Origin of the sequence: Mesonia profundi (genome assembly GCF_031085155.1) — a bacterium.
In the GTDB taxonomy this organism is placed as follows: Bacteria; Bacteroidota; Bacteroidia; order Flavobacteriales; family Flavobacteriaceae; genus Mesonia; species Mesonia profundi.
This window is the reverse complement of sequence record NZ_JAVHUL010000004.1, coordinates 57,672-115,285: the sequence shown is the minus strand read 5'-3', so window position 1 is coordinate 115,285 and position 57,614 is coordinate 57,672. Positions and strand designations below refer to the sequence as shown.

Here is a 57,614-nt window from a genome sequence, read left to right as displayed (position 1 = left end):
TTAGGATTTTTACAATCTGTTGTGGACTAAATTTACTTTGTTTCATAGTTGACAAATTTAAAATTAATTATAACTTCTATTTGTCCTAATTTTGGGGAAGCTTACAAATATGCAGCGGATAAGCCCTTTTATTATGTTGGATTATAATTCAACCCATAAATTTCTACCTTCCGATAAACCAAAAGGCATCGGTGTGCATCCTCACAAAGATCTTGAGACGGTAATAATAGCCTACAAAGACAAGGTGGCCAATCACGACAATAGCCAAATGTGTATTACACAAAGAATACCTCGAAGAGGAATGGAGTAAAAAAGGGGGCGACTTTCAAATGGTACAGTTTTAGATAAATTTGCCCGCCAAGAACAAAGCAAACGATCCGAAATATCAAGTCATAAAATACGCAATTATCAACCGATTCGAATTGCCTACTAATGCTGGAGCTATTGAAGATATCGCTGGTGAATACAAAGGTACAAAAGGATCGGCCACTACTTTTACTTCTGTAAATTTGTTCAATGCCAAACTGAAAAAAAGAGGAAAAGCTGATTTTTATTTTCCAGTAGAATACAGCACGGTACTTCTTAGTACTTGAAGGAAACATTGTGGTCAATGGGAAAGAAAAAATACCAACAGACCATTTGGCATTAATGACCAACGAAAGCGAATCTTTTGAAATTGAAGCAAGCGATGATACTTTTGTACTGGTTTTAAGCGACAAACTCATTAACGAATCTATTGCAGCCCAAGGTCCTTTTGTGATGAATACTAAACAGGAACTGAAAGAAACATTTAACGACTTCAATGAGTATAAGTTTGGATCTTTAGAAGATTAACCCGCTTACATAAAAAAAACAAATCTCTTATAAAAAATTAGATAGTATATAGTCTTTTTTACATACAAAGAGAATTAGAAGAAAAAATAATGCAGCATCTATTTTTTCAAATTATAGGGAAGATGTCTTGATGCTTATTGATGATATAATTAAAAGGGAAAGCAAAATATCGTATAAAATTAATTACTACTACAAGCTACAAATCTAGAAGCATATGAAATCAAGGATTTTCTACCTGCCGATCCTTAGGTTTGTATTTGCTAAATTAGGTATCTAAAACACGTAACTAATCTTGTTACGAACGGCTGAAAATCTTTATGTAACTGTTTTTAAGATCGTGGAACCGACCCAACTATCTTGTTCTACAGAGGAGAACATCAAACTAATATAAGGTATGAATATGCAAATGAATCCCTGACGAAGTATCGAGAAAGTGCAGCCTTATGTAAAAAATGTTTGAAGTATGACAAACATGATAAGTTCAGTGACCACTTGTTAATTGGCTGGGCGGCAGACGTTATTTAGAAGGCATGACCATTATTCGGGCTTATTAATTTTTACAACTCGTAAGAGGATGATTTAAATTTGATTTATACCTAATATTAAACGCAAAGCAATACATTCTAATTTTTATTTGAGTTAATCATGAGTTCAAAATTACTTTACCATAAAAACACTCTATCAACTTTAATTTTTGCAATTGAGTACAGGGATCTCTCCCAAGTAGCTGAATTGCTCTATTTTATTCTTTAAACACTCCTATAAGTCCTAAAATATGATATTTATCATTTTATAAGGCTACTTAATTGTGTAGCTTTGAGTAAATATTAGTGTCAAATTTTATTGAAACCCTTAATGATGTCCACATTCCAAAAGATTTTAGTCGCCACCGATTTTTCTGATAGCGCTTCTGCGGTGTACGATTTTACAGAAGAGATTGCCAAAAACTTTGAAGCAACCATAGATTTAGTTCATATCCTCAAAGAACCTAAATATTTTTCAGTGGATGTGCACACCACGTCACTTCCTATCGATGAATCAACAAAAAAGAAATATAGGAACAGCATTAAGGAGAAAATGGAAACCGAGTTAAAAGATAACATTCCTGAAAAATACAGAGGCAAAACCATTTTAAAAACCGGAAAACCAGCTGATGAAATTAAAGCTTGTGCCATAGAAGGCAACTACGATTTAATCATGATCGCCTCTCGCGGAGAAGGACATTCTATTTTTAATAAAGGAAGTGTGACAGAAAAATTGATGCGCATTTCACGCACGCCTGTATGGAGTATTTTAAAAGATAGTGCCACCAACCTAAAAACAATAATTGTTCCCACAGATGGTTCTGATGTTTCCCTTGAAGCCCTCCCGCTGGCTTATAGTTTGGCGGTTAAAAGAAATGCTAAGATAGAGTTATTGAGTGTTTCAAAAACTAATTTCATCAATCCTATGATGGGAGAATTTAAACCTTATGTACAAAAAGATGAGGCGATTAAAGGCTATATTCTTAAAGGCTTACAAGAGTATATTAAACAGGGAACTTCAAAACTTCAGTTTAAAGAAGAGCCTAAATCAGCCAATGAACCCTTTCAGTTAGAAGATAAAAACGGAAACACCGTAGACATTTCTATTGTAGTTAAAAAGGGAGATTCAGCACACTTAGCGGTAGTAGAATATGCCGAAAAGAACGGACAATTGGTCGTTATGGCCACACACGGTCACAGTAAATTAGCTCGTATGTTTGTTGGTTCAACAACGGCAAATGTTTTTAGAAATCTAAAGATTCCTGTAATGACCATAAAACCCGATTTTGTTAAATAAAACAGAATTAAGGGTTCTTCCAAATCTGATTTTTTAAAGTCAAGTTAAATATATTGCTATAATTAAATTTGGAAAGAAAAACCAAAGCCTACACAGGGTAAGGTTCTTTCTTCCCGTCGATTGCTTGAATGAAGGTCATATTATACCCCAAGCATCAGGTTTTAAATAAATTAAACTATCAAAAACGAGCACTCCATCACCTTAAATTCTAATTATTGAAAAAAACGGTGGCTGAGTGATTTTCCAGAGAAAATTGTATCGAAGCCACAAACCTATTTCTAACCAAATACTCCTCTTTAGAAAACTTTTTTGAAGATCAGAAAGACGATGATGGTGATAATGATGAATACCACAAAAATTATTTTTGCAATTCCAGCTGCCGCGTCAGAGATGCCACCAAAGCCAAAAATTGCAGCAACAATGGAGATGATAATACAAATTACAAGCCATTTTAACATGATAGTACGTTTTTAGATTCACTATTAAAAGTACATGATTTTAAGACTACTTGAACTTATTTTTATGCATTTTAACAAAATAAATATTCATGACATCACTCATAAAAATATAATCGAACCGACAAACCAAAGATTTCCTAACATTCCTAAGAACAAGCACTCCGTCCCCTGTAAGAACGCTTATTATGAAACTTCCTCTCTCCTACTACTACTATTGTGTTCTAATTCGAAATAAAGTAATTCAAAGCTTTAGGATGATGTTGGTATATAATCTCTAGCTTACTCCGATTATCCATTCGCACCGATTTCTGATAATCGCCGTGGTCTGCTATTAATTTTTCAATGCGATACGTAAAGGTTTCCAAAGTTTTTAGTCCTTTAAATAAATACTCCAAACTTTCTATAGAATATACTGAGGACTCTTCATCGAGCTCTACGGGATTCTTTCCGTGCATCGCCATATTCCGTAAACTATTCACCAACGTTGATTCATGAATACTTCTCCCCTGTAAATCTATCTTGGTGTACTGAAATAAATGATTAGACTGAGAATCGTTTCCAAACTCCAACAAGTCCTTTAGATCAAACATCTGAAATTCTCCCAACTGATTTAGTTCATCCTTTCGTTTCTCTAATCGATGTAGCCGACCTTCATAATACCTTCTGGAATGTTCATTTTTTCCCGCTCGGTATTTAAAATACTCCAGCATATCCTCATTTCTAAAATTTTTAAGAAAGAGGTATTGCCGCATATTCCTTTCGAAGCTAAGTACATCATCCTGAATCGCATGCAATACTTTGGTTTGATTGTAATCTGAAAAGTGCACCGTACCCGTCAAGACTTCGCCCTTAAAGACAAACAATACATTATTGGTATCGGCATCAAATTTTTTAATCAAGAAATCCTCAAAAATCTTGTCTCCGGCTTTTAACTTATTTTCTGGCTCAATCACTTTCTTCTTGAATTGCCCGTTTTCCAATTCAAAATAATGGGTAGAATCATAATCGGGCATATTATCAATATTTAGCGTCTCGCATATATTGATGCAGGCTTTTTCAACTTCTTTATCGTAATAAAGAATCCCAGGCTGAGCTATATCTCCAAAGTTTAATTTGAGGTGTTTCATAGTTTGTTTTTCGTTAATAAGAATTCCGCTGCTCGCATTCAGCTATTTTTTTTGTCTTCAAATAGCTTCTAAGTATACTAAAATTTATGCTACTTTTGAACCGAATGCTTTCTTAGTTTTTAAAGAATAAATCAAAAACGTCTTAACAGCACTGGTCGAAACCAAAGTCGGCAGACTTGTTAGGCTAATTATTAATATCAACAAGAATTTCACTAAAAAAACAACCCATTGCGTCTCCTAGAATTAAACATTGAAATAGAAAGTTGGCAGATTTTAAAAAATGTGCCTAGCGCTTCGGGAATAGTGAAAGTCAAGGAAGGTTTTTACGTAATTGGAGATGATTCTCCTTATGTATTTCACATCGACCAGAATTTTGACCTCCTTTCTACAACTCCTATTTATTCTTCAGAAAAAGTACAAGAAGATACTATTCCGAAAATTGATAAACCCGATTTTGAAGCTATGGAAATGATTTCTGAAACTCAGATGCTTGTTTTTGGCTCTGGCTCTAAATTCCCCGAACGCGATGTTTGTGTTTTAGTAGAGCTAGGAAAGGAAGTTCGCTATACCAACTATGACATCTCTTTATTTTATCATCACCTAAGAAATTTGACGTTGATGCAAGGCTATGAGTTAAACATTGAAGCTCTCGCCCTGAATGGCGACTCCCTGCATCTTTTTAATCGAGGACGAAACATCATCTTCAGTTTTTCCTACAAAGACTTTATAAGTTATTGTAAAACAGGAACAGACTTTCCTATTCCCAAAACCAAGCTGTTTTCTTTACCAAAGATCAATACCTTGGAAGCAGGTTTCTCTGGCGCCACTACTTTTAAGTTTAAGAAGAAACCCTATTTTATTTTTACGGCTTCTATAGAGGACACGCCTAATGCGTATGAAGACGGAGAAGTGCTAGGTAGTTTTATAGGCGTTATAGAAATTAAGAACGGAGAAATCGCAACTGACTTTTTAGTAAAAAAGATCCCCAATCCCAGATTTCCTTTAAAAGTAGAGTCGGTTATTGTCGATAAAATAATTTCCGAAACCCAAACCGATCTTGTTCTAGTCACCGATAACGATGGCGCAGCTTCTGAAATTTTAAAAGTGCGCATGACATTGAAGTAAGTTCTACATTTAAAAAATCACCTCAGCAATAGAACTTACTTGTCAGGTCGAGTGATTAATTTGGAGTGTCAGCAAAAAAGTAATCGTACCGAGACCCTTTTAAAAACAAAACCAGGTTGAATAAGTTGGACAAACGACAAATAATGAAAACTTAAGAAACCCAGAATTCATCTTTCCAAGTTTGATCAGAAAGATCGATTTTTTGGTGCTGCATTTCAATCTCTTGCAACTGCTCCTTAGAAGCAGCCGCTTCTATCTCGTTATATAAGACACGTTCTTCAAAACGAATGTAACGACCTACTTCTTCCTCTATCCTATTTAACGCTTTGTTCACCTCTTCAGTTTCGTTAAATAAACGCATAAGTCGACGATGGTTAGCCAAGGCTTTTTTTACTCGTACGTTTTTTAACCCCAGGATAGGAAAAAGAAATTTTTTCTCGATTTCAAAATGCGGTTCCAAATAGTTTTTTTGAAACCAATCTGCATAGGCTTTAATTCTTGCAGTTTCTACTCCATTTCGCAAACCTTCACTAATTTTCCATCCAAAAAATAAAACCTTATAATGCTCTTCGCTCACAGGTTCTAAAGCTTCATGTCGTTTTGGAAATTTATTCATTTTAAAAGAGTTTTTAAGCTATTAAAATAATTTAATAGGAAATGTAATAAAGAAAATCAAATTGCTTTATTGTATTATTCCTAGTTGAAGTTGAAATATACAGAATTGTAACTCGAAAAACTATAAAATAACCAATCTGCTCTTCAGTTAAATCGTGTTTGGAAGGAATCTGCTAAGCTAAGGATCTTTTATTCTGCAAAAAGAGATTCTTGATACCCAATTAAGAATTTTAGATTTATGAAAGTTACATGCAAGAGCTCCAATCTGAAATATTATAACAGTCTTTATAAAGTTGCAAATTCTATCTCGACTTTCAGTTCGACTTTCTCCTAAGTTAAGAATCAAAACTTAGTAATTTCATTCCAACAAAAAGCAGAATTTCATTTAAAAATCTTGCAATTTAAAAGTGAAACCTGTCTTTTCTATTAGCACACGAAACCGAAAAAGGGAACGAAAAATTCCTAAAAAAAACAATAAATACTATTTAAAAAGCACTAAAATAAGTCTTGTTAAAATCAGAAAATAACTTGCGTTGATTAACGACTCTAGATTTTATAAAAAGGAGAACTATTTTAAAAAAATTAAGCTTATTTTATATAAATTTAATTGTAAAAATCGTCTTTTAAAAAGTCAATCTTTAGAAAATAAAATTCAAAAATAACCTAGATTACACATAAATTTAAACTTTAACAAATAACACTCAATACGCTCGTATATAATGTTTTAAAAATATTATATAAATCGAAGTGTCAGTATGTCAGTACATGTCCCCACAACCCTAAAATATTCTGTTTTCTCAACCTCCTCTTTGCTATTGTATTTGAGGTCACTCTAGGAACTATAAGCTTTTTCTATGGTGGTTTTTAGGTGATTTTAGAGACCAAGTGCTTCAATTTTTAAGCGGTATTTCTGAATTTATATTTTCATTTTCCTTTCTTTTAAACTTCAACTTTATGAGCTTATAAAGCGGTCCGTTTTTATAGGAGTAAGAATTCCAATCGAGCTTCTCTTAAATAAGATTCAGGAAGTCATGTCGAGTCTTTCGTCCTACTCCTATTTAGAGTAAAAAAGTTAGCTTTAAATCCTAAGAGTTCAAGCGATATACCTTTTTTCATTATAGACTTGAAATGCCTTCTCCCCTATTATAAAAATTAAGAAACTTGGGTTCTTTGCATTTTCTTCTTTGTGTAAAATAGTCCCACAGGTTAAAACTCTCGTTTTCAAAGGAATCAAGAACCTTGAGGAACCGTTAAATACTCAACAGCTCCTTCCATTGCGTCGTGTACCGCGGACTGCGTTGTTCTTTGACCAGCTCCCAATCTTTTATTTTATCTTTTCGGAGTAAAGCCGGAGCTAAAGTAGACTTTCCAAATTTTTGGTTAATGCGGTCAAAAGCATCCATTAAACCTGCTTTTTCAGAATTTTGCTGAAATAAATTGGTCTGCACATAGTTTTCGGGAATAATTCCGCTAAGGCAAACGCCCACTTTTTTATACCGATATCCCGGTTTAAATATAGATCGCAAGGCTTTTTTACCTTGCACATTCAAAGCAAACGTATTGTTGGTAGGCATTTCTAAAGTGACCGTGATGCTTTTATGGTATTGCTTATCTACCTGACTGTGGTAATTGGTCTGCAAAAACACTTGCAGGTATTTAGCACAACATTTTTGATTGCGCAACACTTCACTCACTTCATTGATATAATAAGAACAAGCTTCTTCTATTAAATCGATATGAGTTAGTTTTTTTCCAAAAGATTTTGCGGTTCCTATCGCCTTTTTGGGTTGAGGAGCGCTTTGTAACGGAAGGCAAACCTCTCCTTTCAACTCTCGCCAAGTACGCTCCCCCACTACCGTCATATGTTCCCGAACCCAACTTAAAGGAAGTTCTGTAAAATCTAAAGCGCTGTGTTTTCCTATTTCCTGAAGTCTTTTCGCATGCTTGCGCCCAATCCCCCAAACATCTTTTGTCTGCGCCCATTGTAAGCTGTCCATTCGTTTTTCCTCCGTGTCCATAACATAAACATGATTGTTTTCCTCTTCCTTCTTAGCGCGGCGGTTGGCAAGTTTGGATAAGACTTTTGTCGGTGCAATCCCTACACCCACAGGCAAGCCCGTATAGCGTAAAATCCGATCTTTAATTTGATGTCCGTATGCTTCTAAATCGATGTGTGCTAATCCAGACAGGTCTATAAAAGACTCATCGATGCTGTAAATCTCTACCAAAGGAGAAAATTCTTTTAAAATTCGCATCACTCGATCAGACATTTCTCCGTAAAGCGTATAGTTGGACGAGAAAAAAGTGACCCCATGTTTAACCAGCTGATCCTTAATTTTAAACACCGGCTCAAACATAGGAATCTGAGTCAAAGCTTTAGCTTCTTTATTCGCCGCAATCACACAACCATCATTATTACTGAGCACTACGACAGGCTTTCCTTTTAAATCGGGTCTAAATACCTGTTCACAAGAAGCATAAAAGCTATTACAGTCAATAATTCCTATCATAATTGATGAATAACATGCGTGATCACTCCCCACAAATCAAAAGGCTCTACTTCTTTATATTCTTTTTGTGAAGCATAAGGATACTCCATCACCTCAAAATGCCCCTCTTTTACCACCAAGGCGGTTTTTCCTTTTACAAAATCTAACGAACGGTCAATAATCAAGACATCATTTTTATAGATTTGAAACGCTTCCCAGCTGCTTCCAGAAATTCTTACGTAAAAAGTAGCCTCTCTATTTTTAACCAAAACCTCAGAAAGGTCTACGCTTGTTTCCATATAGTGTGTCGCTGGACTCGGAAATCCTGTTTGCATAGAAACCTCTGCCTTATGCTTAGGCTTGTTTCTCCTTATTTTACCAAAATCAATTACTTCCATACCTCAAAAATAGGAATAATTCCTTTGCTGCGGATTTTATCCTAGTTAATTTTTAAAAATAGTTTAAGAAGTAAGATTCAGCTATATTTTCACAGCTGAAAATCTAAATTTATGAGAAGCAATTCATTTTCAATTCCTATTTTTAGCCCAAATTATTTAAATCACTTTCATGAAAAGAAATTTAATTTTTACCGCCACCTTTATCTTCGGCATAAGTCTTATCGCTTGTAAAAACGATGATAAAACTAAAGAAGAAGTTCAAAAAGACACTCAAAAAGAAAAAGTGGTAGAGAAAACCGATAAAGAAAACGAAATCTTAAGCTTTAAGACTAAGGAGGTAGAAGCTGCTTTCTTATCGTATCGCAAACTAAAACGAAGCCTAGTCAATTCTAATGTAGAAGAAGCTAATTTTATGGCAAAGCAATTCTTAAAAGAAAATCCTACTAAAGATAAAGACATTCAAAAGCTCATCACTAGAATTGCTAATAGCGGGGACCTAGAAGAACAAAGAACTATTTTTAGTACCTTAACTAAAAAAATGGAATCTTTTTTAAGCGGAAATATTGAAAGTGGCGAAATCTATAAACAGTTTTGCCCTATGGCTTTTGATAATAAAGGCGGTTTCTGGCTAGCTACGAACAAAGAAATCATGAATCCTTATTTTGGAGATAAAATGTTGCATTGTGGCTCAGTAAAAGAAACCATAAAGTAACTCTAATTTCCGTGAAAACGGGAATCTTAACATTAGAAACAGAAAAGGGGTCTCGACTCTCTGCCCTCTGTGTTTAGATAGGCACGTCAGAGTGAGTTTTTTTCTCGGGAACTTTCCTTTGCCGTAGACAGACTACATACAACTTCTTAAGGTTTCTTTGCAAGAAAACAAGCTGCTTTAAGGAGTTGTATTTAATTATTTTGTAATTTTACAAAAATTACATTTTTGAAAGTTATTGCACTTATATTTTCTATCTACATCCTAGGGATCAACTTTGTTCCCTGCAACGATGTAGCGCAAGAAAATCTTTCAAATGACGTGATAGAAAATGTTGCGAGTGTTGAGGGACATTCTCATAACGATTTCGTAGATTTATGCCCGCCTTTTTGCCAGTGCCACTGTTGCCATGTGCATGTGATCAAGTTTCAGGTAAATGAATTTGAAGCCATCAACAACGAGATCTCTAAGAAACAGTTTGCACATATAGACAATTCTGGCAAAGAAATCACCCAGCGTTTATTGCAACCTCCCCGAGTTTAATTCAGTAAGAAGGATACCTATGTCCTTTTTTTCAATTTCGCTTTCGCGGAATTCATTCGTTTGATTTTATAGTCTATCGGTAATAAAGATATACAAATATAAAATCAAGCTTTTCTTAATCGGAACTCCTAAGCTTACACCAATTATATTTTAAAATTAGCTATATAATTGGTATTACTTGTAGAGAGTTGATTTAACTGAATTAAACCTAACATTCATGATTAACAAAATCATTGATTTTTCCATTCACAATAAGTTTGTGATTGGTCTATTCACCATCGTACTCATTGGTGCCGGAATTTGGAGTATGTCCCAAGTCCCCATTGATGCAGTCCCAGATATTACCAACAACCAAGTACAAGTCATTACCCAATCCCCTAACCTGGGAACCCAAGACATAGAGCAATTTGTGACTTACCCTGTCGAGATTGCCATGAGCAATTTGCCTAACGTCAAAGAAATTAGATCGGTTTCTAGGTTTGGTCTCTCGGTAGTGACCATCGTTTTTGATGACGATATGGGCAACTACCTCCCACGGCAATTGGTAGGCGAAAAACTCCCCGAAGTACAAAAACAAATTCCCCAAGGTTTTGGAGAGCCAGAAATGGGACCGATCTCCACGGGACTCGGAGAAATTTATCAATACACCCTAGAGGTTGAGGAAGAATTTAAAGATCAATATTCCTTAACTGAGTTAAGAACCATGCAAGATTGGATTGTACGCCGACAAATGGCTATGGTTCCTGGCGTGATTGAAGTAAATGCCTTTGGCGGGAATAAAAAGCAATATGAAGTAGTCGTGAACCCGCAAGATCTTCGCGCTATTGGAATTAGTATTTCTGATGTCTTTACTGCTTTAGAAAACAACAATCAAAATACGGGTGGAGCTTATATAGAACGCAATCATCAAGCGAATTTTATACGCGGAGAAGGTTTAGCGAGAAACAAAGCAGACATTGAAAGTATTGTCGTTAAAACCCAAAACAACATTCCTATAAAGATCAAAAATATAGGAGAAGTAACTATTGGTAGCGCGGTGCGTTATGGTGCCTTAACCAAAGATGGTGAAGGGGAAGCCGTTGGCGGAATGGTGTTGATGCTGAAAGGAGCCAACTCTAACAATGTGATAAAAGAAGTGACCCAACGGGTAGAGCAAATTCAAAAATCTTTGCCTGAAGGAGTATCTATAGAACCATTTCTAGATCGTAGTGAATTGATTGCCGAAACCACAGGAACAGTAAAAAGAAACCTGCTGGAAGGAGGTCTTATTGTTATTTTCGTCTTGGTATTATTGCTGGGAAATTGGCGCGGCGGACTTATCGTAGCCTCCACCATCCCACTTTCTTTGCTTTTTGCATTTATCCTGATGAATGCCTTTGGCGTCTGGGCCAACCTGATGAGTTTGGGCGCCATCGATTTTGGGATTATTGTAGACGGCGCGGTGATTATTGTAGAAAGTACGGTCTTTTTAATATATAGTCAAATTAACAAGAAAAAGAAGCTTACCTCTTCCCAACGGGATGAAATTACTTCCAAATCGTCTAAAAAGATGATGAATGCTGCTTTCTTTGGGCAACTGATTATTCTTATCGTGTTCTTGCCCATCTTAGCTCTAGAAGGCGTGGAAGGAAAAATGTTTCAGCCGATGGCGCTTACCTTTATCTTTGCGATGATTGGAGCCATGTTGTTATGTCTTACCTACGTTCCTATGGTTTCAGCGCTGTTTTTAAGAGCTCCAAAAACGACAAAGAAATCTTACGGAGATAAGTTTATCCTAGCCACACAAAATAAGTATGAAGGCTTATTAACAAAAACACTTAAAAAGAGTAAGCTTATTGTCGGGATTGCGGTAGGTCTTTTTGCTTTAGCTATCTTTATGTTTACCCGTATGGGAGGAGAATTTATTCCGCAGTTGGATGAAGGTGATATTGCCTTCCACGTCATCTTAAAACCAGGAAGTTCCTTAACGGAAACTACCAAAACCACCACGCAGATAGAGCGAATCATTAAGGCTAAATTTCCCGAAGTAAAAAATGTAATTAGCCGTATTGGGGTTGCAGATGTACCTACAGATCCTATGCCCATGGATATTTCTGATACCTTTTTGATTTTAGAACCTAAATCTGAATGGGTGTCGGCGTCCTCAAAGGAAGAACTGATAAATAAAATTAAGGAAGCCATTAGCATTGTCCCCGGGGTAAATTATGAATTTACCCAGCCTATAGAAATGCGATTCAACGAATTGCTTACTGGAGTACGGGAAGATGTGGCGATTAAACTTTTTGGAGAAGATTTAGAAATCTTATCTAGCAAAGCTGAAGAAATGGGCAAACTCATTGGTAACGTTCGTGGCGTAGCCGATATGAAAGTGGAAGCCACCAGCGGTCTTCCTCAAATTACTATCGATTATGATCGCTATAAAATTGCGCGTTATGGATTAAATATCAATCAGCTTAACCAATTGGTACAAGCTTCTTTTGCAGGCGGTCATGCAGGCGTTATTTTTGAAGGAGAAAAACGTTTTGATTTAGTCGTTCGTTTAAAAGAAGAAAATAGACAGAATATAGACGATCTTAAAAACTTGTTTGTACCGCTCGCCAACGGAACTCAAATTCCGCTACGCGAATTAGCCAACATAGATTTTGAACCTGGCCCTATGCAAATAAGTCGGGATAATACGAATAGAAGAACCTATGTGGGAATCAATATTCGGAATCGAGATGTAAAGTCGGTCGTAGAAGAGATCAAAACTATTTTAGATGCTGAATTTGAGCTTCCGCCCGGATATTACATTCGGTATGGAGGTGCTTTTGAGAATTTGGAACGCGCCAGCAACAGGCTACAAACCGTAGTTCCTATTGCGTTAATCCTTATATTTATACTCATTTACTTCGCCTTAAAATCTTTTTCACAAACCTTAATGATTTATTTTGCCATTCCTATGGCAACCATTGGTGGTGTTTTTGCCTTGTGGTTGCGGGATATGCCATTTAGTATTTCGGCGGGTGTTGGATTTATTGTTCTGTTTGGTGTTGCCGTACTGAATGGTCTGGTGATGATTAGCGGCTTAAATGAACTCAAAGAAGAAGGCGTCACCAACTTGAAAGATCGAATTATCCAAGGAACCAAAAGAAGGATTCGGCCCATTATGCTTACGGCTTTAACTGATATTCTAGGATTTCTACCTATGGCCATTTCGGCATCTGCGGGAGCCGAAGTACAACGTCCATTAGCGACAGTAGTAATTGGCGGACTTATCACTTCTACTCTACTTACGCTGTTTATTCTTCCCATTTTTTACCAGTGGATCGAAAAACGAGCAGAAAGAGTGAAAATTAATAAAAACATGATCGCCACTGCAATACTCCTCGGCGCTATTGCGATTCCTCAATGGAGTTCGGCACAAGTTCAGCAAAAGCTAGAAAAGAAAGATTCGTTGACGGTAATTAGCTTACAAGAGGCGGTAGATTTGGCTGAAAAGAATTATCCTTTACTAAAAACAGGGCAACTGGCAATTGAAAAGCAACAACAGCTTTCCTCTTTGGCCTATGATTTTGGTACGACTGAAATCTTTACGGGTGGCGAGGAAATTTCTAGCGGTCGAGGTACTTATACTTTGGTAGGTTTGGGACAAAAAAGGATTGATCTCTTTGGGATTGGTGCTAAAAAACGATTGGCTGAACAACAAGTAAAGTTAGCCGAAACTGCCTATCAACTGACAGAATTGGAAGTGAAAAAGGAAGTGCAGCAGGCTTGGAAATCTGTTTTTATAGCGCAAAAGGAACTTATTTTATACCAAGAATTAGATTCGGTTTATACAAAGTTCACCACGGCGGTAGAACTTAATTATGAGGTAGAAGCTATTTCTAGACTCACCTATGCTTCGGCTAAAAATCAAGCCTTGCAGATTCAAAATAAGTTGCAACAAGCAAAACAAGACTATTTGGTGAGTTTGCAGCAATTTAATTTATGGTTGATGACCGATGAATTCTATAGTGTTCCTTTAAACTTTAAGGAAGAAGACCTCATCGTTTTGGGAGAAGAGTTTAAAATGGAAAACCATCCCGAATATCAGGCTTCGCAGCAGCAAATTGAGGCTTACCAAGCGGAATTTAAGGCTGCAAAAGCAGACCGTTTGCCTAAATTCAATCTTCAAGGAGGTTGGCAAAAAGTAAATGGCTCCACCGATTTTTACAGCTATCAAGCCGGAATTTCAATTCCGTTATTTTCGGGAACAGAGCGAAACCGTGTTCAAACCGCAAAAATAAATCAGCAAATTGCAACCACACAAGCCGAGTTCACCAAAAGTCAATTAGAAAGCACTTACCTACAAGCTTGGGAAACATATAAAAAATGGCAGCGTACCTGGCGTCTTTATGAGGAAGAAAGTCTGCCTTTAGCCATAGAACAACGCGAAGGTGCATTAATGACTTATAAGGAAGGAGTCGTAAATTATACGGGATTCACTCAAATGATGCGTGATGCCATCCAGATTGAGCAGGATGCAATGACTGCTTTAGAAAATTACCTCACTCACAGCTTTGAAATACAATATTTTAAAAATTAAACCATGAAAAAATCAATTTTATATACCACCTCCGTAATTCTTTTAATGAGTCTTACGCTGGTAAGTTGCCAAGAAAATTCAAAAGGCGATGATCACAATTCTACGTCAACAAACGAAGAAGAAACTAGTGATGAAGGAGATCACGGAGAAGAAGTGATGCTGAGCGCACAGCAGTATGAAGCTTTACAAATGAAAATAGATACTATTTCTTTACGGAATATGAGCGGTTTTGTAGAAGCCAATGGAGAGTTGGAAGTTCCACCGCAAAATGAAGCGGTGATCACTTCGGTTATGGGCTCTAACATCGCTTCTATTGAAGTGATTGAAGGGGATGAAGTGAAAAAGAACCAAGTGGTGGCTTATTTGTCACATCCTAATATTGTGCAAAAACAAACCGATTACCTCAATGCGTACAGCAATAGCGAATATTTAAAGAAGGAATACGAACGCCAAGATAAATTGTATAAAGCGGGCGTGGGTTCTGGTATGAATTTTCAAAAAGCAGAAGCGCAATACAACACTGCCAAAGCGATGATGCAAGGTCTTGAAGCTCAATTAAAGCAATTGAATATCTCCACTGCAGGCGTACGAAACGGTACTATTTATCAAAGGATAGCGCTTCGCAGTCCCATTGGAGGTTTTGTTCAAGGGGTGCAAATTAAAACCGGACAATATGTAGAACCACAAACCAGCTTATTTGAGATTGTCAACACCGATCATATTCACGCCGATTTAATGGTATTTGAAAAAGATGTGAATAAAGTAAAGAAAGGACAAAAGGTACGTTTTTCAATTCAGTCGCTACCAGGAGAAGAGTTGTCGGCCGAGATTTATTCGGTAGGGAAAACTTTTGAGCAAAATCCTAAAGCCGTTCACGTTCACGCCGAAATCGATAACAAAAACGGTAATCTTCTTTCGGGAATGTACATTCAGGGGCGGATTGAGGTAGAAAATAACCAAATGCAGGCTTTCCCAGTAACTGCGCTTGCCACAGAAGGAGGGAAATCTTATGTCTTTACCGCAGAACGAGAAGGCGAAGATTGGAGTTTTAAGCCTTTAGAAGTGAGAACCTTTAATCAAGATGGAGGTTGGATTGCGGTTAATTTTTTAGAAAAACCAGCAGCTCAAACCAAGTTCGCCATCAACAACGCTTACTACCTTATGGCTGAACTTAAAAAAGGAGATGCAGAGCATAGTCATTAATTTGCTGAAAGTCCATTTATTTTTAAAATCCACTTAGATTTTCAAGACTTATATAAAATTAAAAAGCTCCTTCCCTTAAATAAGGGAAGGAGCTTGTGCAGAGCTTAGTCGAATTATGCCATTTCGAAGGAATGAAGAAAGAGGGTTTCACAACCACCCCCTTTTTTACAAGTAAAAAAGACCCCTCCTTATTTAAGGAGGGGAGCTTTTGATTCGTGTTTTAACTGTATTATGAAATATATAAGAATTGAGGGAACATTATGTAAATTTTCTTGATTTAAAAAAAAATAAAAAGTTCCTACCCTTAAATAAGGGAAGAGCCTGTGCTGAGCTTAGTCGAAGTATGGCATTCCGAAGGAATGACGGAAGGGTTCTTATTCCGCGAAAGCGTCATCAAAAATTTTTAAAACTCTTGTTGAGGGTAGAAAAATACCATTCTTTGTAAAAAAATATAGATTTACTTCCTAAAAATAGTAATTTTGCGAATTCATAAAGAATATATTATGCTTATTATAGGAATTGCAGGCGGTACCGGAGGTGGAAAAACGACTGTTGTAAACACCATTGTAGATGAATTGCAACACGAAGAAGTAGCTGTAATTTCGCAAGACTCTTATTACCGAGAGACCAGCGAGCTCTCTTATGATGAACGTACCCAAATCAATTTTGATCATCCTCAATCCATCGATTTTGATCTATTGGTAAGCCATTTAAAGGAATTAAAGAAAGGCAATTCGATAGAGCAACCAGTGTATTCTTTTGTAGATCATAACCGCACAGGAAAAACGATTACCACCATCCCTAAAAAAGTGATGATTGTAGAGGGAATTCTTATCCTCACCAATCCGAAATTGAGAAAGATGTGCGACATCAAAATATTTGTGCACGCCGACAGTGATGAGCGATTGATTAGGCGTTTAAAAAGGGATATTAACGAGCGCGGCAGAGATATTGATGAGGTGCTTAATCGTTACCAAACCACCTTAAAACCTATGCACCAGCAGTTTATTGAGCCTACCAAAGAATATGCAGACATTATAATTCCTTACAACCGTTACAACACCGTGGCTGTTGATATTGTGCAAACAATTATCAGACAGCGTTTAGACTAATTTTGTATCTTCGCTCCTATGGGTTTTAAAGCACTTTTAAAAAATAGATGGTTTCGCATCATCAGCAATAAATACGTGCTCATTTTATTGCTTTTTGGGGTCTGGATGCTTTTTCTAGACAGCAATTCTTGGTTGGTGCACCAAGAGTTAAATGAAGACATAAACGAGCTTAAAGACAATAGAACCTTCTATAATGCCGAGATTACTCACGATACGACCATTATTAACGGTCTAAAAGATTCTTCTGCCCTAGAGCGATTTGCTCGCGAAGAATACTTTATGAAGAAGAAAAACGAAGAAATTTACATTATAGAATACGATAGCACTCCAAAAAAATAAGCCATGACAAAACATTTAATGAAAGATTTTGAGGCGGTGAGCGCCAAAGAATGGAGACAAAAAATACAGGTAGACTTAAAAGGAGCCGACTACGAAAGTTTGATTACACACACTCCAGAAGGGATTGATATCAAACCTTTTTACCACCAAGAGGATTTACTAGACAAGCCCTCTGTTGCGAGTCCGCAGGAATGGGATATTGTAGAAAAATTGATGGTGAGCGATGTAAATCAAAGTATTAAAAATATCGAACACATTTTAAGTAAAGGTTCAGAAGGATTATGGTTAGTTATTGCAAACGAAACAGTTAACTTAACAGAAATATTCAAAAAACTAGACTTAAGCGCTACTCCTGTTTATGTAGAATTTCAATTTCTTAATCCTAAATATATTCTCGCTTTCGCGGAATTTTTAAAAGGTGAAAAACACCAAGTCCGTATAGGAATTGATCCTATTAGTGAACTAGCGGCAACTGGAAATTGGTACCATTCCCTAAAAAATGATCAAGAAGCTTTAGCTGCTGTATTAAAAAATACGACAGAGCTGCCTATTAATATAAGTATTGACACGAGCACTTATCAAAATGCAGGAGCCAATATGGTGCAACAATTGGCTTATGCTTTAGCGCATGCCAATGAATACCTGAATCAACATACAGAAGCTTTAAAAACGCAGAAGCTAATCTTTAAAGTGGCACTAGGTTCTAATTATTTCTTCGAAATAGCTAAGCTTAAAGCGCTAAGACAGCTTTATGCTACTTTGGCGGCCGCTTACGAGCTTCCGGAGGAAATTGAAATTTTGACTTACCCTTCAGATCGCAACAAAACCATTTACGATTACAACGTCAATTTACTACGAACTACCACAGAATGTATGAGTGCTATTTTGGGAGGGTCTGATTTTATTTGCAACCTCGCTTATGATAAGATTTTTCATGAAGAGAATGAATTTGGAAGCAGAATCGCTAGAAATCAATTGCTTATCTTAAAAAATGAAAGCTATTTTGATAAAGTAAGTAATCCTACAGACGGTGCTTACTATATAGAAGACATCACGCAGCAACTTTCTGAAAAAGCCTTGGCTCTTTTTAAAAGTATTGAAAAAGGAGGCGGATTTTTAGTACAGCTGAAAGAAGGAATTATTCAGCGAAAAATTAAAGAAGCGGCTCAAAAGGAACAAGAAGAATTTAACTCAGGGGAAACTATTTTGGTAGGAACCAATAAATATGAGAACTTAGAGGATAAAATGAAGAACGATTTGGAGCATTCTCCTTTTTTAGAGAAAAGGGAGAGAAAAACATTGCTTCCGCCTGTGATTAAAAGACGCTTAGCAGAAGCAATAGAGCAAGAACGATTAAAAAAAGAGTAGTTAGAAAGACCATGAGCTACTGAAAAAGACTTTTCCGCAGAAAGGTCAAATTCAGGTTAACGAAATTTTATTAACTTAAAAGCTATCCACAAAAGAAGTCTACTATGAAAAGAAAAGACCTTCAACATATAGAATTAAAATCTAAGCCCAATAAAAATACGAAAAGCACTAGTTATACTACTGCCGAAAATATTGAGCTGAAATCTACCTACCAAAAAGAAGATGTAAAAGAAGTAGAACATCTTAATTTTGCCGCGGGAATTCCTCCTTATTTAAGAGGCCCCTACTCTACCATGTACGTAAAACGCCCTTGGACGATTCGGCAATATGCTGGTTTTTCTACCGCAGAAGATAGCAATGCTTTTTATAGAAGAAACTTGGCAGCAGGACAAAAAGGACTTTCGGTAGCTTTTGATTTACCTACCCACAGAGGCTATGATAGTGACCACGAGCGTGTGGTGGGTGATGTAGGAAAAGCAGGAGTTGCGATTGACTCGGTAGAAGACATGAAAATCTTGTTCGATCAGATTCCGCTGGATAAAATGTCGGTTTCGATGACCATGAACGGTGCGGTTTTACCCATTATGGCGTTTTATATCGTCGCTGCGGAAGAACAAGGTGTTAAGCCAGGAAAATTAACAGGAACCATTCAGAATGATATTCTCAAGGAGTTTATGGTGCGTAACACGTATATCTATCCGCCTACACCATCGATGAAAATCATTTCAGATATTTTTGAATACAGCTCCCAAAAAATGCCTAAATTTAATAGCATCAGTATTTCGGGATATCATATGCAAGAAGCAGGTGCCACTTGTGATATCGAATTGGCGTATACCTTGGCAGACGGACTGGAATACATCCGTAAAGGATTAGACGCTGGAATGGATATTGACAGCTTTGCGCCGCGTCTTTCTTTCTTTTGGGCCATTGGACTCAACCATTTTATGGAAGTTGCCAAATTGCGTGCTGCTCGCATGTTGTGGGCAAAATTGGTAAAACAATTTAATCCGAAGAATCCAAAATCATTAGCTTTAAGAACCCATTGTCAAACCAGTGGATGGAGCTTAACAGAGCAAGATCCTTTTAATAATGTCGCAAGAACTTGTATAGAAGCTTCGGCGGCAGCCTTTGGCGGAACCCAGAGTTTACATACCAACGCCTTAGATGAAGCCATTGCCTTACCTACCGATTTTTCGGCAAGAATTGCAAGAAATACCCAATTATACCTTCAGGATGAAACTCAAATCACCAAAACCGTAGACCCTTGGGCAGGAAGTTATTATGTAGAAAAGCTAACCCAAGACGTTATGGAGGAAGCCTGGAAACTCATTGAAGAGGTAGAAGAGCTCGGCGGAATGACCAAAGCGATTGAAAACGGAATTCCAAAACTTCGCATTGAAGAAGCAGCAGCCAAAAAACAAGCAAGAATTGATAGCGGCCAAGATATTATTGTGGGTGTTAACCAATACCGTAGAGATAAAGAAGATCCTATTGTAACGCTAGAAGTAGATAATCAAACGGTTAGAAAACAACAACTTGAACGCTTAGCAGAAATGAAAAGCACTAGAAACCAAGAGAAAGTAACTCAAGCGCTAGAGGATTTAACGCAATCTGCCAAGACAGGGGAAGGAAATTTACTAGCTTTAGCGGTAGAAGCTGCCAGAGAACGCGCGAGCATTGGTGAGATTAGCGATGCTCTCGAAAAAGAGTTTGGTAGGTATAAAGCACAAATAAAATCATTTAGCGGCGTGTATAGTAAAGAGATGAAAGATGATTCTTCGTTTAGCAAAGCGAAAGATTTAGCGAATAAATTTGCCGATTTAGAAGGTCGCCGACCAAGAATTATGGTAGCCAAAATGGGACAAGACGGTCACGATCGTGGCGCAAAAGTAGTCTCCACAGGTTACGCCGACGTTGGGTTTGATGTAGATATAGGTCCGTTATTCCAAACGCCACAAGAAGCTGCTAAACAAGCCGTGGAAAATGATGTGCACGTTTTAGGAGTTTCTTCTTTAGCGGCAGGACACAAAACATTAGTCCCACAAGTGATCGAGGAACTTAAAAAATTAGACCGAGAAGATATTATGGTGATTGTAGGGGGAGTTATTCCTTCGGCAGATTATGATTATTTATTTGATGCGGGGGCAGTAGCCGTTTTTGGTCCGGGTACTAAAATTAGCGATGCTGCGATTCAGATATTGGATATTTTGATTGATTCTGTGGCTTAAATCAGGACTTTGGGCTTTAGTTTCTAGCTAATAATTTATGTAAAGTTGCCATTCAGAAGGAAGTCTGCCTGAACGAATTCAACTCGGGCAGGTTGAGTATGATAGGATTATTTTTTATAGAGATCAGTAGTTAGTTGCGTAGATTACTGTTTAAATACGGGCTATATGTCTGGTGGAGCGCAGTCGAAACCTACTTTTTAGCATCCTAAAAGTTCTCGACTCCCCGCCAGAATGAATTCTTTCGGGCTGGCGCTCGAACTGATAATAGAATGTTTTTCAAATAGATTAAAATCAATCCGTTAGATTACAGTAAAAGTAGATATTTAACTACTGACTTCTAATTTTTTTATTTCTTACACTTCAAATAGCTTAATTTGCTAGCTCTTGTATGGTCTTTATAGTTTCGGAGTCATCTTCTCCCAAACCTTCTTTTTGATATTTCATAACTCCTTGCTTATCGAAAACACTTATGATATTAGAATGCGAAAAATCCATTGGTGAAATGCTTTTATAACTTACTGCCAATACCGCTGCAAATTCTCTCGTATCTTCTTTTGTACCACGTAAAAACAAGTATTCATTACTTTCCATTTGATTTTCTTTCGCGAAAGCTTTTAGCCTTTCAGGAGTGTCTACCTCGGGATCTATACTTACAAAGACATATTTTGTTTCTTTATTGGCTTTATCAGATACTTTTTTGTGAATGTTTCGCATATCGGCAACTAAGCGTGGACAAGAGGCTTGACACGAGGTGTAAATCATTACCATGACCAAAACATCACCTTTTAAATCTTTCAGTTCTATTTCCTTTCCATCTTGAGTTGTCCATTTGGTGGGTAGGTTATAAATAGAAAGACCAGGCAATTCTTCTTCTTCTTTATTCGTTTCCGCTTTGCTTTCTTCGGTTTCTGCAACCTCTTTCTTAGTTTCGTCTTTACAGCTCCATAGATTAATCACTAGTAGCGCTAATAAAAAATATTTATAAATCTTCATCGTTTTGTTTAGTTTGATTGTTTATCGTTTTTGCACATCTAAATCCTAAGTTTCGTACTCCATAGTTTGCTTTAATACTTCCGCGAAAAGCGTAACGCATAAAAGCTGCATAGTTCATCAAATCTGAAGAACCGATGGCCGCACTACCGCAAAATAAATTATTGTCTTGATCCACGTCTCTCCTAGACTCACCAGAAATCATAACCGAATTAAAGTCTGAAGTCCATTCCCAAACCAAGCCATGCATATCATAAATGTTCCAATAATTTTTAAACGTGCTACCAACTTCTTGATTAAAAGAGTTGGGTTTCTCATACCAACTTAATATAAATTCATTGTAGCTATCTTTTACCCTAGCATCTGCTGTGGTTTCATCTGCCATCGCCACATACTCCCATTCGTCTAAGGTTGGCAAACGCTTGTCTTGACATTCACAGTATTTTTTTGCAGCAAAATAAGAAACATTCGTTACTGGAGCCTTAAGTGATTCTCCTTTTTTGAGTGAACCATTAGCATCCCAATGACGTAAATAATTGCCGTCTGCAAATAAGGCTTTCACCTTGTCTTTTTGCCATTCAGGATATTCTTTCAAAAATTTTTTAAAATCTGCATTGGTTACGGGATACACATCTAATGCAAACCGATCTATTTTAACCTTTACTGAATCTCTTCCGTAAAGAGGAACATAAGAACCTTTTTCTATGACTGCCATGTTTTCCATTTGTGCTTGTGCTAAAAATGGAATACATATTAGTAAACTTCTAAGTACATACTTGAAAAACATGGCAATTATAGTTTTAAATTAAACAATGTATTATCTACGCTGGGCTTTCACCATTTCCTGGGTAACTTCTGTTTTATTATTGTCCCAACTGTTATAAATATAAGTTAGTACGCTTGCTGCTTCTTCATCGCTTAGGCCTTGAGAAGGCATTACACTATTATACTTTTCACCATTTACGGTAATTTCACCAGTTTTACCATACAATGCTATTTCTATTGCTCTATCTACATCTGCATTTAGATAATCAGATTTAGCCAAGGGTGGAAAAGCACTCGCTATTCCTTGTCCGGCAGATTGGTGACAAGCTAGACAAGATCTTCCGTAAAGATTTTTTCCTCTTTCCATTTTTTCATCGAAAGTTAAATTGGCTACTGGTTTAGCATTTTCAGCTTGTTCTTCTTCGGAAATAGGCATTTCTTGAATGTCTCCTCCTTCTGGTAAATAAATACCTTCTTGAATTTTCCCTGCGTAGACATTTTTATTTTCGTCTCCTGTAGCATTTATTTGCGCCAAGGCTCCTTTATTAAAAGCTCTAAATATAGAGTGGTCTACTAAGATATACTCTCCAGGCGCATCTATTTTAAACTCTACAATAGCGGCTCCACCAGCGGGTATTAAAGTAGTTTGTACATTCTCATTTATAAGGCTACCACCTTCCATATGCACTTTGTCAAAGATTTCACCAATAACGTGAAAACTAGAAACCAAGTTTGGGCCTCCATTACCTACAAATAAACGTACGGTCTCCCCTACTTTTGCAGTTAAAGCATTGTCTCCAGTCATAGCTCCAACTTTTCCGTTAAAAACCACATAATCTGCATCTTCTTCAATCGCTTTTTTCATATCAAAAGCCTGTAAGCCTGGTTCTCCAAAATCTCCTTTGGTATAAAAATCCCCCTGCATCACATAGTATTCTCTATCTACTGGCTCTAAACCTTCTTCTGGTTCTACCAAAATCAAACCATACATACCGTTTGCAATATGCATTCCAACTGGTGCGGTTGCACAATGGTAAACATATAAGCCTGGATTAAGAACTTTAAAGGAAAAAACAGTTTCATGACCCGGAGCCACAAAAGAAGAAACGGCACCACCACCAGGACCATTTACCGCATGTAAATCAATATTATGTGGCAGTTTATTATCTGGGTGATTTTTAAGATGAAATTCTATCTCATCACCAATTTTAGTTCGAATAAAGCTTCCAGGTACTGTACCATCAAACGTCCAATACACATATTCTACTCCATCTGTCATCGTGCCAACTTCTTCTAATATCTCCATATCTACGATTAAACGTTTTGCTGATCTTCTAGCAGTAGGAGTTGGAACGTGTGGCGGAGCAGTTAACTTAGCGTTCATTTCCATTCCTACTTTAATATCTGCAGGATCAGAATAGGATTTTTCTTTTTTATCGGAATTACAAGCTAGAGTCACAATTACTAGAAAAGATAGCAATATGCCCTTTAAAAGTTTGCTGGGTGTTGGTACTGAAGATTGGTTCATAGTGTAATTATTTAGTTGTAGAAACGTTTTTAATTTAATTCAAAAATACTTAAATAAAAAGGCGTAAAATATGACATTTATCATCCTTTAAAAGATTTACCTCTTTTTATAATTTCCATTTTTAAACAAAAATCCTACCTTTACGTAAATACATAAAAAAATGAATTACACTCAGAAAATGTTGCGGGATGACGCTTTACGCGGAAAAAATATTGTAGTCACTGGAGGAGGAAGTGGTTTAGGAAAAGCGATGACCAAATATTTTTTAGAACTCGGCGCTCAAGTTGGTATCACTTCTAGAAATATTGAGAAACTTCAAAATACCGTAAAAGAATTAGAAGGAGAAACTGGCGGAAAGTGTTTCGCGATTCAGTGTGACGTGCGTCACTACGATCAAGTTGAAGCAATGCGAGACGAAGCTGTTTCAAAAATGGGAAGCGTTGATGTATTGCTGAATAATGCTGCAGGAAATTTTATCTCTCCTACCGAAAGACTTTCGGCAAATGCTTTTGATACCATTATCGATATTGTTTTAAAAGGAAGTAAAAACTGTACGCTTGCTTTTGGAAAGCATTGGATTGATCAAGAAGAAAAAGATAAAACCATACTTAATATTGTCACTACTTACGCATGGACAGGTTCTGCTTATGTAGTCCCTTCCGCGACAGCGAAAGCAGGAGTATTGGCGATGACCCGCTCGCTAGCGGTAGAATGGGCCAAATATGGGATTCGTTCTAACGCGATTGCACCAGGACCCTTCCCTACCAAAGGAGCTTGGGACCGTTTATTACCAGGAGATTTAAAAGAAAAGTTTGACTTGGCGAAGAAAGTTCCGTTGAAACGTGTGGGAGAACATCAAGAGTTAGCCAACCTAGCGGCTTATTTAGTCTCTGATTTTTCTGCTTATGTGAACGGAGAAGTAATCACCATTGACGGTGGAGAATGGTTAAAAGGCGCCGGACAGTTTAATATACTAGAACAAATCCCAGAAGAACTGTGGGACCAATTGGAGCAAATGATCAAAAGTAAGGGGAAAAAATAAGCCTTCTTCAGTTGTTGATAAATTCCGTTTTTTAATGGAATAATTAATTGTATTTTTACTGACTAAACCAATGAAGAGCTAATGGGTAAAATCATTGCAATTGCAAATCAAAAAGGAGGGGTTGGGAAAACCACCACCGCAGTTAATTTAGCGGCTTCTTTAGGAGTTCTCGAGAAAAAAGTTTTATTAATAGATGCAGATCCACAGGCTAACGCCAGTTCTGGGTTAGGCATTGACGTAGAAAGTATCGAAAAAGGTACTTATCAACTCTTGGAACATACTATTAAAGCAGAAGAGGCTATTATTCCTACAGAATCCCCCAATTTAGATATTATTCCTGCCCATATTGATTTGGTAGCGATAGAAATTGAATTGGTCGATCAAGATCAACGAGAGTCGATGCTTAAGAAAGCTATCGTACACTTAAAAGATTCGTATGATTATATCCTTATCGATTGCGCTCCTTCGCTGGGACTTTTAACTTTAAATGCGCTTACTGCAGCAGATTCGGTGATTATTCCAATTCAATGTGAGTATTTTGCCTTGGAAGGATTAGGAAAGTTGCTCAACACGGTTAAAAGCGTTCAAAAAATACACAACGACAAATTAGACATTGAAGGGCTTTTGCTTACTATGTATGATTCTCGTTTAAGACTCTCTAACCAAGTGGTAGATGAAGTTAAAAAGCATTTTGATGAAATGGTGTTTAAAACCATCATCCAAAGAAACGTTCGTTTAAGCGAAGCTCCAAGTTACGGTGAAAGCATTATTAATTATGATGCAGGAAGTAGAGGCGCAAGCAATTACTTGAGCTTAGCGGAAGAAATTATTAAAAAAAATCAATAAGGACTTATGGCCAAAGCAACAAAAAAACAAGCCTTAGGAAGAGGCCTTTCTGCTTTACTGAAAGATCCCGAAAACGATATCAGTTCTGCTAAAGATAAAAATGCAGATAAAGTAGTAGGTAGTATTGTTGAACTAGAGTTAGGAGCTATTGAGGTGAATCCTTTTCAGCCTAGAAGTAGCTTCAACAAAGAAGCTTTACAAGAATTAGCCACTTCCATTAAGGAATTGGGCGTAATTCAGCCTATTACCGTAAGAAAAATTGACTTCAATAAATATCAATTAGTTTCTGGAGAACGCAGGTTTAGAGCTTCTAAACTGGTAGGACTTGAAACCATTCCTGCTTACATACGAATTGCTAACGACCAAGAGTCTTTAGAAATGGCGTTGGTAGAAAATATCCAGCGTCAGGATTTAGATCCTATAGAAATTTCACTTTCTTACCAACGATTAATCGACGAAATTAGCCTTACCCAAGAGCAATTGAGCGATCGTATCGGTAAAAATAGATCAACCATCGCCAATTACTTACGTTTACTTAAGCTAGACCCTATTATCCAAACCGGAATGCGAGACGGCTTTTTAAGTATGGGGCACGGGCGGGCTTTAATCAACATTAGCGATTTAGAGCTTCAGTTAGAAGTTTATGAAAAAGTACTGGCAGAATCTCTTTCGGTTAGAGAAACCGAAAAGTTGGTAAAACAAATTCAGTCTTCTGGTTCTGTAGATGAAAAATCTAAAGCAACCCCAAAGGTTCCAAAGGAAATAAAAGAATCTGTCAAAGGATTTTCTAGTTACTTTGGTGCTAAAGTAGATGTAAAAATGAGCAAAAAAGGAAATGGAAAAGTGATTATCCCTTTCTCTTCCAAAGAAGACTTTGAACGATTAACCAAATTGATTGAAGGTGAAAAATAGTTGCTTATATTTTTTTGCATTTTTCTTTCTTCTAAGTGTTCAAATCTCTGCTCAGGAAGACTCTTTACAGCTTCAAACCCGTAAGGAGGTGAAGTTAAAAAAAAATAGGAAAGCTAAAGTAGAGTACAATGCCTTAGCACCAGCAAAGGCAGCCTTTTATTCGGCTGTTTTACCAGGTTTGGGACAAGCCTATAACAAAAGTTATTGGAAAATACCCATTGTTTATGCAGGATTAGGCGCGGGAGTTTATTTTTACACCTTTAATAACCGCGAATACAATCGCTTTAGAGATGCTTACAAAAGAAGGCTTGCCGGTTATACCGATGATGAATTTCAGGATATTTTAACCGATAAAACCTTGATTGATGCCCAAAAGCAATTTAGGCGTCAAAAAGAAATGTCGGTTTTAGCTATGGCAGCGCTTTATGTTCTAAATATCATAGACGCCAATGTAGATGCGCATTTAAGACAGTTTAATGTAGATGAAGATTTGAGTTTACAGCCCAATTTTAATGTAGATGAATTTACCGGAAGAGCGAATTACGGCCTGTCTTTAAATTTAAAATTTTAACGTATGAAAATTGCTTTATTAGGCTACGGAAAAATGGGTAAAACCATTGAAAAATTAGCTCTAGAAAGAAATCATAGCATCTGTTATACGACTTCTTCAGGAGTTGACGTAGAACAACTGAAGCAAGCCGATATAGCAATAGACTTCAGTATTCCTTCCGCAGCAAAAGAAAATATTACTAGCGCATTACAAGCACAAGTTCCTATTATTTCTGGCACCACAGGATGGTTAGATCATTACGATGAAGTAGTGAAGACTTGCGAACAAGAAAACGGAAGCTTTCTTTATGCTTCCAATTTTAGTTTGGGCGTGAATTTGTTTTTCAATCTTAATGCACATTTGGCCAAACTGATGAAGGGTCACGAGCAATATCAAGTGAGCTTAGAGGAAATTCATCATACGCAAAAGCTGGATGCACCCAGTGGAACCGCCATCAGCTTAGCAAAGGATATTATTGATCATTCTTCTCTAAAAGATTGGAAACTCGTAGACGAAAATGAGAAAACTGATAAAAAAACAATTCCGGTAACGGCAAAAAGAATAGAAAATGTATCGGGTACGCATAGCATTACCTACAGCTCTGTCGTAGATGATATCGAAATAAAACATACCGCGCATTCCCGGGAAGGTTTTGCCTTGGGTGCGATCATTGCAGCGGAATGGATTAAAGATAAAAAAGGGGTTTTTAGCATGAAAGATGTGTTAAATCTAAATAATTTGTAACAAGTTGAACTTGTTGGGTACTTATAAAATAAAAAGAAGATGACAATTGTACAGTGGATTATATTTTTCTTGGTGATACAAGCCATTCACGGTTTAGGAACCTGGAAGTTATATGTAAAAGCAGGAAGACAAGCTTGGGAAGCGTTTATACCCGTTTACAACGCGGTAGTATTAATGAAAATCATCAACCGACCTTGGTGGTGGACGATCCTACTCTTTGTCCCTATTGTCAACCTTATTATGTTTCCTGTAGTTTGGGTAGAAACCGTTCGTAGTTTCGGTAGACACAGCAAAGCAGACACTTGGCTAACAATTTTAACGCTCGGTCTTTACATCTATTACGTCAACTACACGTTAGACGTTAGCTACGTAGAAGATAGAAGTTTAACGCCAAGAACCGAAGCTGGAGAATGGGTAAGCTCTATTCTTTTTGCCGTGGTAGCCGCCACAATTGTACACACCTATTTTATACAACCCTTTACCATTCCTACTGCTTCTTTAGAAAAAACCTTGTTGGTAGGGGACTTTTTGTTTGTAAGTAAACTTCATTACGGAGCTAGAACGCCAAAAACCACCGTTTCTTTTCCTATGGTGCACGATACGATTCCCGTTGCCGGAGTTAAATCTTACACCAATTGGCCTCAGCTCCCCTATTTTAGGTTACCCGGGTTTGAGAAAATTGAACGAAACGACATTGTAGTATTTAACTGGCCGGTAGATACGGTTCCTTATTTTCGTTACCGAGGAAAGGAAACCTTTAAAAAACCCATCGATAAAAAATCAAATTACGTTAAGAGAACCGTTGGTGTTCCTGGAGATTCTTTAAAAATTGTAGACGGTAAAATATACATCGACAACGAGCCTCTTCAATTACCAGACCGTGCGAAACCACAATATTCTTATGTGGTGCAAGGAAAAGGAAAAGGTTTCTCCTTACAAAACCTATATAAAACCTATGACATTACAGATCCTATAGGTTGGTATAATCAGGCTGAAAAACAGTATTATTTCACTTCCTTATCGGAAGAAGCTTTAGACCGATTTAAAAATCATCCTAATGTAGCATCGGTAGAGCGTATTATTGATTCTGCCGGAAATGCGGAAGTTTCTACTTTCCCTAATACCAACAAAACAGATTGGAATAGAGATAATTTTGGACCTATTTACATCCCTGAAGCAGGTAAAACTGTTGAGATTAATAGAGAAACGCTTCCGTTTTACAAACGCATTATCGAAACCTACGAAGGAGAAGAGATGCATCTTGAAAATAAAATCACGACCAAAGGAACCCAAGTATTGCTTAATGGAAGTCCGATTGACTCCTATACGTTTAAGCAGAATTACTACTTTATGATGGGTGATAATCGTCACAATAGTGAAGACAGTAGGTATTGGGGCTATGTCCCCGAAAATCACGTGGTAGGAAAGCCCGTATTTGTTTGGATGAGTTGGGATGCAAACGGAGAAGGTTTTTCTAACAAGATTCGCTGGGAACGTTTATTCACAACCGTTGGTGGTGATGGGAAACCTGTTTCTTACTTTTACCACTTCCTTATTGTATTAGTGCTTATTTTCGGGATTAATTTCTTTTGGAAAAAGAACAAGAATAAAGAGAAATAGGTTTAGATAGTTATGAAAGTCTTAATCCTACATCCCGCTTATTTTGGTTCAATAGAGCAATTTGTTTATTTCGCTAAAGCGGAAAAAATTCGCTTCGAGAACGAAGATAATTATCAAAAACAAACCTACAGGAATAGACAGTATATTTATGGTGCTAACGGGAAGTTATTGCTAAATATTCCCATCAAGCATGTGAACATAAAAAACAAGCGTCAAAAATATAGAGACGTTAGGATTGAAAACGATTTCAACTGGCAAATTATCCATTGGCGTTCTTTAGAAGCGGCTTACCGTACTTCTCCCTTTTTTGAGTTCTATGAAGATGAGTTTAAACCGCTTTATGAAGAAACCTACTCTCACTTAATGGAGTTTAATTATGCGTGCTTAGATGTCGTGCTCTCGTGTTTACAGTTGGATATTCCTCTTGAGAAAACAGAAGAGTTTATAAAAGATTATCAAGATTCAGAGATGCTTGATGCTAGAAATCTAATTAGCGCCAAGAAAAAAAACAGTATCGACTTAGCGAAATACACGCAGGTTTTTACGAATAAAGAAGGTTATATTCCCAATCTATCCATTTTAGATCTTTTGTTTAATGAAGGTCCGAGTAGCTTAATGTATTTGGAGGATCAAGTTCTTAAATAAGACATTAGACTGCTAGAAAACAGACGTAAGATAAAAAGACGTAGGACGTAAGAGGCTTTCGTTTCTGGACAAAATTGTAGTTAGAATTTAGAATCTAGACGGCTAGAAAATAGACCAAAAAAGATCCAAGCTGAAAATATCTTTTTAAAATCTCTTCTTTTAGAATAATTCATGAGTAATCAAAAAATTACTTCAACTCCAGCACACTCATAATGGGGTAATGATCTGAGAGCTGCTGATCGTAATTCATAAACTTTCTTACTTTTAACTGCTTATCTACTAAAATAGCATCAATCCGTAAAGGGATAAAATCGAAATCAAATGTTTTTCCGAAACCATTCCCCGAGTTTTTAAACGCATCGGTGTAATTTTCAGAAAGCTTTCTATAGACATAAGAGAAAGCGCTATTGTTTAAATCTCCTGCTATAATCACCTTATACGGAGTTTGTTTAATTTTTTTCAGCAGCATTTCTGTTTGCTTCTCTTGCTTTTTAAAAGAGTTTCCTACCCTAGCGATAAGTTTCTCACTATTATTTTGGAGCTCTTTCACACTCGGATTAATTTTTAAGCTTTCCAAATGCAAATTAAAGACCCTTAAGGTGTCTTTACGGATAAGAATATCTGCATAAATGGCGTTGTTTCCCGTTTTCGGAAAGTCTAAAGAACCTTTTTCAAGAATAGGGTATTTAGAGTAGATAGCCTGTCCTGATTTCCCCACCAGTTTTATATACTTATGAGGATAGGCTTTAAATTTTACATCCTTTCGTTCCAAATAGTCTTGCATCACCAACACGTCTGGATCTTCTTGCGCTACAAAACTGATAATTTGCTGTGTAACCGTTTCATCCTTAATCCAATTGTACCTGTTAAAATGACGTACATTATAACTCATCAAGCTAAAAGTCTTGGCTTCATTCATATCCGCCTTAGGCTGATCTCCAGAAAACATATATAAAGAGAGGATATGATTAAATCCGATAAGTAAAATAAGGAAAGATAAAAGCAACTGACGTTTAAAGCGAATGGCCCAAAATAAGAAAAAAACGAAGTTAATAATCAGTAATAAGGGCATTCCCAAGCTTAAAACCGATAAAAAAGGAAAGGTATTCGGCGGAATATAAGGCAACACATAAGCCAATAGAAGGGCTGTCGCAAACAAGGAGTTTACCACAAAAATAAGTCGATCTATAAGGTTAAGGCCTTTCATAAAACGCTATTCTTTACCTGCTTTAAAAAGGTAATCTTTTTCTGCTTTGGTTAGACTCTCATATCCATTTTTACTGATTTTATCTAAAATGGCATCAATCTTTTTTTGCTTTTCTACGGGATGCGTAAAGCTAGCAGCTGTTCTTTTACTTTTAGTTTTTGCTGTATTCTTATACACATTTTTAAAAGGCTTCTTTTTAGCAGGCTGAAACCACCCCACCACCGTATCGGTTATTGCTTGGAACCAAGCGCCAATATCATTTCCTTTAGAAAGTTGTGTGGTATACACATATCCCAATAATGCGCCGCCAAGATGCGCTATATGTCCGCCTGCATTTCCAAACGGAATCTGAATAAAATCAAACACCACCAAAAAAGCAGCAATCCACCATAATTTAATATTTCCTATAAACATCATGCGTACTTGCATATGCGGAGCTTGTGTTGCAACCCCAACTAAAATTGCGGTTACGGCAGCAGATGCTCCTACCAAAGGAACATTCCCCAAGCTAGAAAATGCTGGAAATAAATTATAACTCAGCGCAAAAAGCAAAGCACCACTTATAGCTCCCAAAAAGTAGTAATTCAGCAATCGTTTGGGAGAGAAAAAAGTGAGGAACAACCTTCCCGAAAAATATAGGATGATCATATTAAAGAACAAGTGCAAAAGACCACCGTGCAAGAAAGCATACGTAATAGTGCTCCAAGGCTTATAGAGCAAAGCGCCTATATGAGTAGGAAAACTAAACCAATTAAAGATAAAATTCACTTCAATTTTAAATAGAAATCCAATAGTTTGTAGAAAAAACTGAAGTACAAATATCAATACATTGACCGCGATGAGTTTCTCTAAAACCCCCGCCATATTATACTTGTACCGTAATTGATCTTGCCAACGCATTAATTGATACGGTTTGAGTTAAAACTATTTTTCTTCCAATACCACATGGTAATAAACCCAATAATGGCTCCTCCAATATGTGCCCAATAGGCCGTATTTGAAGGTCCAAATAAAGAGGTTCCTGTTACTGCTGAGTATACATTAATTAAAAAGTATCCTCCGATTAAATACTTGGCTTTAATAGGAATGGGAATAAACATTAAATATAAAGGCAAATTGGGATACACCACAGCAAAGGCTGCCAATATTCCAAAGATTGCCCCTGATGCTCCCACCATAGGCGTCATATAAGTTCCTACTAATTGTTGTGTCGCTTCTCGCGGAATAGCGGAGTACACCTTTCCTGTGCTGCTGTATTGCGACAACATATTGTGCACCTCTTGTGTGGATAAACCTGCATCTAAATAGACTTGCATCGCATTATTAAAATTCCAATAGCTAAATAAAATTTGTAATCCTGCGGCACCTAATCCTGCTGAAAAATAAAGAAACAAAAAGCGCTGTTGCCCTAAAGTCTGCTCCAATACACTTCCAAAGATGTATAAAGCGAACATGTTAAAAAGAATATGCGAAAAGCCACTATGCATAAACATGTGAGTGGCAATTTGCCACAACTGAAAGTTTTCATTTTCGGGAAACCACAGGGCAAACAATTGATAAGCATAATCTCCTAAAAACTGACTTCCTAAAAAAAATAGGATGTTGGCAATCAATAAAACTTTAACGGTATCGGTTATATTTCCCATTTACATGAATTTTTTTTCTATGTCTTCCGCTTGAAGCGTTATAAAAATCTTTTTGTTCGTCGGTGTTAATTGTGGTTCTTTACAAGCAAATAAACCATTCACAATCGCAATTTGTTCTACGGTATCTAATTGGGTTCCTGCTTTTATCGCCATGCTTTTCGCGAGGGATTTGGCTAATAAATCGGTTTGTAAAAAGCCACTATCTGGAATTTCATTTTCAAAATCAGAGAGCAACTGATCCAATAAAATAGAAACCTCACTTTCGGTAATCAAGGTCGGTATCCCTGTAATTTCTACTTCCCCATCTTTCATTTTTGAAAAGATGAATCCGGTTTGCTCCAAGGCTTCTCGCAGATGATGCAACATCTCGATTTCTTGCACATTTAATTGTAAGGACAACGGAAACAGTAATTGCTGACTTACAGCTGCTTTAACCGTAATGCTTTTCAGTAAATCTTCATATAAGATTCGGCAATGTGCTCTATGCTGATCAATAAGAATCATTCCGTTTTTAAACGGACTTATAATGTATTTTTTTTGCAATTGAAAGGTGGTAGAAGAAGCCGAAACCTTAGAAGTTTCAAAAAGCTGACCTGTAATAGCATCACTTTCAAATTCTACCTTAGAAAAATCATTCTCATCTTTACTATCTAATCCGTGGTATAAAGCTTCCCAATTCTCTTGCGGCACAGTTTGTCTTTTAGGTTGAAAACCAGATCCAGAGGTAGCCTTTGATTTTATTTCTTGAAAAGGATTAAAATCACGATCTACTTCTACCTGAGGCGTTCTCGCGGACTTCGTTTCTAAATCGTAAGGCGTATCTAAATTCGCATCCCGGTTAAAATCCAATACGGGCGCTACACTAAATTGACCTAAACTATGCTTGATGGAACTTCTTAAAATAGCATATAAAGCATGTTCATCATCAAATTTAATTTCGGTTTTAGTAGGATGAATATTGATGTCAATACTTTTGGGATCAACCTCTAAGAATAAAAAGTAAGAAGGATAGCTTTTGTCTTTCAGTAAACCTTCAAAAGCAGCGGTTACCGCGTGATTGAGGTAAGGAGATTTGATGTAGCGATTATTGACGAAGAAAAACTGTTCTCCTCGCGAACGCTTAGCAAATTCAGGTTTACCTACAAACCCGGTGATATTTACCAACTCGGTCTCCTCCTCTACGGGGACTAATTTTTCATTGGTTTTACTACCAAAAATATTCACAATTCGCTGTCGCAGATTGCTTATAGGAAGCTGAAACATTTCGTTCCCATTGTGATGCATGCTAAACGCGATGCTAGAATGCGCTAAAGCCACGCGCTGAAATTCATCAATGATGTGACGTGTTTCTACCGCTGTTGATTTTAAAAAATTTCTCCTTGCCGGAATGTTATAAAACAAGTTTTTCACGTGGATCACCGTTCCTATAGGTGTAACGCAAGCCTCTTGAGACTCTACTTCACTACCTTTTATTTGAATATGTGTTCCTACCTCTTCCTCTTGAGGTTTGGTTTTTAAATCGACTTGCGCAATGGCCGCGATGGAAGCTAAAGCCTCTCCTCTAAAGCCTTTGGTTTGCAGTTGAAATAAATCTTCTGCCAATTTGATTTTAGACGTAGCGTGACGTTCAAAAGATAAACGCGCATCGGTTATACTCATTCCTTTACCGTTATCGGCTACTTGAATGAGGGTTTTCCCAGCGTCTTTAATAAGTAATTGTATGTTGGTGGCTCCAGCATCTATGGCATTCTCCAACAGTTCTTTCACCACAGAAGCTGGACGTTGAACGACTTCTCCTGCAGCAATTTGGTTGGCCACATGATCTGGTAAAAGTTGAATGATATCTGTCATGGGTTAGCTAAAGAAAATAGAAAGATCAAAGTCAATAATAAAAAGGAATATAAAAACTAAAACAAGAATAATCCAAAGTACCCTGCGGTTGGTTTTTCTATCAGATTCATCTCTAAATTCAGACCAAGCCGATTTAAAGCGGTGAACCAAACCTCCAGCATCTCCCGCAGTTGAACGAAATTTATCAAACTTATGTTCTAATTGATATGGACTACCTTTCCCTTCGTCATTGTAATAACGAGGGCTGTAGCTAAATTTCTTGTTTTTACGGCGCTTTAAAATTCCCATGATTTCCTATTGCTTCAAAGTTATGGAAAATCAAAAACAATGCCGAGAAAGCAGGGTTAAATTTTAAAGAAAAAGAAAGAGAATAAAAAGCTTATTCCTTGTAGAAAGTCGCGTCTTTTCTAAGCTGTGCCATTTTAATGGCAGCTACTGCCGCTTCGGCACCTTTATTTCCATGCTTTCCGCCAGAGCGATCTATAGATTGCTGTTTGGTATTATCGGTTAAGACACAAAAAATGACAGGAATATCACTTTGTATGTTTAAATCTTTGATGCCTTGAGTAACGCCGTCACAAACAAAATCGAAATGTTTGGTTTCCCCTTGAATCACATTTCCTACGGCGATGATAGCGTCTAGCATTTCAAAAGACTCTTGCATCTTTTTGCAGCCGTAAATAAGTTCAAAACTTCCAGGAACATTCCAACGCACAATGTTTTCTTTTAAGACATTGTTTTCTAAAAATACATCAAAAGCACCTTGAAATAGGCCTTCGGTGATTTTACTGTTCCACTCAGAAACAACAATCCCAAACCGAAAATCTTTCGCGTTTGGGATGGTTTCTTTATTATATTCAGATAAATTTTTTCCTGCTGTTGCCATTGTTTACTGTAAACCTTGTGCTTGTCCTAAATAAACTGATACTTCTTCTGCTTCAGGAGAATCACTATACTCTTCTTCAATTCGAGTTAAGTGTTTTTCCGCGTCAGCTCCTTTTTTCAATTGAATTGCAGTTATAGCCGCTTTCATTAAAAACTTAGGCGTAGTAAATTTATTATTTCTCATTTTAGCCGCTTTCTCATAGTATCCCAAAGCCTCTTCTGGCTGGTTTAACTGCATAAAAGCATCTCCTATGGCACCTTTGGCTAGCGGAGCTAAAACTTCATCATCACTTTTAAAATCTTCTAATTGATCGATCGCCTCTTTATACTTTCCAGTATTTAGGTAAGCGATTCCCGCATAGTAATGCGCGATGTTACCAGAAGAAGTACTTCCGTAATGATCAATTACTTTTAATAATCCAAATTTTCCGTTACCGCCATTCAAGGCTAGGTTAAATAAAGAATCTTGATCTTTATTGGTAGCGTCTAAAGCATTTTCAAAATAGATTTGAGACTGAGCGATCTCATCTGCAGCTTCAAACTCTTTTGGTTGCTGAACAAATCTAGAGTATCCCAAGTAAGCTAATACGGCTATCACGATTACTCCAATAACAATAAGAATAGGCTTTTGATTGCCGGCAACCCATTCCTCTGTTTTGTTAGCACCTTCATCTAGATTATTAAAAACTTCTGCTGTTGTAGATTCTTCCTCGTTGAAGTTGTCGTCTACCCCATCATTTTCTTTCGTTGCTTTAGGCTTGTAACCCCTTTTCTTATATGTTGCCATAAAAATTAGTTAATGAATCGCAAAATTAGAATATTTATCCATATATAAAAGAGAATTATTTGTTATTTTAAAGAAGTTGTTAGCCTATGTATTTGTATTTTTAGCTTCTCTAAAATCAAATTAAAAGAAGATTGTAAAACTCCTATGGTTTTAAATAAATTATCACTCCTTCATTATAAGAATTTTGAAAACGTTACTTTCAATTTTAATGACAAAATAAACTGCTTCGTCGGGTTTAACGGCGTGGGTAAAACCAATGTTTTAGATAGCATCTATCATTTAGCTTATGGCAAAAGTTATTTTAACCCGGTTACGAGTCAAAATATTAATCATAACGCCGACTTTTTTGTCATTGACGGAGAGTTTAAAAAAAACGATAGAGAAGAGAAAGTGGTGGTTAGCGCTAAGAAAGGACAAAAAAAGGTGATTAAACGAAACGCTAAAGCTTATGGAAAATTTAGCGACCACATTGGTTTAATTCCCGTGGTGATTATTTCGCCTGCCGATCGGGATTTAATTATGGAAGGCAGCGACGTGCGTAGAAAATTTATAGATGGTATTATTTCTCAAAGCGACAAACCATACCTTACGAGTTTAATCAATTACAATAAAATTTTATCGCAACGGAATTCTTTACTGAAGTATTTTGCAGCCAACCGGACTTTTGAAAAAGAGACCTTAGAAGTGTATAACCTGCAATTATTACCCTTGGCGAAAAGCATTCATGAAAAGAGAAAAGCTTTTTTAGAAATCTTTACTCCCATTTTTGAAGAACGCTATGCCACCATTAGTGATGGAAAAGAAGCGGTGAAGCTAAAATATAAAAGTCAGCTGAGTGAAACCTCCTTAACGGAATTGTTAGCAGCACATCTCCAAAAAGATCTTAAATTGCAATACAGCAGCGCAGGAACACATAAAGACGATTTAAGCCTGAAGATTAAGGGGCATTCCGTAAAGAAATTTGGTTCACAGGGACAACAAAAATCATATTTAATCGCATTAAAGTTAGCGCAGTATGATTTTTTAAAGCAAGTAAGCAAAGTGAATCCTATTTTATTACTCGATGATGTTTTTGATAAACTAGATGAAGAACGCGTGGCACAAATTATAAAGCTGGTGACTCAAGATGATTTGGGACAGTTATTTATTAGTGATACCCACGCTGATAGAACCGAAAATGTGGTAAAAAGCCACGCCAAAGAATACCAAATGATACATTTAACTTAATTATGAGAAATCTATTTTTATTTTTATCACTCAGCTTTTTATTAGTCTCTTGCAATTCAGAACCAGCACTTTCTGATATTGACAAGCTAAATGGCTATTGGGAAATTAGCCACGTAAAAGGAGATAACGGCAAAGAAAAAGAATTTAGCTTTAACGAGAATGTAGATTATTTTTATTTAGAAAACCAGGAAGGTTTCCGGCAAAAAATGCAACCTCAGTTTGATGGTGGTTATAAAACAAATGGGGCAAAAGAAAATGTTTTTGTAAAGAAAGAAAACGATAGTATATTTCTTTATTATGAAACGCTTCAAGATAAATGGAAAGAGCATTTAATTCGGTTAACCGAAGAAGAATTGGTAGTGAAAAACGAAAACGGAATCACGTATACCTATAAAAAATTTAAAGGATATATTACAGATGGCGAGAAATAAAGAAGAGCAGAATATAAGCGACGTACTCAAAGCTTTTGTAAAGAAGAACAAGCTTGAAAAAGGACTGAATAAAGTCAATGTAAAAGAAGTTTGGAATGCCCAAATGGGACCTGCGATTGCGAAATACACCGACGAGATACAACTGAATGAGAAAACTTTGTATGTGAGTTTGAGTTCATCGGTATTGCGGGAAGAGTTAAGCTACGGAAAATCTAAAATCATAACAATGATTAATAATGAATTAGGAGAAGAATTAGTAGATAAATTAGTTTTGAGATAAAATTATAATATATATTTACTCCTATGAAAATTAAAATCATACTCTCCCTACTCGCCGTTTTCTTTTTGATTGCTTGTCAAAGCGATGATGACCAGCCGAGTGTTGAAACTATTGATGACCCTATAACAGGAGAATGGCAACCTTTTCAAAACGTTAAGATTTATGAGGATAACAGTAAAATTGTAAATCCTTTCCCATATTGTTCAACCACAACTAATAGTCATTTATATTTTTCAAATGACACCAATCAGCTGTTTTATTATAATTTTATTGAACAAAAAACAAGTGAGGAATGCTTTTATACCGCTGGTCAAGGCAATTGGGAACAATTAAATGAAACGGATTATCAAGTAAGTTTAGAGTATTTTTCTGAAAGCGATTACCAAAGTAATGAAACAGAAACTTTCTTATATCAAGTAGATTTTATAAGCAGCGATACCATTCAAATCCATCATAAAACTCTATTAATGCAATTACAAGCTGAAGAACCAAACTTAGTAGATTTTTATCGTGTCTATGAAAAACAACGTATCCCTTTTGAATAATTAAATCTTGACCCAGATGAAAAAAATTACTCTTCTATTTGTTTTTGGTATCAGCAGCTTATTACAGGCGCAAGATTATACCGTAACGGCTTTTAATGAACCTTATCAAGATCTTGTCAATGCTACTTCTGTGAATAATGGAATGCTTTGGGATGACCCCGCTTTTTCTATTCCCATAGGATTTGATTTTGAAGTTTACGGTCAAAATTATTCTACGCTATATACTTCTGATGAATATGCTGGCGGAGTACTTACTTTTCAGCAATTTAGTACCACCTTAAGCTTGCTTGCACCCATTGCTCAAGACATTGTATCTAAAGAAGGTTCTAACGAGCAATCCTTATCCCCTATTTCTTATGTAGTGGAAGGAAGTGTTGGCAACCGCATTTTTAAGTTAGAATATAAGAATGCTGGTTTTTGGGATGATACTACTGATAATGATTCTATGGATTTTCAAGTTTGGTTGTATGAAAGCGATGATTCCATCGAATACAGGTATGGCCCTAATTCTATTAATAATCCTAATGAATCTTATGAAGAATTACCAGGTCCCATTGTAGCTTATGTTCCGTCTTATAATTTAATAAATGAAACTTTTAACGAAGACGCTTATTTGTTAATTGAAGATCCTATAAATCCAACCGTGATTATAGCGAACAATAACGCTCCAGACTTAGAAAGCGCTCTTATAGGCAACATCCCAGAAGGAACCGTATATCGTTTTGATCCTGATGGTTTAGCCGTTAACAATAACCAACAAATTGCGGTGAGCGTTTATCCTAATCCTACGCAGGACGTTATACATCTTCAAAATGCATATCAAGAAGAATTTTCTGCTTCTTTGTATGATGTTTTAGGAAACAAATTAGAAATAAGCATTCAAAACGAGCAAATGGATTTAACTTCTTTAGCTTCTGGAACTTATTTTTTAACTATCCAATCTAAAACGAAAAGCAAGACGATTAAAATGATTAAGAAATAAGTATCTACTATTTTTAAAAGATAACTACAATATTCGTTTAGTTTCCAGTTTAGTGAAATAATGGTTCCTATGTCACGTCGAGCACCAGCCCGAAAGAATTCATTCTGGCGGGGAGTCGAGACGCTTTTGTTTAACCTTTCGACTCCGTTCAAGGTGACAAAAACTAATTTTAGGAATGAAAGTGGATCTACAGAAAGATAACAATAAAAAAGGCTGTCCATTGGACAGCCTTTTTTATTGTTGATGTAGTTTATGTTTAGAACATTTCTCTACCTGCAAAATGAAAAGCACCTTCAATCGTTGCATTCTCATCGCTATCACTTCCGTGAACTGCATTTTCTCCTATAGAAGTTGCATATTTTTTTCTAATCGTTCCTTCCGCAGCATCTGCTGGGTTAGTCGCTCCAATTAAAGTTCTAAAGTCTTCAACTGCATTTTCTTTTTCTAAGATCGCCGCAACGATAGGTCCGCGAGTCATAAACTCTACTAACTCTCCAAAGAATGGACGCTCGTTATGAACTGCGTAAAATTCTTCGGCATCAGCTTTAGTCATTTGCGTTAATTTTAACGCCACGATTCTAAATCCAGAAGTGTTGATTTGTTCTAATATCGCTCCAATGTGGCCATTTTCTACCGCATCTGGCTTAATCATAGTAAAAGTTTTATTTCCTGCCATGTTATTTTCTTTTAATTTGATGCAAAATTAGTCTTTTATAGATGATATACAAGTCTTCAGCTATTTTTATAGTCGTGCCGACTAAGAAGTTAGACCCGCCCGTACCGCAGCGGTACATTTACGTGAGACGCTCCCTGTCCTAAAGAATTCTTTCGGGTGGGCACTATAAGACATAAGATGCTAGACTTCAAATCAAGTGATTTTTTCACTACTATAATTCCGTTGGTTTTCATTCAATGGTCAGCACTTAGTTTTAAAGCCTCCTAAATATATTTCCGCTTGACGGGGAAAGAAATCCTAAGACTAGGGTTTACTTTAAATTTATAGGTCAATATTACTCAAAATCTAAAGAAATTGTATATTTACCGCTATGGAAAAAGAAAAAGTAGACGAATTAAAAGCGCTTCTCTCCCAGCCTAAAAAGACGGTAATCATACCTCATAGAAATCCGGATGGAGATGCGATTGGCTCTACGCTTGCGTTACAGCAATATTTACAACAATGCGGTCACGATGCCGTAGTGGTAGCTCCCAATGATTTTCCAGATTTTTTAAAATGGATTCCGGGAGTTGAAGAGATGATTTTATTCTCTACTGAAACCGAAAAAGCGAAGCAACTTATTGCAGATGCAGAACTTATTTTTACCTTAGATTTTAATCATTTTTCTAGAACGGGAAATGATATGGAAGCCGTTTTAAACCAAACTGATTCTACGTACGTGATGATAGATCACCACCAGGCTCCCGCAGATTATGCTGCCTACACTTATAGTGATACGAGCATTTCTTCGACCTGCCAAATGATTTACCATTTTCTAGAGATGATGGATGCCACTGATAAAATTACAAAAGATATCGCGACCTGTTTATATGTTGGTATTATGACCGATACGGGTTCGTTTAGATTTGCTTCTACCACCAGCACTACACATAGGGTGATTGCTGATCTTATTGATAAAGGCGCAAAAAATTCAGACATTCATCAACAAGTATATGACACTAATTCTACCAATAGAATGCAATTATTGGGCGTTGCCTTAAATAATATGAAGGTGTTGTCAGAATTAAAAACAGCTTATATTACACTTTCTCAAGAAGAATTAGACACAAATAATTTCAAAAAAGGAGATACAGAAGGCTTTGTAAACTACAGCCTTTCTATAAAAGGAATTGTTTTTGCTGCTATATTTATTGAGAACAAACAAGACCAAATTATTAAAATCTCTTTGCGTTCTAAAGGTAATTTTGATGTCAATCAGTTTGCCAGAGATCATTTTAACGGTGGAGGTCACATTAATGCCGCAGGAGGAAAAAGCGATTTATCCCTAAACGAAACCATCACCTCGTTTGAAAGCACTATAAAAAATTATAAAAACGAATTGGAAGATGCTCAAGAATAGTTTTTACATCCTTTTAACGCTTTTTTGTGTCATGGCATGCAAAACGCCCGAAGCCAGAAGACCTGTTGCTTCCAAGTCGGGGTCATTTATACAGGAATCCGTCAAGCGGAATAAAAAGATGGTGGCGAAAGAAGAGAAAATCATCGCTAATATTATTAAAAAAGATAGCATCAACAATTACCTCTCCTCCTCTGATGGATTTTGGTATTACTACAACGCTCAAAACATAGAAGACACGTTAACTCCTCATTTTGGAGACTTAGTAGAGTTTGATTATGATATTTCTACGCTTGAAGGAACTCCTATTTATACCAAAAAAGAGATTGGAACTAGAGAATATGTCATCGATAAAGAAAATGTTTTTAACGGATTGCGACAAGGCTTAAAACTCATGAAAGAAGGAGAAACCGTCACTTTCCTATTTCCATCCCATAAAGCCTTTGGTTATTATGGCGATTCAGAAAAAATTGGAAGAAATATACCTATACGTTCTACCATCACTTTAAATTCAATTAGTTTAGAAAAAAATCAATAAATCATAAAAAATGAAAAAACACACTTTATTAGTCTTATTAATTACAAGCCTTAGCTTGTTTGCTTGTAACGATAAGTATCCAGATTTAGAAGACGGGATGTACGCCGAATTTGTAACCAGCGAAGGAACTTTTGTAGCCGAATTATATTATCAAAAAGCTCCGCTTACCGTAGCTAATTTTGTCGCTCTAGCTGAAGGAAACCAAGATATGGTAGATACCACCTACAAAGGAAAAAAATTCTATAACGGTTTAACTTTTCACCGTATTATTAAAGGATTTATGATTCAGGGAGGAGATCCTAAAGGAACTGGCGCTGGAGGTCCTGGTTACAAGTTTCCAGATGAATTTGATAAAAGCTTAACTCACAAAACCAAAGGAATGCTTTCTATGGCGAATGCAGGTCCTGGAACCAATGGGAGTCAGTTTTTTATTACCCTTGGACCTACTCCACATTTAGATAATATGCATTCTGTCTTCGGAAAAATTGTTGTAGGACAGGATAAAGTAGACACTATAGGAAACGTAAAAACAGGTCAAGGAGATAAGCCTGTAGATGCTGTGACTTTAAAAGAAGTGAACATCATTAGAATAGGAGATGATGCCAAAGCTTTTAATGCGCCAAAAGTCTTTAAATCTAGCTTGAATAAAGCGGAAGAAGCTCAAAAAGAAGCTCAACAGGAAGCTGAAGCTGAAAAAACTAAAGCCAAAGAAGCTATAGATAAAGAAATCAATACGATGGCGGAAGGTTATACCAAAACCGAAAGCGGATTGCGTTATAAAATCACGACCAGTAAAAAAACGGGAGCTACTCCAGAACGTGGACAAACGGTAAGAGTTCACTATACAGGAATGCTAACTGATGGAACTAAATTCGATTCTTCTTATGATAGAGATAGACCATTGGTATTTCCTGTTGGCGTAGGAAAAGTAATTCCGGGATGGGATGAAGGAATCCGCTTATTAAAAGTAGGTGAAAAAGCAAAACTGATTATTCCTCCTTACTTAGGGTACGGAGAAAGAGGAAACGGACCTATCCCTCCCAACTCTATTTTACTTTTTGATGTAGAACTGGTAGGTATTGGCCAAGAATAATTTATATTAAAAACAAACAAGACCAAAAAAAAGCCTCATTTTTCAATGAGGCTTTTTCCTTTTTCATAGCAATCTCAATTACATCTTACCAATCTCATCTTGTAAAGCTTCTTTACTTTTTCCTGTTTTCTCTTGTAGTTTTCCAAGCATTTCATCAAATTTACCTTCTGAGTAAGTCATATCATCATCGGTTACTTTACCGTATTTTTGCTTAAACTGACCTTTTACTTGTTTCCATTTTCCTTCTAATTCTTGACTATTCATAATATATAAGTTTTAGGGTTTAGTAATAGTATAAATTTACACTTAAAAGAGATGCATTACTCCCAAAATATTCCTATAATTATCTTAATACTATGTTATTAAATAAAATGAACGCCCTACCAAAACTTTTACTCCTTTCACTATCCCTAGCCCTTTTTACCAATTGCGCCTCCTTACCGCCTTCTAAAGAGCCTTCTATAGAGCTTAGATTCCTTGATGAATATATTATTCCTGAAGACGCTAGTTTAGCCGATACCAAAATTGGAGGTCTCTCTGGGATTGTAAAAAAAGAAAACGAATATTATATGGTTTGCGATGATCCCAGTAACCCAAGAATATACAAAGCTCGCCTGCATACCAGTAAAAGAAAAATTGATAGTCTACTTTTTAATGAAGTGATCTTGTTAGATAAAAGTGAAGCTTCGCTTAAAAACACCTATTTAGACCTAGAAGACTTTATCATTACGCCCCATGAGAATGATTTTATCGTGGTGAGCGAGGGCAGTATAAAAAATGGTAAAAACCCCTCTATTCTCCAATATAATCCCCAAGGCAAATTGGTAAAGAAATATGAAATTCCATTTCAGTTTAAAGCCCATAGCGAATCAAAACCAAGAAACAATGGTGTTTTTGAAGGAGTCACGGCAAGTACAGACCAGAAAGGATTTTGGGTGGCTAATGAGCTTCCCTTAGAAGCAGATGGTCCCAAACCAAAACTTTATGGCACCAAATCTCCAGTACGCTTTACCTATTATGATTTTAAAAACACAACACCTCAAAAACAATTCACTTACCCACTGGGAAGAATTAGAAAAATACCTTTCTTACCTTTTTACCTTAATGGCCTTACCGATATTCTTGCGATAGATAAAGATCGGTTTTTAGTATTGGAGAGAGCCTTTTCTGCAGGGAGAGGTCGTAAATCTCACAACGTACATATTTACGAATATGTGGTTTATGAAAGCGAAAACACACTAGAGAAAAAGTCGGTTCGCGGCTTGTCAAAACCTAAAACAGAAAAGAACTTGGTGCTTGATTTAGAAGATATTAGAAAATTTCTAACCGATAAAACCATCGATAACCTAGAAGGTTTTTGTTATGGTCCCACCTTAAAAAATGGAAATAAAACCTTACTTTTAATCTCAGATAATAACTTTAGTAGTTTTATGCCACAACTCAACCAGCTTTTGTGGTTCGAAATTATCAACAATTAAGCTTATGAAATATACTCTTATATACTTTCTCTTCGTATTTTTCTCTTGTAAAGATCAACCTACAACTTCTGAAAAGAGTGATAAAATCGCTTCCGCGGAAGAAATTCAAGCTGAGGTGGAAACTACCTACTACTTTATAAGACACGGGGAAAAAGATCGTTCTACCGACAGTAATGATCCTTCTTTGAAAAAACTTGGACAAAAAAGAGCCGAAAACTGGGCAAAAGTACTTGAAGACAAGAAAATAGACCTCGTGTACAGCAGTAACTTTAAGCGTACCCAGCAAACCGCAGCCCCAACAGCAAAATTATTCTCTACCGATGTAAGATTGTATAGCGTTAAAAAATTAAATGATGTAGATTTTCAAAAAGAAACCAAAGGCAAAACGGTTTTGGTGGTAGGTCATAGCGACACAACGCCAAAATTTGTAAATCTTATTTTAGGCAAAAAGAAGTATAAAGATATTGACGATCGCAACAATAGCAATTTATATAAAGTAGTTATTTATAAGAACGGAAAAATGACAAGCTCTTTAACCCAGCATCCGCTTTAATTGCATTTGTCTTTTCCTACCACCACTTTAATGTCTTCATTGATAATCTCTGAAACTTTTTTAAGCTGATCATTCATAAAGGCTTTGTCTAGGTCTTCCACGTTTATATTATCCTCTTTTGGAGCATAATTCTCGTAATCTGCAAAACGTATTCCATTTACTTTTTTAGGGTTAATGGCTTTTCTAAAACGCATTCCACCGCCATTTACTTCAAAAGAATAGGCTAAATAATCGATGGTGTTTTTGTCCATATTAACCCAATACATATACACATCATCGTGATCATCGCCTCCACCCTCTTCGGCGAATTGCACTTTTATTTTATGGTATTTGTTTTGTTCCAAGCTAAGCGTATCTAGGTAGGTCTTTTTTACCGCAGGATCGTTAAGACCAAAAGGAAGCTGTGCAAAATAATGAACTGAATTTACCGCGTTGCTATATTTTGCAACTAAAGAATCGGGTAAGTTTAGTTTCTCTCGGTTCACAAAGCGTTCAAAGCCCATATTAGACAACACATCTTTAATGGTATCGCCATCTTCAGTAACTTGTACTTTTTGAAGTTCGTACATTCCGCAATTGCGAACGCTGCTGTATTTATTTCCGCGAAAGCGAAATTCTATAGCCGAAGTTTGATACTTTTCTCCGCCTGCACGTTCAATCACCTTACTCAACACCTCTTGTGCTTTGGCTACTTTTTCTTCAGTAAAATCATCTTTCACCTCTACAGCAGGCTCTTTAGACTCATCTTTACAACTTACCAAAACCGTTAATAACAAGAAAATATAGATCTGTTTCATGGGTATTTTTATTTGCCCGTAAAGATACAGAACTTCTTAGGAAAGCAACCTTTGCATCCCTCAAAATTGCAACAAAACTAATTTTATGACGTCTTTAAGGCTGTAGCCTATGTTTATTTGAAAAAAGCTTCCTATTTTAGCGATTGTTATGAGTAAAAACAACATCAACATAAAGAACCGGAAGGCTAAGTTTCAATATGAAGTCCTTGAAAAGTTTATTGCAGGAATAAAACTAGCCGGAACCGAAATTAAATCCATTAGAGCTGGAAAAGCTGGAATTGCCGAAAGCTTTTGCGAGTTTCATCACGGTGAATTATTCGTGATTAATATGCACGTAGAAGAGTATTCTCACGCTACGCATTTTAACCACACGCCAAAAAGTGAACGCAAATTATTGCTCAATAAAAAAGAATTGCGCAAGCTAGAGAAACAGGTCACTTCATCGGGATTAACCATTATTCCGCTTCGCTTGTTTATTAACGACCGGGGTTTTGCAAAACTCAGCATTGCCCTTTGTAAGGGTAAGAAAATCCATGACAAACGAGAAACCATTAAAGATCGAGATAGCAAACGCCGTTTAGATCGCATTAAAAAAGAATTTAACTAAACGCATTTCTTTTGAAAAAACTTTTACTCCTAGCACTTCTTATTACTTCATTTTCTGGATTCTCTCAAGTAGTCGGTAAGGTTACCGATGAAGCAGGCGAGCCCGTTCCTTATGTAAATATCTATCTAAAAGACACCTATAAAGGAACCACCAGCAACAACGAAGGAAATTATAAACTAGATTATGAACAAACCGGCACTAATACGCTGGTTTTTCAGTTTTTAGGCTTTAAAACCCTAGAGAAAGAGGTGAACATAGAGCGGTTTCCGTTTATTTTAAATGTTTCCTTAGCGGAAGAATCTACGAGTCTAGATGAAGTTGTTCTTAAATCTGGAAAGAATCCTGCGATTCGCGTCATTAAAAAAGCGATTGAATATAGGAAGGAAAATCTAGCTAAAACCGATGCTTATACGGCCGATTTTTATTCGCGTGGTTTATGGAAAATAAAGAATGCACCAAAGAAAATACTGGGCGCTGAAGTTGGTGACCTTGGCGGCGGATTAGATTCTACGCGTAGCGGAATTGTATATCTATCTGAAACCATCTCTAAGATAAAATTTAAAGCGCCAGATGAATTTCACGAGAAAATTGTGGCTTCTAAAGTAAGTGGAAATGATAACGGATTTAGCCTCAACAGTGCACGCGAAGCTAATTTTAATTTTTACAACAATACCATAGAACTCAATACGGAACTGGTTTCTCCTATCGCCGATTATGCGTTTAATTATTATGACTATAAGCTAGACGGTGTTTTTAACGACGAGCAAGGCAACCTCATTAATAAAGTAGAAGTGACTCCCAAACGTAAAAATGATCGAATCTTTTTTGGGTATATCTACATTATTGAAGACGATTGGGAGGTTTACGGGGTAGATCTAAGCACCACGGGAAAAGCCATGCAAATCACCCCTATTGATACCTTGGTATTTAAACAAAACTTTAAATACAATAAAAACGATGAGCTTTGGGTTAAAATTTCTCAAACCGTAGATTTTACCTGGGGAATTTTTGGCGTGAGTGGCGACGGACGCTTTTCGGCGGTGTATAGCAATCACGATTTTAGTCCGCAGTTTGATGATACGTCTTTTAGCAGAGAGATTATGAGTTTTGAAGACGAAGCCAATAAAAAAGACTCTTTGTTTTGGCAAGGCATTCGTCCTATTCCGCTAACGAATGAAGAATTAACTGATTATGTAAAAAAAGATAGCGTTCAAGAACGCAAAAACTCTCGTGTATATAAAGATTCTATCGATAGCGTAAGGAATAAGTTTTCGTTAACCGATCCTCTTTTTGGTTACAGTTATCAAAACTCTCACAAAGATTATCGATTCAGCATTAGCGGTCCAGTTACTGGATTGCATTACAATACCGTGCAAGGTTGGAATGTGAATTTAGACCTTAATTTTATCAAAAGAAACGAAGAAGAAAACACCTATTGGAATTTGTTTAGCGACATGAGTTATGGCCTAAGTGATGATCGTTATCGCGTGAGTGGAGGCTTTAGAAGCAAGCTCAACAACAAATCTAAACCTTTAATTAGCCTAAGCGGAGGGATTAAAGCGATGCAAATCAATGACACCGATCCGCTTCCGCTGTACGTGAATGACGCGGCTAACATTTTGTTTGAACGCAATTATTTAAAGCTTTACGATAAGTTATTTGCTGAAGCTACTTATACTGAAGAATTATTTAATGGTTTTCGCTTTTATTCCGCGTTAAGCGTAGAAAAGAGGAGTCCACTTTTTAACACCACAGATCATGTTTTTATCAACGATGATAACGGCGGTTATACGTCTAACAATCCTTTTGTGCCACAAGCTTTTGGATCGGCATCTTTTCAAGAACACACCATTGCGAAGTTAAAACTGAATGCGCGAATTAATTTCGGACAAGAATACTACAATTACCCCGACGGGAAATATAATGTAAACAACAACGATTTCCCTACACTTTGGGTGGGATATGAAAAAGGATTTGCTTCTGACATTAAACAATACAATTTTTATTTACTAAAAATTTCAGCAGATCAAACGCTGAGTTTACAAAATAAAGGAGAATTTAGTTACACGCTAAGAGCAGGGAAATTCTTTGGTGCCGAAGAAATTTCACTGGTAGATTACCAACACTTCCGTGGAAACCAGACCAGAATCAATTTAGATAATGCCTTAGCCAAATTTAACTTATTGCCTTATTACTCACACAGCACCAATGATGATTATGCCGAGGCGCATATAGAACATAATTTTAACGGATGGATTTTAGGAAAAATACCTGGAATTAATCAGCTTAATTTTAATATGGTGGTGGGCGCGCATTCGTTAATGACAAAAGCAAACAAACCTTACACTGAGTTTAGCTTGGGAATTAGTAATTTAGGAATCGGGAAATTTAGATTCCTACGTGTAGATTATGTACAACCTTACCAAGGCGGTTGGCAAAATGGAGCTTTTATGTTTGGACTTAGTTTTTAGTTCTTTGAAGGCTTTCTCTTTGGTACAAGCTTAGTTTAAGCTTCTTTATTTTAAAAAATTATATCAATCATGGATTATATTGAAATTATCGTAGTCTTCTTTAATATAGTGATTTGCATTCCTACTTTGGCTTCTATCACTAAACTTGACTATTGGTGGATAAGAGATTTTGATTTTCCTAGAATCCAGATTTCGGTTCTTATTTGTTTCAACATCATTGCAGCTTTATTTGTCTACTCTTTTGAAGATTGGTGGCATATTCTTATCGTAGCTATTCTCTTCTTCAACTTGGTTTATCAATGCTGGCTCATTTTACCTTACACAATATTTTGGAAAAAGCAAGTGATTAAATACGGCGGAGAAGATAACAATAACCAAATAAGTGTTTTAGTAAGCAATGTATTGACTACAAATAGAGATTATCACAAATTAATCGATTTGATTAAATCCCGTGATCCAGATGTGTTTTTAACCTTAGAATCTGATAAGGAATGGGAAAAAGCGCTTAATGTTTTTGAAAAGGAGTATTCCTATTCTGTAAAAGTACCTTTAGATAACTTGTATGGAATGCACTTGTATTCTAAACTAGCCTTAAAAGATATGGAAGTAAAGTATTTAATTAAAGACCATATTCCTTCTATACACGGTTCTATAGAGTTATCTAATGGAAAAATGGCTAATATTCACTGTTTACACCCAAGACCTCCAAGTCCTACCGAAAGTAAAACCTCTACCAATAGGGATGCAGAATTACTTTTAATGGGGAAAAAAATTGATAAAGATGCAGAATTAGTTTTGGTTTTTGGCGATCTCAACGATGTGGCTTGGTCTAGAACTACTAAATTATTTCAAAAAATTAGCGGATTAATGGACCCTCGCCGCGGAAGAGGTTTTTTTAATACCTACAATGCAAATTATCTTTTGATGCGTTGGCCTTTAGATCATATCTTTCATACAAATGATTTTACGCTTGTTGAAATGGCTAGAGAAAAGAATATTGGATCAGATCATTTCCCCATGTATGTAAAACTTAATTACACTCCTGAAGCCGAATGGAAGCAACACGATTTAAAATCTTCAAAAAGTGAAGAAGAGTGGGCAGATAAAAAAATAGAAAAAGGCAAAAAAAAATGAAGATTAGTTAATCTAGTTTTTATCCTCCAACAAAGGAACAAACCTAAATTCGCCAAACTCTTTTTTCTCAAATTCTTTCGCTGATTTACGTACAAACAAGTTCATCACCTGACTCTCTGTACCTACAGGAATCACCAACCTCCCTCCTACTTTTAATTGCGCCAATAAGGGATTAGGCACATAAGGAGCGCCAGCAGTAACAATGGCTTTATCAAAAGGTTTGTATAGAGGCAAGCCTTTGTAACCATCACCAAAAGTGAGGTATTTAGGCCTATAGCCTATTTTATTTAAAAAGAGTTTTGTTTTTTTATAGAGTTCTTGTTGGCGTTCTATACTATAAACTTGAGCACCAAGTTCGCATAAGACGGCGGTTTGGTAACCGCTTCCTGTACCAATTTCAAGGATTTTATCTCCTTTTTTTACTTCCAGTAATTGGGTTTGAAAAGCTACGGTGTAAGGTTGCGAAATGGTTTGATCTGCAGCAATGGGAAAAGCTTTATCTTGATAGGCATGATCTTCAAAAGAACTATCCATAAACAAGTGACGCGGAATCTTATTGATTGCCGCTAAAACCTTCTCATCGGTAATTCCTTTTTTTCTAAGAATTTCTACCAGATGTTGTCTCTTTCCCTGATGTCTAAAATTATCTTTCAATGCGCCAAATTTTTGCCTAAAAATAGCCAAAAATCTATTCAATCCTTGGCTATCTATAAAAGAAAATGTCTTTAAAAATAGTCGTGTCCGACTAAGATGTTAGACCGCTACGCTTTTAGATAATAGATTTAATTTCGATGATTTAAAAAACCAAAGCTTATTTTTTAATTTCAGAATTACTAGCCTAATATAAAAGTTGAGATTTTCTCTAAGGTCTTAATTCTTAATTAGTTTTTGAGTTGCAGCACCTTCTGTGGCAAAAATTTGTACAAAATAAACCCCTACAGGAAGTTGAGAAACATCATACGTATTTTGAGTCGTGTATTTCAAAACCTCTTTTCCGTTAAGGGAGAACACTTTTACTTCTTTAATTTCTTCTAATGTTTGAAATTGAAATTGCTGAGCGGTAGGATTAGGATAAAGTTGCACCTTTATTCTGCTAAAATTTTCACTGCTTAAAACGCAATTTTCTGAATATTCATAAATTCCATAAGTGATCCAATTACTGTAGATGTCCTGTTGATTCTCTGCCTGACTAGCATTGGTTACTTCTACGCAAATTGGATTATTTTCTCTAAACTCAGAACCAAAATCAAGCGTTAGATCACCTATCGCTAAATCTCCTCCTTTTAAACGTAAAATTTTTAATAAATAATTTTCATTAACATCTATGATATTTAAATTAGGATTATTATCAAGTATCACCACTTCATAATCTGCTCCTTCTATCTCACCGCCTTTCATATAAAATTCTTCTAAATCTATTAAAGAGGATAAATCTAAAGTGCCACCATTATCCACTCCATAAAGATATGACATATCTAAAACTTTAAGGCTTACAAAATCTTCAATCCCCGCAATACTGTGTATAAGGGAAGGATCTTGAATATTACTATCTAATAAATCTAAATCGGTGACATTGGCTATATCGCTGGTTAAAACTTGGCCATTAATGCTTTGGTCTGAATCGATTCCCAAATCAATTAAAGCTTGTTCAAAACCTTCATCTGGAATGCTCGTGGTTTGTGCGGAAATCGAAATTGAAAAAATTCCGAAAAGAAAAAGTAGTGTTGTTTTCATAGTGCTATCTTGGTTCCTACTAAATTACGTAAAATAAATATAAAGTCATTATAAGTATTTCATGTATTCCTAAATCTTCATTTCACAAAAATTAATACTACTTCTGTAAAAGAAATGCTATTTTTGTGAAAAACCAAATCGTATGCTTAACGTTGGAGTTATAGGTGCAGGGCATTTAGGTAAAATTCACCTGCGCTTATTGAATCAATCAGAACACTATAATTTAATTGGGTTTTATGACAGTAATTCTGTCTATGCCCAAGAAGTTTCTAAAGAATTTGACTATCCAATTTTTTCCTCTATAGACGATTTAATTGCGCAAGCAGATGTGATTGATATCGTTACGCCTACACTTTCGCATTTTGAAACTGCAAAAAAGGTGATAGAAGCTGGGATGCACGTGTTTATTGAAAAACCGATTACCAATACGGTAAAAGAAGCAGAAGAATTAGTGCAACTCGCTAAAAAGCATCAGGTAAAAGGACAAGTGGGTCATGTAGAGCGTTTTAATCCGGCTTTTCAAGCGGTGACTAAGATGATTGACAAACCTATGTTTATTGAAGCACACCGTCTAGCGGAATTTAATCCGCGGGGAACCGATGTGCCCGTAGTTCTTGATTTGATGATTCACGATATCGACGCTATTTTAAGTGTCGTAAAATCTAATGTAAAAAAAATTAATGCGAGTGGGGTTTCGGTGATTAGTGAAACTCCAGACATTTGCAATGCGCGTATCGAGTTTGAAAACGGATGTGTCGCCAACCTTACTGCCAGTAGAATTTCTTTGAAGCAAATGCGTAAAGCGCGTTTCTTTCAGAAGGACGCCTATATTTCGGTAGATTTCTTGGAGAAAAAATGCGAAGTAGTTAAAATGAAAGATGCTCCTGAAAGTCCGGGGGATTTTGATATGATTCTTCAAAATGCGGAAGGCATCAAAAAACAAATTTACTTTGATAATCCAGAGGTAGAAGAGAACAATGCCATTCTCGAGGAGCTAGAAACTTTTGCCGATGCGATTAACAACAATACCACCCCAAGAGTTACTTTAGAGCAAGGAACAAAAGCTTTACAGGTAGCGAAACAAATTATTGAAAGTTTTTCTAATTAAAATATATACGATCACATGAAGAATATTGCAGTTATTGGCGCAGGAACTATGGGAAACGGAATTGCCCACACTTTTGCACAATTTGGATATAAAGTTAACTTAATCGATGTTTCTGAAGATAACCTTTCTAGAGGCTTGGCCACCATTACCAAGAACTTAGACCGCATGTTAGCCAAAGAAAAAATCAGCGAAAGCGATAAAAATAATACCTTAGACAATATTACCACCTTTACTTCTTTAGAAAAAGGTGTAAAATCTGTAGGTCTTGTAGTAGAAGCAGCAACAGAAAATGAGAAGTTAAAGCTTCAGATTTTTAAAGATCTAGATCAGTTTTGTTCAGACGAGGTAATCTTGGCTTCCAATACCAGTTCTATTTCTATTACCAAAATTGCTTCGGTCACCAAAAGAGCCGATAAGGTAATTGGGATGCACTTTATGAATCCAGTGCCTATTATGAAATTGGTAGAAATCATTAGAGGTTACAGCACTTCTAACGAGACTACTAAAACGATTATGGAACTTTCTAAGGCTTTAAAGAAGGTACCAACCGAGGTAAATGATTACCCTGGTTTTGTTGCCAATAGGATTCTTATGCCTATGATTAATGAGTCGATTGAAACCTTGTACAATAATGTTGCTGGAGTAGAAGAAATTGACACGGTCATGAAATTGGGAATGGCACATCCTATGGGGCCACTTCAATTAGCCGATTTTATTGGATTGGATGTTTGTTTAAGCATCTTGGAAGTGATGTACGACGGCTTTAAAAATCCTAAATACGCTCCGTGTCCGCTTTTAGTGAATATGGTGCAAGCAGGAAAATTAGGTGTTAAATCTGGAGAAGGTTTTTACGATTACTCGGAAAGTAGAAAAGCAGAAAACGTTTCTGCTCAATTCAAATAAAATCATATGCCAAAAGTAACTCCTTTTAGAGCGGTAAGACCTACGCGCGATAAAGTAGGTCTTATTTCCTCTAGGCCATACCATCACTATACCCTAGCCGAAAGGGAAGCGCGTTTGGACAACAATCCGTTTTCGTTTTTACACATCGTAAATCCAGGGTATAAATACCATAAAGAGATTTCGGGTCCAGACAGGTATGAACTGGTAAAAAATAGATACCAAGAATTTAGGGAAGATCATATTTTTATTCAGGATAAAAAGCCTAACTATTACATTTATAGATTGATAGATAGTGATAAGCAAGTTTTTACGGGAATCATTGCGGCGACCAGCTTAGAGAGTTACAAGAGCAATTTAATTAAAAGACACGAAGAAACCATCGCCCACCGCGAGGATGACTTTAAAGATTATTTAGAAACGGTAGGTTTTAATGCAGAACCGGTCTTGTTAACGCATCAGGATAATGAAACTTTATCTCAGATTATAAAAGAGGTGACTAAAGAAAGGCCTGAATATGAGTTTACCACCACGTTTAGGGATACGCATTATTTATGGAATTTGGATGATGAGGCTACCCTGAAAAAAATTCAGGAAGAGTTTAACCATATGGACCACCTTTATATTGCCGATGGTCATCATAGAAGTGCTTCTGCTTATCAATTGTACGAAGAGTTTAAGAAGAACAATCCTAAACATACGGGAGAAGAGCCTTATAATTTTTTTATGAGCTACATTATTCCAGAGAGCAATCTTAAGATTTTAGAATTTAACCGATTGGTAAAAGACCTTAACGGATTATCAAAAGAGGAGTTCTTAATTAAGCTAGATAACTCGTTTAGAATTCAGAATAGAAAAAATACGTACTATAAACCTGAAGAGAAACATCAATTTAGTATGTACCTTGATGGGGATTTTTACTCGCTTCATTTAAGAAAGCTTAATTTTAAAATAGAAAATTCGCTTTCTCACTTAGATGCACAAGTACTTTATGAAACGGTCCTCCACCCTATTCTAGGCATTAAAGACCCTAGAAGTGATAGTCGTTTGGATTATGCGCACGGTAAAAAAGGAATGCCTTTTGTAAAAGGTCAAGTAGATAATGGCTCTTTTAAAGTAGGTTTTGGAATGGTTCCCGCAACGGTAAAGGAGATGAAAGATATCGCTAATGAAGGTCTTACGATGCCTCCTAAATCTACTTACATCGAACCTAAATTAAGAAGTGGAATCACTATTTACGAATATTAATGCAAGATGGAGATATGAGTATTGCAGCACAAATTAAAAAATACAAAGACGAGTTGCCCGGTGATGTCGACTTGGTAGCGGTTTCTAAAACCAAACCCAACGAAGCTATTTTGGAAGCATACGAAGCTGGACAGCGCATTTTCGGAGAGAATAAAATCCAAGAAATGACCGATAAGCACGAAGCTTTGCCCAAAGATATCGAATGGCATATGATTGGTCACGTACAAAGCAATAAGGTGAAATTTATGGCTCCTTATGTGAGCCTTGTCCACGCGGTACATAAATTAAAGCTTCTTAAAGAAATTAATAAGCGCGCAAAAGAAGAAGACCGTGTCATCAACTGCTTATTGCAACTAAAAATTGCTGAAGAAGACAGTAAATATGGGATGGAAGCAGACGAAGCTTTAAAAATTTTAAAGTCTGAAGCTTACCAAGAAATGAATCATGTAAAAATTGTAGGCCTTATGGGAATGGCTACCTTAACGGAAGATGAACAGAAGATAAACACTGAGTTTGCCTACCTAAAAGGAAAAATGGATGAATTCTCTAAAGAATTTCCAGCACTCACTACCCTATCTATGGGAATGAGCGGCGACTACCAAATCGCCATCAAGAATGGAAGTACGATGCTTAGAATAGGAAGCTCTATTTTTGGAGAACGAAATTATAATTAAAAAATATTTATAGTTGTACGCAATTGTTGACATAGAGACTACCGGAGGAAAGTATAATGAAGAGGGCGTAACCGAAATTGCTATCTATAAGTTTGACGGCCATGAAATCGTGGATCAGTTTATTAGCTTGGTGAACCCGGAACGCTCCATACAACCTTTTGTAGTTGGTCTTACCGGGATTAATAATGACATGCTTCGCAATGCTCCTAAGTTTCATGAAGTCGCGAAAAGAATCATTGAAATCACTACAGAATGTGTGCTGGTAGCACATAATGCAAAATTTGATTATCGAATTTTAAAAATGGAATACCAGAGGTTGGGATATACCTACGAGAGACAAAACATTTGTACGGTAGAACTTTCTAAAAAACTAATTCTTGATCAGCCTTCCTACAGCTTAGGAAAACTGACCAAAAGCTTAGGCATTCCCATCACCGATAGGCACAGAGCTAGCGGAGATGCCTTGGCGACGGTCAAGCTCTTTCAGTTGTTACTGAATAAAGATTCCGAAAAGGAGATCATTAAAAAGTCAATTCGAAAAATTCCAACCAATCAATTGGACAACAAACTCATTAGGATTTTAGAAGAGGTTCCCTCTAATGTGGGCGTGTATTATATGCATAATGAAGCTGGAGATATTATTTATATAGGTAAAAGTAATAATATCCGGAAACGTTTAAATCAGCATTTCACCAATGATAGCCATAAGTCTAAAAACATGCGTCAGGAGATTGCTGCCGTATCTTATGAGCTTACGGGGAATGAGTTATTGGCTTTACTGAAGG

At 36.5% G+C, this 57,614-nt stretch carries 58 protein-coding genes (1 of these 58 only partly in view); 38 read left to right on the top strand and 20 right to left on the bottom strand.

What is annotated here, in order from left to right:
* Nucleotides 1–109 precede the first annotated feature (109 nt).
* The 4 genes from RBU60_RS02800 (at nucleotide 110) to RBU60_RS02785 (ending at nucleotide 2,655) form a co-directional block, all read left to right on the top strand.
* Complete coding sequence (locus RBU60_RS02800) at nucleotides 110–310, top strand: pirin family protein (RefSeq protein ID WP_308863139.1); 201 nt, start codon at nucleotides 110–112, stop codon at nucleotides 308–310.
* A gap of 40 nt (nucleotides 311–350) precedes the next feature.
* Complete coding sequence (locus tag RBU60_RS02795) at nucleotides 351–593, top strand: hypothetical protein (RefSeq protein ID WP_308863138.1); 243 nt, start codon at nucleotides 351–353, stop codon at nucleotides 591–593.
* A gap of 10 nt (nucleotides 594–603) precedes the next feature.
* Nucleotides 604–834, top strand: a complete 231-nt coding sequence (locus RBU60_RS02790; RefSeq protein ID WP_308863137.1) for a pirin-like C-terminal cupin domain-containing protein — start codon at nucleotides 604–606, stop codon at nucleotides 832–834.
* Between the two features lie 858 nt (nucleotides 835–1,692).
* Nucleotides 1,693–2,655 (top strand): universal stress protein, encoded by a 963-nt coding sequence (locus RBU60_RS02785; RefSeq protein WP_308863136.1) that lies wholly within the window; start codon nucleotides 1,693–1,695, stop codon nucleotides 2,653–2,655.
* A gap of 296 nt (nucleotides 2,656–2,951) precedes the next feature.
* Here the strand turns inward: RBU60_RS02785 and RBU60_RS02780 are convergent, their stop codons facing one another.
* Both RBU60_RS02780 and RBU60_RS02775 read right to left on the bottom strand, forming a co-directional pair.
* On the bottom strand, nucleotides 2,952–3,113 hold the full coding sequence (locus RBU60_RS02780) for a DUF1328 domain-containing protein (RefSeq protein ID WP_308863135.1): 162 nt from the start codon (nucleotides 3,111–3,113) through the stop codon (nucleotides 2,952–2,954).
* Between the two features lie 221 nt (nucleotides 3,114–3,334).
* Nucleotides 3,335–4,240 (bottom strand): hypothetical protein, encoded by a 906-nt coding sequence (locus tag RBU60_RS02775; RefSeq protein WP_308863134.1) that lies wholly within the window; start codon nucleotides 4,238–4,240, stop codon nucleotides 3,335–3,337.
* Nucleotides 4,241–4,468: 228 nt separating this feature from the next.
* On the opposite strand from RBU60_RS02775, the gene RBU60_RS02770 reads away from it, so the two are divergent.
* Nucleotides 4,469–5,365 (top strand): DUF6929 family protein, encoded by an 897-nt coding sequence (locus RBU60_RS02770; protein ID WP_308863133.1) that lies wholly within the window; start codon nucleotides 4,469–4,471, stop codon nucleotides 5,363–5,365.
* Nucleotides 5,366–5,516: 151 nt separating this feature from the next.
* On the opposite strand, the gene RBU60_RS02765 is transcribed toward RBU60_RS02770, so the two are convergent.
* The 3 genes from RBU60_RS02765 to RBU60_RS02755 form a co-directional block, all read right to left on the bottom strand.
* Nucleotides 5,517–5,981, bottom strand: a complete 465-nt coding sequence (locus RBU60_RS02765; RefSeq protein ID WP_308863132.1) for a hemerythrin domain-containing protein — start codon at nucleotides 5,979–5,981, stop codon at nucleotides 5,517–5,519.
* 1,249 nt (nucleotides 5,982–7,230) lie between these two features.
* Nucleotides 7,231–8,490, bottom strand: a complete 1,260-nt coding sequence (locus RBU60_RS02760) for a Y-family DNA polymerase (protein WP_308863131.1) — start codon at nucleotides 8,488–8,490, stop codon at nucleotides 7,231–7,233.
* Nucleotides 8,487–8,867: a S24 family peptidase gene (locus tag RBU60_RS02755; protein WP_308863130.1), complete on the bottom strand. Its 381-nt coding sequence runs from the start codon at nucleotides 8,865–8,867 to the stop codon at nucleotides 8,487–8,489. The genes RBU60_RS02760 and RBU60_RS02755 overlap by 4 nt, the downstream gene beginning before the upstream one ends.
* A gap of 169 nt (nucleotides 8,868–9,036) precedes the next feature.
* On the opposite strand from RBU60_RS02755, the gene RBU60_RS02750 reads away from it, so the two are divergent.
* From RBU60_RS02750 to scpA, 8 genes are all read left to right on the top strand, one after another.
* The gene (locus RBU60_RS02750) at nucleotides 9,037–9,579 is read left to right on the top strand and encodes a DUF3347 domain-containing protein (protein ID WP_308863129.1); all 543 of its coding nucleotides are present in this window, start codon (nucleotides 9,037–9,039) and stop codon (nucleotides 9,577–9,579) included.
* A 225-nt stretch (nucleotides 9,580–9,804) separates the two neighbouring features.
* A complete protein-coding gene (locus RBU60_RS02745; protein ID WP_308863128.1) occupies nucleotides 9,805–10,119 on the top strand; it encodes a DUF6660 family protein in 315 nt (104 codons plus the stop codon).
* Nucleotides 10,120–10,336: 217 nt separating this feature from the next.
* Nucleotides 10,337–14,686, top strand: a complete 4,350-nt coding sequence (locus RBU60_RS02740) for a CusA/CzcA family heavy metal efflux RND transporter (protein ID WP_308863127.1) — start codon at nucleotides 10,337–10,339, stop codon at nucleotides 14,684–14,686.
* Between the two features lie 3 nt (nucleotides 14,687–14,689).
* Nucleotides 14,690–15,889: an efflux RND transporter periplasmic adaptor subunit gene (locus RBU60_RS02735; RefSeq protein ID WP_308863126.1), complete on the top strand. Its 1,200-nt coding sequence runs from the start codon at nucleotides 14,690–14,692 to the stop codon at nucleotides 15,887–15,889.
* 503 nt (nucleotides 15,890–16,392) lie between these two features.
* Complete coding sequence (gene udk, locus RBU60_RS02730) at nucleotides 16,393–17,001, top strand: uridine kinase (protein ID WP_308863142.1); 609 nt, start codon at nucleotides 16,393–16,395, stop codon at nucleotides 16,999–17,001.
* 18 nt (nucleotides 17,002–17,019) lie between these two features.
* Nucleotides 17,020–17,340, top strand: a complete 321-nt coding sequence (locus RBU60_RS02725; RefSeq protein WP_308863125.1) for an FtsB family cell division protein — start codon at nucleotides 17,020–17,022, stop codon at nucleotides 17,338–17,340.
* A gap of 3 nt (nucleotides 17,341–17,343) precedes the next feature.
* Entirely contained in the window at nucleotides 17,344–18,708 is a 1,365-nt protein-coding gene (locus tag RBU60_RS02720; protein WP_308863124.1) for a methylmalonyl-CoA mutase subunit beta, read from the top strand.
* A 104-nt stretch (nucleotides 18,709–18,812) separates the two neighbouring features.
* Nucleotides 18,813–20,939: a methylmalonyl-CoA mutase gene (scpA, locus tag RBU60_RS02715; protein ID WP_308863123.1), complete on the top strand. Its 2,127-nt coding sequence runs from the start codon at nucleotides 18,813–18,815 to the stop codon at nucleotides 20,937–20,939.
* 369 nt (nucleotides 20,940–21,308) lie between these two features.
* Here scpA and RBU60_RS02710 read toward each other — a convergent pair whose 3' ends face one another.
* Genes RBU60_RS02710 through nirK form a run of 3 tightly spaced genes read right to left on the bottom strand, consistent with a single transcriptional unit; the run spans nucleotide 21,309 to nucleotide 24,222 of the window.
* Nucleotides 21,309–21,932, bottom strand: coding sequence for an SCO family protein (locus RBU60_RS02710; RefSeq protein WP_308863122.1), 624 nt, complete (start codon nucleotides 21,930–21,932; stop codon nucleotides 21,309–21,311).
* Nucleotides 21,919–22,716: a formylglycine-generating enzyme family protein gene (locus RBU60_RS02705; protein WP_308863121.1), complete on the bottom strand. Its 798-nt coding sequence runs from the start codon at nucleotides 22,714–22,716 to the stop codon at nucleotides 21,919–21,921. Before RBU60_RS02705 ends, RBU60_RS02710 begins: the two co-directional genes overlap by 14 nt.
* Nucleotides 22,717–22,746: 30 nt before the next feature.
* Nucleotides 22,747–24,222: a copper-containing nitrite reductase gene (gene nirK / locus RBU60_RS02700; RefSeq protein WP_308863120.1), complete on the bottom strand. Its 1,476-nt coding sequence runs from the start codon at nucleotides 24,220–24,222 to the stop codon at nucleotides 22,747–22,749.
* A 160-nt stretch (nucleotides 24,223–24,382) separates the two neighbouring features.
* Here nirK and RBU60_RS02695 point away from each other — a divergent pair, with 160 nt between their 5' ends.
* The 7 genes from RBU60_RS02695 (at nucleotide 24,383) to RBU60_RS02665 (ending at nucleotide 30,581) form a co-directional block, all read left to right on the top strand.
* The gene (locus RBU60_RS02695) at nucleotides 24,383–25,264 is read left to right on the top strand and encodes an SDR family oxidoreductase (protein WP_308863119.1); all 882 of its coding nucleotides are present in this window, start codon (nucleotides 24,383–24,385) and stop codon (nucleotides 25,262–25,264) included.
* Between the two features lie 81 nt (nucleotides 25,265–25,345).
* Nucleotides 25,346–26,110, top strand: coding sequence for a ParA family protein (locus tag RBU60_RS02690; protein WP_308863118.1), 765 nt, complete (start codon nucleotides 25,346–25,348; stop codon nucleotides 26,108–26,110).
* A gap of 6 nt (nucleotides 26,111–26,116) precedes the next feature.
* Nucleotides 26,117–27,022: a ParB/RepB/Spo0J family partition protein gene (locus RBU60_RS02685; protein ID WP_308863117.1), complete on the top strand. Its 906-nt coding sequence runs from the start codon at nucleotides 26,117–26,119 to the stop codon at nucleotides 27,020–27,022.
* Nucleotides 27,012–27,593: a DUF5683 domain-containing protein gene (locus RBU60_RS02680; protein WP_308863116.1), complete on the top strand. Its 582-nt coding sequence runs from the start codon at nucleotides 27,012–27,014 to the stop codon at nucleotides 27,591–27,593. Before RBU60_RS02685 ends, RBU60_RS02680 begins: the two co-directional genes overlap by 11 nt.
* 3 nt (nucleotides 27,594–27,596) lie before the next feature.
* Nucleotides 27,597–28,316, top strand: a complete 720-nt coding sequence (gene dapB / locus RBU60_RS02675) for a 4-hydroxy-tetrahydrodipicolinate reductase (RefSeq protein WP_308863115.1) — start codon at nucleotides 27,597–27,599, stop codon at nucleotides 28,314–28,316.
* A gap of 39 nt (nucleotides 28,317–28,355) precedes the next feature.
* Nucleotides 28,356–29,936, top strand: coding sequence for a signal peptidase I (gene lepB, locus RBU60_RS02670; protein ID WP_308863114.1), 1,581 nt, complete (start codon nucleotides 28,356–28,358; stop codon nucleotides 29,934–29,936).
* 12 nt (nucleotides 29,937–29,948) lie between these two features.
* Nucleotides 29,949–30,581, top strand: a complete 633-nt coding sequence (locus RBU60_RS02665; protein ID WP_308863113.1) for a WbqC family protein — start codon at nucleotides 29,949–29,951, stop codon at nucleotides 30,579–30,581.
* Nucleotides 30,582–30,768: 187 nt separating this feature from the next.
* Here the strand turns inward: RBU60_RS02665 and RBU60_RS02660 are convergent, their stop codons facing one another.
* The 7 genes from RBU60_RS02660 to RBU60_RS02630 form a co-directional block, all read right to left on the bottom strand.
* Complete coding sequence (locus RBU60_RS02660; RefSeq protein ID WP_308863112.1) at nucleotides 30,769–31,788, bottom strand: endonuclease/exonuclease/phosphatase family protein; 1,020 nt, start codon at nucleotides 31,786–31,788, stop codon at nucleotides 30,769–30,771.
* A 6-nt stretch (nucleotides 31,789–31,794) separates the two neighbouring features.
* Entirely contained in the window at nucleotides 31,795–32,688 is an 894-nt protein-coding gene (locus tag RBU60_RS02655; RefSeq protein WP_308863111.1) for a rhomboid family intramembrane serine protease, read from the bottom strand.
* Nucleotides 32,688–33,434 carry a rhomboid family intramembrane serine protease gene (locus RBU60_RS02650; protein ID WP_308863110.1) on the bottom strand — a complete coding sequence of 249 codons (747 nt, stop codon included), beginning with the start codon at nucleotides 33,432–33,434 and terminating at the stop codon, nucleotides 32,688–32,690. Before RBU60_RS02650 ends, RBU60_RS02655 begins: the two co-directional genes overlap by 1 nt.
* Nucleotides 33,435–35,285, bottom strand: a complete 1,851-nt coding sequence (gene mutL, locus RBU60_RS02645; protein WP_308863109.1) for a DNA mismatch repair endonuclease MutL — start codon at nucleotides 35,283–35,285, stop codon at nucleotides 33,435–33,437. It abuts the gene before it with no gap.
* A 3-nt stretch (nucleotides 35,286–35,288) separates the two neighbouring features.
* Complete coding sequence (locus RBU60_RS02640) at nucleotides 35,289–35,573, bottom strand: riboflavin synthase subunit beta (RefSeq protein WP_308863108.1); 285 nt, start codon at nucleotides 35,571–35,573, stop codon at nucleotides 35,289–35,291.
* Nucleotides 35,574–35,664: 91 nt separating this feature from the next.
* The gene (gene ribH, locus RBU60_RS02635) at nucleotides 35,665–36,171 is read right to left on the bottom strand and encodes a 6,7-dimethyl-8-ribityllumazine synthase (protein ID WP_308863107.1); all 507 of its coding nucleotides are present in this window, start codon (nucleotides 36,169–36,171) and stop codon (nucleotides 35,665–35,667) included.
* A gap of 3 nt (nucleotides 36,172–36,174) precedes the next feature.
* Nucleotides 36,175–36,957 (bottom strand): tetratricopeptide repeat protein, encoded by a 783-nt coding sequence (locus RBU60_RS02630; protein WP_308863106.1) that lies wholly within the window; start codon nucleotides 36,955–36,957, stop codon nucleotides 36,175–36,177.
* A gap of 144 nt (nucleotides 36,958–37,101) precedes the next feature.
* Here RBU60_RS02630 and recF point away from each other — a divergent pair, with 144 nt between their 5' ends.
* From recF to RBU60_RS02605, 5 genes are read left to right on the top strand one after another with little or no spacing between them, the layout of a single operon-like run.
* A complete protein-coding gene (recF, locus tag RBU60_RS02625) occupies nucleotides 37,102–38,184 on the top strand; it encodes a DNA replication/repair protein RecF (protein WP_308863105.1) in 1,083 nt (360 codons plus the stop codon).
* Between the two features lie 2 nt (nucleotides 38,185–38,186).
* Nucleotides 38,187–38,615, top strand: a complete 429-nt coding sequence (locus RBU60_RS02620; RefSeq protein ID WP_308863104.1) for a lipocalin family protein — start codon at nucleotides 38,187–38,189, stop codon at nucleotides 38,613–38,615.
* Nucleotides 38,602–38,895 (top strand): DUF721 domain-containing protein, encoded by a 294-nt coding sequence (locus RBU60_RS02615; RefSeq protein ID WP_308863103.1) that lies wholly within the window; start codon nucleotides 38,602–38,604, stop codon nucleotides 38,893–38,895. The genes RBU60_RS02620 and RBU60_RS02615 overlap by 14 nt, the downstream gene beginning before the upstream one ends.
* 23 nt (nucleotides 38,896–38,918) lie before the next feature.
* Nucleotides 38,919–39,440 (top strand): hypothetical protein, encoded by a 522-nt coding sequence (locus tag RBU60_RS02610; protein ID WP_308863102.1) that lies wholly within the window; start codon nucleotides 38,919–38,921, stop codon nucleotides 39,438–39,440.
* 16 nt (nucleotides 39,441–39,456) lie between these two features.
* Nucleotides 39,457–40,422: a T9SS type A sorting domain-containing protein gene (locus RBU60_RS02605; protein WP_308863101.1), complete on the top strand. Its 966-nt coding sequence runs from the start codon at nucleotides 39,457–39,459 to the stop codon at nucleotides 40,420–40,422.
* A 256-nt stretch (nucleotides 40,423–40,678) separates the two neighbouring features.
* Here the strand turns inward: RBU60_RS02605 and RBU60_RS02600 are convergent, their stop codons facing one another.
* On the bottom strand, nucleotides 40,679–41,098 hold the full coding sequence (locus RBU60_RS02600) for a nucleoside-diphosphate kinase (RefSeq protein WP_308863100.1): 420 nt from the start codon (nucleotides 41,096–41,098) through the stop codon (nucleotides 40,679–40,681).
* 370 nt (nucleotides 41,099–41,468) lie between these two features.
* On the opposite strand from RBU60_RS02600, the gene RBU60_RS02595 reads away from it, so the two are divergent.
* From RBU60_RS02595 to RBU60_RS02585, 3 genes are read left to right on the top strand one after another with little or no spacing between them, the layout of a single operon-like run.
* Nucleotides 41,469–42,497, top strand: a complete 1,029-nt coding sequence (locus RBU60_RS02595; RefSeq protein ID WP_308863099.1) for a DHH family phosphoesterase — start codon at nucleotides 41,469–41,471, stop codon at nucleotides 42,495–42,497.
* Nucleotides 42,484–43,032 (top strand): gliding motility-associated peptidyl-prolyl isomerase GldI, encoded by a 549-nt coding sequence (gene gldI, locus RBU60_RS02590; RefSeq protein WP_308863098.1) that lies wholly within the window; start codon nucleotides 42,484–42,486, stop codon nucleotides 43,030–43,032. Before RBU60_RS02595 ends, gldI begins: the two co-directional genes overlap by 14 nt.
* 10 nt (nucleotides 43,033–43,042) lie before the next feature.
* Nucleotides 43,043–44,125 (top strand): peptidylprolyl isomerase, encoded by a 1,083-nt coding sequence (locus tag RBU60_RS02585; protein ID WP_308863097.1) that lies wholly within the window; start codon nucleotides 43,043–43,045, stop codon nucleotides 44,123–44,125.
* Between the two features lie 78 nt (nucleotides 44,126–44,203).
* On the opposite strand, the gene RBU60_RS02580 is transcribed toward RBU60_RS02585, so the two are convergent.
* A complete protein-coding gene (locus RBU60_RS02580) occupies nucleotides 44,204–44,389 on the bottom strand; it encodes a CsbD family protein (protein WP_308863096.1) in 186 nt (61 codons plus the stop codon).
* 92 nt (nucleotides 44,390–44,481) lie between these two features.
* Between RBU60_RS02580 and RBU60_RS02575 the strand changes: the two genes are divergently transcribed.
* Nucleotides 44,482–45,603, top strand: a complete 1,122-nt coding sequence (locus RBU60_RS02575) for an esterase-like activity of phytase family protein (protein WP_308863095.1) — start codon at nucleotides 44,482–44,484, stop codon at nucleotides 45,601–45,603.
* 4 nt (nucleotides 45,604–45,607) lie between these two features.
* Nucleotides 45,608–46,156, top strand: a complete 549-nt coding sequence (locus RBU60_RS02570; protein ID WP_308863094.1) for a SixA phosphatase family protein — start codon at nucleotides 45,608–45,610, stop codon at nucleotides 46,154–46,156.
* Here RBU60_RS02570 and RBU60_RS02565 read toward each other — a convergent pair.
* Nucleotides 46,153–46,953, bottom strand: coding sequence for a DUF6503 family protein (locus RBU60_RS02565; protein WP_308863093.1), 801 nt, complete (start codon nucleotides 46,951–46,953; stop codon nucleotides 46,153–46,155). The two genes, RBU60_RS02570 and RBU60_RS02565, sit on opposite strands and share 4 nt — an antisense overlap.
* Nucleotides 46,954–47,101: 148 nt before the next feature.
* Between RBU60_RS02565 and smpB the strand changes: the two genes are divergently transcribed.
* The 3 genes from smpB (at nucleotide 47,102) to RBU60_RS02550 (ending at nucleotide 51,165) form a co-directional block, all read left to right on the top strand.
* The gene (smpB, locus tag RBU60_RS02560; protein ID WP_308863092.1) at nucleotides 47,102–47,560 is read left to right on the top strand and encodes an SsrA-binding protein SmpB; all 459 of its coding nucleotides are present in this window, start codon (nucleotides 47,102–47,104) and stop codon (nucleotides 47,558–47,560) included.
* An 11-nt stretch (nucleotides 47,561–47,571) separates the two neighbouring features.
* The gene (locus RBU60_RS02555; protein ID WP_308863091.1) at nucleotides 47,572–50,031 is read left to right on the top strand and encodes a DUF5686 and carboxypeptidase regulatory-like domain-containing protein; all 2,460 of its coding nucleotides are present in this window, start codon (nucleotides 47,572–47,574) and stop codon (nucleotides 50,029–50,031) included.
* A 69-nt stretch (nucleotides 50,032–50,100) separates the two neighbouring features.
* Nucleotides 50,101–51,165, top strand: coding sequence for an endonuclease/exonuclease/phosphatase family protein (locus tag RBU60_RS02550; protein ID WP_308863090.1), 1,065 nt, complete (start codon nucleotides 50,101–50,103; stop codon nucleotides 51,163–51,165).
* Between the two features lie 12 nt (nucleotides 51,166–51,177).
* Here RBU60_RS02550 and RBU60_RS02545 read toward each other — a convergent pair whose 3' ends face one another.
* On the bottom strand, nucleotides 51,178–51,819 hold the full coding sequence (locus tag RBU60_RS02545) for a protein-L-isoaspartate(D-aspartate) O-methyltransferase (RefSeq protein WP_308863089.1): 642 nt from the start codon (nucleotides 51,817–51,819) through the stop codon (nucleotides 51,178–51,180).
* A gap of 216 nt (nucleotides 51,820–52,035) precedes the next feature.
* Nucleotides 52,036–52,899 carry a T9SS type A sorting domain-containing protein gene (locus RBU60_RS02540; protein WP_308863088.1) on the bottom strand — a complete coding sequence of 288 codons (864 nt, stop codon included), beginning with the start codon at nucleotides 52,897–52,899 and terminating at the stop codon, nucleotides 52,036–52,038.
* A 142-nt stretch (nucleotides 52,900–53,041) separates the two neighbouring features.
* Here RBU60_RS02540 and RBU60_RS02535 point away from each other — a divergent pair, with 142 nt between their 5' ends.
* The 5 genes in view from RBU60_RS02535 to RBU60_RS02515 are tightly spaced (at most 15 nt apart) and all read left to right on the top strand, a layout consistent with a single transcriptional unit that may run on beyond the window.
* On the top strand, nucleotides 53,042–54,007 hold the full coding sequence (locus RBU60_RS02535; RefSeq protein ID WP_308863087.1) for a Gfo/Idh/MocA family protein: 966 nt from the start codon (nucleotides 53,042–53,044) through the stop codon (nucleotides 54,005–54,007).
* A gap of 15 nt (nucleotides 54,008–54,022) precedes the next feature.
* Nucleotides 54,023–54,910, top strand: coding sequence for a 3-hydroxybutyryl-CoA dehydrogenase (locus tag RBU60_RS02530; protein WP_308863086.1), 888 nt, complete (start codon nucleotides 54,023–54,025; stop codon nucleotides 54,908–54,910).
* 6 nt (nucleotides 54,911–54,916) lie between these two features.
* The gene (locus RBU60_RS02525) at nucleotides 54,917–56,155 is read left to right on the top strand and encodes a DUF1015 domain-containing protein (RefSeq protein ID WP_308863085.1); all 1,239 of its coding nucleotides are present in this window, start codon (nucleotides 54,917–54,919) and stop codon (nucleotides 56,153–56,155) included.
* 14 nt (nucleotides 56,156–56,169) lie between these two features.
* On the top strand, nucleotides 56,170–56,829 hold the full coding sequence (locus RBU60_RS02520) for a YggS family pyridoxal phosphate-dependent enzyme (protein WP_308863084.1): 660 nt from the start codon (nucleotides 56,170–56,172) through the stop codon (nucleotides 56,827–56,829).
* Nucleotides 56,830–56,842: 13 nt separating this feature from the next.
* Nucleotides 56,843–57,614: the 5' portion of an exonuclease domain-containing protein gene (locus RBU60_RS02515; protein ID WP_308863083.1), read on the top strand. Its footprint extends 590 nt past the window's final position; only the first 772 of its 1,362 coding nucleotides appear in the window; it begins with the start codon at nucleotides 56,843–56,845; its stop codon lies beyond the right edge, outside the window.

Coding starts and splice junctions, on each gene's coding strand:
- RBU60_RS02540 (WP_308863088.1), bottom strand. CDS start 52,899: ATGAAAACAACACTACTTTTTCTTTTCGGAATTTTTTCAATTTCGATT.
- RBU60_RS02530 (WP_308863086.1), top strand. CDS start 54,023: ATGAAGAATATTGCAGTTATTGGCGCAGGAACTATGGGAAACGGAATT.
- RBU60_RS02525 (WP_308863085.1), top strand. CDS start 54,917: ATGCCAAAAGTAACTCCTTTTAGAGCGGTAAGACCTACGCGCGATAAA.
- RBU60_RS02780 (WP_308863135.1), bottom strand. CDS start 3,113: ATGTTAAAATGGCTTGTAATTTGTATTATCATCTCCATTGTTGCTGCA.
- RBU60_RS02595 (WP_308863099.1), top strand. CDS start 41,469: ATGGAAAAAGAAAAAGTAGACGAATTAAAAGCGCTTCTCTCCCAGCCT.
- dapB (WP_308863115.1), top strand. CDS start 27,597: ATGAAAATTGCTTTATTAGGCTACGGAAAAATGGGTAAAACCATTGAA.
- RBU60_RS02760 (WP_308863131.1), bottom strand. CDS start 8,490: ATGATAGGAATTATTGACTGTAATAGCTTTTATGCTTCTTGTGAACAG.
- RBU60_RS02610 (WP_308863102.1), top strand. CDS start 38,919: ATGAAAATTAAAATCATACTCTCCCTACTCGCCGTTTTCTTTTTGATT.
- RBU60_RS02615 (WP_308863103.1), top strand. CDS start 38,602: ATGGCGAGAAATAAAGAAGAGCAGAATATAAGCGACGTACTCAAAGCT.
- RBU60_RS02620 (WP_308863104.1), top strand. CDS start 38,187: ATGAGAAATCTATTTTTATTTTTATCACTCAGCTTTTTATTAGTCTCT.
- smpB (WP_308863092.1), top strand. CDS start 47,102: ATGAGTAAAAACAACATCAACATAAAGAACCGGAAGGCTAAGTTTCAA.
- RBU60_RS02640 (WP_308863108.1), bottom strand. CDS start 35,573: ATGGGAATTTTAAAGCGCCGTAAAAACAAGAAATTTAGCTACAGCCCT.
- RBU60_RS02600 (WP_308863100.1), bottom strand. CDS start 41,098: ATGGCAGGAAATAAAACTTTTACTATGATTAAGCCAGATGCGGTAGAA.
- RBU60_RS02725 (WP_308863125.1), top strand. CDS start 17,020: ATGGGTTTTAAAGCACTTTTAAAAAATAGATGGTTTCGCATCATCAGC.
- RBU60_RS02650 (WP_308863110.1), bottom strand. CDS start 33,434: ATGGGAAATATAACCGATACCGTTAAAGTTTTATTGATTGCCAACATC.
- mutL (WP_308863109.1), bottom strand. CDS start 35,285: ATGACAGATATCATTCAACTTTTACCAGATCATGTGGCCAACCAAATT.
- RBU60_RS02585 (WP_308863097.1), top strand. CDS start 43,043: ATGAAAAAACACACTTTATTAGTCTTATTAATTACAAGCCTTAGCTTG.
- RBU60_RS02705 (WP_308863121.1), bottom strand. CDS start 22,716: ATGTTTTTCAAGTATGTACTTAGAAGTTTACTAATATGTATTCCATTT.
- RBU60_RS02605 (WP_308863101.1), top strand. CDS start 39,457: ATGAAAAAAATTACTCTTCTATTTGTTTTTGGTATCAGCAGCTTATTA.
- RBU60_RS02695 (WP_308863119.1), top strand. CDS start 24,383: ATGAATTACACTCAGAAAATGTTGCGGGATGACGCTTTACGCGGAAAA.
- RBU60_RS02750 (WP_308863129.1), top strand. CDS start 9,037: ATGAAAAGAAATTTAATTTTTACCGCCACCTTTATCTTCGGCATAAGT.
- nirK (WP_308863120.1), bottom strand. CDS start 24,222: ATGAACCAATCTTCAGTACCAACACCCAGCAAACTTTTAAAGGGCATA.
- RBU60_RS02550 (WP_308863090.1), top strand. CDS start 50,101: ATGGATTATATTGAAATTATCGTAGTCTTCTTTAATATAGTGATTTGC.
- RBU60_RS02570 (WP_308863094.1), top strand. CDS start 45,608: ATGAAATATACTCTTATATACTTTCTCTTCGTATTTTTCTCTTGTAAA.
- RBU60_RS02710 (WP_308863122.1), bottom strand. CDS start 21,932: ATGAAGATTTATAAATATTTTTTATTAGCGCTACTAGTGATTAATCTA.
- RBU60_RS02785 (WP_308863136.1), top strand. CDS start 1,693: ATGTCCACATTCCAAAAGATTTTAGTCGCCACCGATTTTTCTGATAGC.
- RBU60_RS02685 (WP_308863117.1), top strand. CDS start 26,117: ATGGCCAAAGCAACAAAAAAACAAGCCTTAGGAAGAGGCCTTTCTGCT.
- RBU60_RS02665 (WP_308863113.1), top strand. CDS start 29,949: ATGAAAGTCTTAATCCTACATCCCGCTTATTTTGGTTCAATAGAGCAA.
- RBU60_RS02630 (WP_308863106.1), bottom strand. CDS start 36,957: ATGGCAACATATAAGAAAAGGGGTTACAAGCCTAAAGCAACGAAAGAA.
- lepB (WP_308863114.1), top strand. CDS start 28,356: ATGACAATTGTACAGTGGATTATATTTTTCTTGGTGATACAAGCCATT.
- ribH (WP_308863107.1), bottom strand. CDS start 36,171: ATGGCAACAGCAGGAAAAAATTTATCTGAATATAATAAAGAAACCATC.
- RBU60_RS02765 (WP_308863132.1), bottom strand. CDS start 5,981: ATGAATAAATTTCCAAAACGACATGAAGCTTTAGAACCTGTGAGCGAA.
- udk (WP_308863142.1), top strand. CDS start 16,393: ATGCTTATTATAGGAATTGCAGGCGGTACCGGAGGTGGAAAAACGACT.
- RBU60_RS02520 (WP_308863084.1), top strand. CDS start 56,170: ATGAGTATTGCAGCACAAATTAAAAAATACAAAGACGAGTTGCCCGGT.
- RBU60_RS02800 (WP_308863139.1), top strand. CDS start 110: ATGCAGCGGATAAGCCCTTTTATTATGTTGGATTATAATTCAACCCAT.
- scpA (WP_308863123.1), top strand. CDS start 18,813: ATGAAAAGAAAAGACCTTCAACATATAGAATTAAAATCTAAGCCCAAT.
- RBU60_RS02655 (WP_308863111.1), bottom strand. CDS start 32,688: ATGCGTTGGCAAGATCAATTACGGTACAAGTATAATATGGCGGGGGTT.
- RBU60_RS02575 (WP_308863095.1), top strand. CDS start 44,482: ATGTTATTAAATAAAATGAACGCCCTACCAAAACTTTTACTCCTTTCA.
- RBU60_RS02775 (WP_308863134.1), bottom strand. CDS start 4,240: ATGAAACACCTCAAATTAAACTTTGGAGATATAGCTCAGCCTGGGATT.
- RBU60_RS02755 (WP_308863130.1), bottom strand. CDS start 8,867: ATGGAAGTAATTGATTTTGGTAAAATAAGGAGAAACAAGCCTAAGCAT.
- recF (WP_308863105.1), top strand. CDS start 37,102: ATGGTTTTAAATAAATTATCACTCCTTCATTATAAGAATTTTGAAAAC.
- RBU60_RS02690 (WP_308863118.1), top strand. CDS start 25,346: ATGGGTAAAATCATTGCAATTGCAAATCAAAAAGGAGGGGTTGGGAAA.
- RBU60_RS02735 (WP_308863126.1), top strand. CDS start 14,690: ATGAAAAAATCAATTTTATATACCACCTCCGTAATTCTTTTAATGAGT.
- RBU60_RS02580 (WP_308863096.1), bottom strand. CDS start 44,389: ATGAATAGTCAAGAATTAGAAGGAAAATGGAAACAAGTAAAAGGTCAG.
- RBU60_RS02720 (WP_308863124.1), top strand. CDS start 17,344: ATGACAAAACATTTAATGAAAGATTTTGAGGCGGTGAGCGCCAAAGAA.
- RBU60_RS02740 (WP_308863127.1), top strand. CDS start 10,337: ATGATTAACAAAATCATTGATTTTTCCATTCACAATAAGTTTGTGATT.
- RBU60_RS02535 (WP_308863087.1), top strand. CDS start 53,042: ATGCTTAACGTTGGAGTTATAGGTGCAGGGCATTTAGGTAAAATTCAC.
- gldI (WP_308863098.1), top strand. CDS start 42,484: ATGCTCAAGAATAGTTTTTACATCCTTTTAACGCTTTTTTGTGTCATG.
- RBU60_RS02565 (WP_308863093.1), bottom strand. CDS start 46,953: ATGAAACAGATCTATATTTTCTTGTTATTAACGGTTTTGGTAAGTTGT.
- RBU60_RS02660 (WP_308863112.1), bottom strand. CDS start 31,788: ATGAAAGGCCTTAACCTTATAGATCGACTTATTTTTGTGGTAAACTCC.